Origin of the sequence: Burkholderia sp. E168m15 (assembly GCF_016586105.1) — a bacterium.
GTDB lineage: Bacteria > Pseudomonadota > Gammaproteobacteria > Burkholderiales > Burkholderiaceae > Burkholderia > Burkholderia orbicola.
The window spans coordinates 1-49,157 of sequence record NZ_BCPO01000170.1; the positions used below are offsets into that span (position 1 = coordinate 1).

The window sequence follows — 49,157 nt, forward strand, 5'->3', positions numbered from 1 at the left end:
CAGCACGCTGCAGCTCGCGGGCGCGGCGCTCGCGTGGCGCACGGCCGGCACCGGCACGCGGGCCGGCGCACCGAGGCCGATCGGATAAGATACGGCCGGCCACGCACCTTGGCCCATGACCGAACCGACGGAGTGTTTTCAGTGATTCAACCGACCGAAGTATTCAAGGACAACCTCGCGCAACTGCCGGCCATCGACGGCATCGCGCGCATCGATCTCGTCGGCGCGAACGGCGACGTGGCCGCGACCATCGAGAACCAGCCGGGCAAGCAGGGCTCGCTCGCGGTGTACCACTATCTGAAGCAGACGTTCGGCACGCTCGACGCGAAAGCGGCCGAGCACGGCCTCGCGGTGTTCGCCGAGCATACGGCCGACGCGCGCAATCGTCCGGGCGCGCACCCGAACGTCGATCGTCTGCTGGCGATCGTGGCCGGCGGCGACGCACTGCGCATCGACGTCGTCGCGAAGGACTGAGTCGGCGGCGACACGCACGCGTGCCGCCAGGCGGCGCGCGCGACCGTGGCGGACCGGCGAAAAAGCGCTTGCCCCGCCCGTCCCACTTTCCCCAGAGACAACCAGCGTGCTTCCTTCCGTTGCCTCACCGCTCAGCCGGCATCTGGCGTCGATCGTTTCGATCGCGGTACTTGCCGGCGCCACGTTCGGCGGCACGGCATCGGCCGAGCCGCTGCGCACGGCCTCCGATATCGCCGGAGCGTCGCTCGTGCCGCTCGGCACGCTGCCGCACTCGCCTGAAAGCGGTTCGCTCGATCCGTTCTGCACGCAATATCGCGCGAAGTCGACCACGGCGGCCGGCCGCGAAGTCGCGAAGCGCGACTGGATCGTGACATCCGAGGCACCGCTCGGGCACTACACGGTCGTGAGCTTCGCGAGCGGATTCAACGCCGGCACGAGCGCGATCTGTTTCGCGCGCAACGGCAACCTCGGCGTATTCGACGGCGCGACGCTCGTCGCGCTCGGCTACACGGCGCGCAAGGCAGGCTGGCAGCTCGGCTCGGTCGATCGTCTGGAAAACGGTGCACTGCTCGTCTGGGGCGGCGACGGCCCCGGAGCGCCCGTCGGCGAGCTGCACGAGGAAAACGGCGGCCTGCGGCTGACCCGCGTAGCCGCCGAAAGCACGCACTGCAGCGGCCGCGCGGTCGTGCCGAACGTATACGGCAAGCCGCTCGACGCGGCCCGCAAGATACTGATCGCGCATGGCTGGCAACCGCTGCGGCCGCGCGAGAAGCCGGACGCGATGGACGGGGCTGCAACGCTCGCGAAGCACGGCATTATCGAAGCCGAAGCGTGCTCGGGCACCGGCGTCGGGTATTGCGCGCTGCGCTACCGGAATGCGGCCGGCGTGCTCGGCGTGACGACGGTGGGCGGCGAGCCGGACCGGCCTTCCGAGAACACCGTGATCGACTATCAGGTTGCCTGTCGCAAGCAGTGAACGGCGTGCAGGCGGCGCATGCGCAATGCATGCGTCATGCGATCCGTGCCGCCAGGCCATCGTCCGTTCGCTCGATTGACCGGCCTCGCGCGCCCTCCTACACTGAGTTCCCTTTTACGCCGCACCAGCAAAAGGGACTGCCATGATCGACCTCTCCACGCTCGCGCTGTTCTCCGGCGCGTGTCTCGCGCTGACCATCACGCCCGGCCCCGACATGTTGCTGATCGCGTCCCGCAGCGTGAGCCAGGGCCGGCGCGCCGGCTTCGCGACGCTCGCGGGCATTCAGGCCGGCACCTACTGCCACGCGCTGGCGGCCGCGTTCGGTCTGTCGCAGCTCTTCGTCGCGGTGCCGCTCGCGTATGACGTCGTGCGCTTCGCCGGCGCCGCGTATCTGCTGTATCTCGCCTGGAAAACGTTCCGTTCGGACGCGACCGCGCTGTCGCCGGTCGCGTCGCAACGTCGCCGCTCGACCGCGACGATCTTCCGCCAGGGGCTGACGACCAACCTGCTGAACCCGAAGATGGCGCTGTTCGTGCTCGCGCTGTTCCCGCAGTTCGTGCGGCCCGAGCAGGGTTCGATCGCCGTGCAGATTCTCGTGCTGGCGACGGTGCTCAACCTGATCGGGCTCGTCGTAAACGGCGCGGTGATTCTGTCCGCGAGCCGGCTGAGCCAGCGGATCGGCGCGCGCCGCCGGCCGTCGAAGGTGCCGCAGTATCTGCTGGGGTCGGTGTTCGTGGGGCTGGCGGCGCGGCTCGCGATGGCGGGACGGCACTGAGGGCAGCCAGCAGCGCGAACGGAACCGTGCGAGCCCCGACGACACACGAGGCCGTCAGCCGTCGCGACCGGTGCCCGAATCACGCGTGTCCATCACCACGCGCAACGAACCGCTATCGAGGATGCTTGCCGGCGTCACCGTGCGGCGGTGCCACGGAATCCGGCCGAAATACCAGATCCTCCAGAAGCCGAGCGGATGATCGGGATTCCGGTGCAGCAGCGTGTCGAAGGTCTCGACGTCGCCGAGCACGATCCGCGTCGCATCGCACACAACCTCGCGCACGAAACGTGAGCAGAACTGCCGGCGCGACGCGAGATTGAAACCCGTGTCGTAGACCACACCGATCCGGCGCATCGCCGCGGCGACGAGTTCGCGACGCTGCGCGGCGTCGAGCGGCTGCCTGAGCCGCGCGATCACGCATGCGCCGCGATCGGAGCGCGCGAGAACCCGCGACATCGTCGTGACGCGCGACAGCGGAAACGTGCTTTCGGCGATCAGCGTCTCGCCGCCGCGCTCGCCGACGACGATGCCGACGTGATTCGTCCATGAACGCGTCGCGCTCGCCACTTCGAGAAACGGCCGCACGGTGACGCGGATGAAGACGATGTCGCCGATTTCCGGTTCGGCCGGCAACGGCTCGGCAAGCGAGTCGGGAGCGCCGGCGGAAAGGAGCCGCCGCCGGCGCGCGCCGGGCGAACGGATCAGAAGCGGCTGGCGGCCCGGGTCGACGACCATACGAACCTCGCGCGAGTGGACATGACGCGAGCATGGCAGGCGCAGCCGCACGCCGCATCCGCTTCATCTGCAAGGGCTGGAATCCGCGCCGCCGGGTGGCGGATTTCGATACTGGCGTGACACGCGAAGCGCCCGAACCCAGCACCCTTCAGCGCGTCGCACCCAGCGCCACGCGCAGCCGCTCCATCAACCGCGTGTAATGCCGCAGCACGTCGTCCTTCGACACGACATTCGCGGTCGAGAAACGCTCGGACCACACCGGCTTCCATTCATACGAACCGTGCACGCTGCGGTCGCCGTCGGGCGCCTGGATCAGCGAGCGGATCCGCGCGTCGCGGCCCGGCCCCGTATGCATCTCGAACAGCGCGTGGATGAACGTGTGATACGCGTCGTACACGTCGTCGTCGAACAGGTAGCGGTAGATGTGGAACGTGCGGTCGAGGTCGCGCTTCGCGCGGATCACGTCGTCCGGCGAGATGTCCTTCCAGTAGCCGATCCACGTGTAGAAGCACAGCAGCGCATTGAGCTGCGGCGCGACCGCGTCGTACAGCGCGAGCCGCTTCTCGATCAGCCGCTGGTTGGTCCACTGCACGAGCTCGAGCCGCTTCAGCCGGCGCGCGACGAGCCAGCCGAGACACGCGACCGACAACGGCGTCAGCACGCCGAGCACGAGCTTGACGATTTCCAGCGAATTCCACGGCGTATTGAATGGCTGCATGTAGGGCTTGACAGGAAAAAACGCATTCGCGTCGACGCGTAACCCGGCGCGCTACGCAGCGCCGCTCGGCCGAGCGCGTCGGCATTGACCGTTAGTTGCTTGCACATCGAACACCGCATGACCGTGCCGGCAATGCAGGCGATGCGACTCACTCCGTCAGTGTATCGGGCGATTGTCACCGTGCAATGCCGCTCATCGTCGACGCATCGTCACGCGCCCCGCGCGTCGCCCCGCTTCAGGTGGGTAGCGCCGACGTGAGCTTGACCTTCTGCATCGGAATGTCGGTCTTCACGCTGAGCACGCCGGGGATGCGCGTCAGGTATTCCATCTGGAAGCGCCGGTAATCGTCGATGTCGGCCGCGACGACGCGCAGCAGGAAATCGCAGTCGCCGGCCATCAGGTGGCATTCGACGACTTCCGGCATCTGCTGGACGGCCTCGGCGAAACGGTTCACCGATTCCGCGTCCTGCCCCTTCAGCCATACGCGGGTGAAGATCGTCAGCCCCTTGCCGACCTTCGCCGGGTTCAGCACGGCCACGTATTTCTCGATCACGCCGGCTTCCTCGAGGAGCCGCACGCGCCGCAGGCACGGCGACGGCGACAGCCCGACCTCGTGCGCGAGTTCCACGTTCTGCATGCGGCCGTCGCGCTGCAGCGCGCTCAGAATCCGGCGGTCGATAGCGTCAAGTTTCATGTGGCATCCGATTCCAAAAAATTCGCGTATCACGCGTTCAATGCCAAATTTTGGGAAAAATCTGGCGACAACGCAACCCGATTCGAGTCAAAAAAGCAGACAATCCCTCCCCCGAAGGAGGAGTGATGAGCAGTAGCGTTTCAACGTCGTCCGGGCTTCGCGACAAGCCCGCCTATGTCGCCGAGATGGGCCGCGGTTTGCGCGCGGCGCTGCCCGTCATGCTGGGTTTCGTGCCGTTCGCGCTGGTGCTGGGCGCGCAGGCCGCGCAGAAAGGGCTGAGCCTGTTCGAAGTGCCGATGATGACGGGCCTGAACTTCGGCGGCGGCTCCGAATTCGCGGCGATCCATCTGTGGACGTCGCCGCCGCACATCGCGCTGATCGTCGCGATGTCGTTTCTCGTGAATTCGCGCCACATCCTGATGGGCGCCGCGTTCGAGCCGTATATCCGCCGCCTGCCGCGCCGCCACGCGTTCGTCGCGCTGTTCTTCATGTGCGACGAGAGCTGGGCGATGTCGCTCGCCGACGCGCGCGAGCGCTCGGCCACGCACATCAGCGTGCCCTATTACGCGGGCATCTGCATCGGGCTCTACCTGACGTGGATCTCGATGACGACGCTCGGCGCGGCGGTCGGCCCGACGATCGGCAACGTCGAACAGTACGGCTTCGACATGGCGTTCACGGCCGTGTTTCTGGTGCTGCTGCGCGGGATGTGGAAAGGGGTGCGCGCGAGCCGTCCGTGGTTCGTGAGCCTCGTCGTCGCGGCGGCTACCCATCTCGCGCTGCCCGGTGCGTGGTACGTCGCGGCCGGCGCCTGCGCGGGGCTGATCTCCGCGCTGCTGTGGGAGCCGCGCGATGCCTGAGCTTCCGGATTTCGGCACCGTCGCGACGATCGTGCTGATGGCGTCGACCACCTACCTGTCGCGCATCCTCGGCTACGTGCTGCTGCGCAACCGCACACTGAGCCCGCGAATGGCGTCGGTGATGGAGAACGTGCCGGGCTGCGTGCTGATCTCGGTGATCGCGCCGGCCTTCGTGTCGACGCGCCCGGCCGACTTGCTCGCGCTCGCGGTCACGCTGCTTGCGGCGACGCGCCTGTCGATTCTGCCGACCGTCATCGTCGGCGTCGCGTCGGCCGGCCTGCTGCGCTACCTGCTCGGCTGAACGGTTCCGGCCCGCCACACCGGCACGCACATTCCACGACACGACGAACGGGCGCACGATGCGCCCGTTTTCGCGTCCGCGCCGACCGGCGCCACGGGCGCGACACGACGATCCTCACGCCGGAGTGCTAGCCTTGTGGCTTGCGCCATGCCGCACTTCCCCGCTCATTGCCTTTCACGAGGATCGTCCCGATGCAAGCAACCCGCCCGCTGTTCGACCGTGTCCTGCTCACCAACGACGACGGATTCGACGCCCCCGGCCTCGACATACTCGAACAGGTCGCCACGCAACTCGCGCGCGAAGTGTGGATCGTGGCGCCGGCCGAAGACCAGAGCGGCACGTCGCATTCGCTGAGCCTGCACGAACCGCTGCGCGTGCATCGCAAGGGCGAGCGCCGCTTCGCGGTGCGCGGCACGCCCGGCGACTGCGTCGCGATCGCGGTCAGCCACCTGATGAAGGGCGCGCGGCCCGACGTCGTGCTGTCCGGCGTGAATCGCGGCGCGAACCTCGGCACCGAAACGGTGTTTTCCGGTACGGTCGGCGCGGCGATGACGAGCATGCTCGTCGGCGTGCCGGCCATCGCGCTGAGCCAGGCCTTCACCGATCGCAACGCGGTGCCGTGGGGTACCGCACTCGCGCATGCGCCGGACGTGATCCGCCGGCTCGTCGCCGCCGGCTGGGACAGCGACGCATGCCTCAACGTGAATTTCCCGCCGCGGCCGGCCGACGACGTACGCGCCCTGAAGGTGACGAACCAGGGCGCCGGCACGCTGCAGGGCGTCGAGATCGTGTCGGGACGCGACCCGCGCGAGATCGACTATCACTGGCTGAAGCTCGCGCGCGCGCCGCGCGACGACGATGCGGGTTCGGAAACGGTCGCGCTGGGCGAAGGGTATATCGCGGTCACGCCGCTGAAGTTCGAGCGCACGCACGATCAGGCGCTCGCACGGCTGCGGTCGAACCTCGGCTGATCGATCGCGCGTTCGAACAAACCCTGCGGCGGCGCATACGATGCGCGCGCCGCCGGTTCACCGCGTCAGCCGTCGCCCGTCACCCCATCAAGTCAGATTCAACCCGCCGTCGAGCATCACGATCTCGCCCGTCACGTAATCGGAGGCGACGAGCATCGCGACCGTCTGCGCGATATCGTCCGGCGTCGCCGCGCGACGCATCGGCGCGCGCTCGCGCCAGAGCTGCTGCGCGTCCGTCCAGTCGGCGGTCAGCGGCGTATCGACGAGCCCCGGCGCGACCGCATTGACGCGAATCGCCGGCGCGAGCGTGCGGGCGAGCAGCCGTGTCGTGTGATTGAGCGCGGCCTTCGCGGCCGCATACGGGATCGATGCGCCCTTCGGGCGCATGCCTGCATGCGAGCTAACGTTCACGACGCACCCGGCCCGCCCGTGCGACGCCGCTTCGCGCAGCGCCGCCTCCGCTTCGGCCACCAGCCGGAACGGCGCGATCACGTTGATTTCATGCATTTCGCGCCACACGTCGGGTGTGGCCGCCGCGAGGTCGTCATGCGGAATCACGCGGCTGACGCCCGCGTTGTTGACGAGCACGTCGAGCCGCCCGTGCACGGCGAGCGCATCGCGGATCAGCCGCACGCGCTCGGCATCGTCGGCGAGATCGGCCTGCACATATGCACCGCCGAGTTCGCGTGCCATCGCCCGCCCGGTGTCGGCCGAGCTGCGCGAATGCAGGATCACCGCGTAGCCGTCGGCCGCGAGACGCCGTGCGACGGCCGCGCCGATTCCCGACGTCGAGCCGGTGACGAGCGCGACCGGCCGGTGCACGCGCGACGCGCGCGGCTCGCCGGCGGCTTCGGTCTCAGGTGTCGTTTCGGCAATCGGGGCAGACATCGGCGGCAGCGGCGCGTCCATGGCGTGGAACCCAGTTAGTGGCGTTCCCGCATCATAGGCGACGATGCAACTGGACACGAATGTGATGGCGACAACGACAAGATCACATCCACGAAGGACCTAAAAGGACGTTCTAGTAGAACCCGTTCTGCCTATTGCGACTCTTAAGCGACGTACGGCCGACATCACCGCAATCCTGCAGGACTCATAGCAACTGCGCTCGCCCCGCACCAAGAATTTCGGCGCCAGGCAACCGTGCAGCACGCTCGTCGAACGTGAGTAGAGGTGCCCGACCAGCTGCACTAGCCTGACCGACGTGCAGGCAGTCTGCGAAATCCCCGCCATGCTCGCGATACATGTGCAGCGCACGTTCAAGCGCACCCTCCGCTTCAAAACTCAGTTCCCGCGTCTCGAGCAGGGCCGTGAGCGCAGTCAGGATCTGCTGGCGGTCGAATTTATAGCGCGATCGCAGAACCCATTCGAGTTCGAGCATCACAGTTACCGGTATGTAGAATGCGTCCGCTTGTCCAGCCGAAGCGGCAAACAGCTCACGGACATGCGCGACTTGGTCAACGTCGTCATTGGTCAACCAACGCACCAGAATATTTGTATCAAGACTGGGCATCAAGCGTCGCCTATCCCCATGGCATCGATTGGCACACTTGTGATCGACGGTAGGGCACCTTGCAAATCAAGCAGGCTGCGGGTTTTGGCGCGCAAAATGACCGTACCGTCATCCAGTGGTGTGAAGACAATCCGCACGCCTGCGGCGAGGCCAAGCGCATGCCGGATGCCGGCCGGCAATGTAAGTTGCCCCTTGCTTGTAAGTGTGGCTTCGAACACGATATCTCCTTACTTTTCAATTAATTGTAAGGCAATTTGCCCATCTTCGCAATAGCGGTAGTGGTGAGCGAGAGGCAAACCGGTCAAAGGGTGAAGCCGCTACTGACCGCTCCACTCGAAACCCAAGTGACGGCGAGTCAGTCAACTTGATACGTCCCCAAACAGCGAAGCCGCATTAGTCGAGCGCAAGCGGCGCGACGGTGTGTCGACACTTGGCGTGCGGCCGGTTGCCGTCACCGTTCCCCGTACAGGTAGCGACCGCGTTGCTCTGCGGCCCGTCTTCTCGCCGGGCTCGGCGTACTGCCGGAATCCGGCAAATGTGCGCCGAAATCAAGGCGACCTTGTTACGGCGTCCCTGCCGACTAGTTGATCAACGCCAGCGCCGGCGCGAGCGCACTGTTCGGATCCTGGCCGTTCCACTGGCCGACCCACGCATCGTTCGGCGTCGAGCCCATCACGAAATCGAGCCTGCCGCCCGCCTTCATCTCGTCATAGGTGATGTATGGCCGATGCAGCGGCGTGCCGTTCAGGCTGACCGACTGCACGTAGCGATTGACCGACGACGGTGCGGCGCCCGACGCCGTATGCGCGGTGATCGTGAAGCGTCGCGCACCGCCGAACTTCAACGCGCCGCCGGCGCTGCTGCCTGATGCCATCGGGATGTCGATCGACACCTCCTCGAACAGCGGCGTGCCGAAATAGAACACGCCGCCCACGGGATTCAGCGAATAGATGCCGAGCGCGGACAGCACGTACCACGCGGACAACTGGCCGCAGTCGTCGTTGCCGGGAATCGCCGCATCGCGCACGCGTCGCGGATCGTTCAGCGCGGCCTTCAGGCTGTCGCCGCTCAGCAATGCACGATCGCCGGCCGTGAGCGTCAGCGAGTACATGTCGTCCATCACCGTGCGCACGCGGTCCTGCGTCTTCGACGGCATGCCGGTGACGTCGTACAGGTACGGCAGGTGGTTCGCCGGTTCGTTGCCCGCGAAGAACTGGCCGCTGCGGCCGGTCAGGTCCGGGAAGCCCTGGTTGTACTGGAAGGTCAGCGGGTTGGCCGGATCGAACGTGCGGTCGAGCTGCGCGATGAACTGGCTTTTGCCGCCGAGCAGCGTGATCAATCCCGGGAAGTCGTGGAAGATGTTCCACGTGTCGACCCACGAATTCGATTCGGAGAAGTCGGTCTTTTCGGCGGCCGTCGGATCGAAGCCCGCGACCCAGTTGCCCTGCGCATCCTTCGGCTGCGAGAATTTCCAGCCGTTGTTCGGCGCCGGGTTGAACACGTTCCGGTAGTTCTGGCTGCGCGTCAGATAAGGCTGGTAGTCGGCCGTGCTCTTGCCGGCCGCCTTGCCGACCGCGGCCGTCGCCCAGTCGTCGAACGCATAATCCTGCGTGGTCGACACCGACGCGTTGTCGCCCGCATAGACGTAGCCGCGCTGGCGATACTGGTCGAAGCCGTGCGCGCTCGCGCGCTGCGTGGTCGTCAACGCGGTCCAGATGTCGTCGATGCCCGCGCTCGTCAGGTGCTTCAGGTACGCATCCGCGATCATCGGAATCGACGGGTGGCCAGCCATCGTGAAGGTTTCCGTTTGCGCGAGCGGCCACACCGGCAGTTCGCCCTTGCCGTTCTGCGCGAACTGCGTCAGCAGCGACTTGACCCAGCCGTCGACGCGCTCGGGCTGCACCAGCGTCATGAGCGGCGCCTCGGCGCGGAACGTGTCCCACAGCGAGAACGTCGACGAATAGTCGAAGCCCGGGTTCGCATGCTTGCTGGTGGTCGGCGGCGACGTCGTGCCGTCGTTCGACGAATCCATGCCGACGTAGCTGCCGTCCGCGTTGTTGTAGACCGTCGGCGCGAGCATCGTGCGGTACAGCGACGTGTAGAACATCGTCCGCTGGTCGGCGCTGCCGCCCTTGATCCGGACCCGATCGAGCGCGGCGCTCCACGCGCGCTCCGCCGCGCCGCGCACCTGGTCGAACGACTTCGCGCCGACTTCCGACGCGAGATTGGCCTGCGCATCCGTGATGCTCGACGGCGAGATGCCGACCTTCACCGCGACCGCGCCGCCGTCGCCGCCGTCGGCGAACGTCAGGTACGCCTTGAAGCCGTCCGCGCTGAACGCGACGTGCTGCGTATCGAACGGCTTCGAGAACCGCGCGACGAAATACGTCGGCTTGTTGTTCGCCCAGTTGTTGGTGAACTGCCAGCCGGCGATCGTCCGCGCGTCGACGACCTGGATCTTGCCGCTCGCGGTCGAGCCACCGATCGGGTTGTCGATGCTCACGATCATGCTGCGTTTCTGCGTCGCCGCGCTCGGGAAGTACGTGTAGCGATGCACGCCCGCGTGCGTGGTCGCCGTCATTTCCGCGAGAATCTTCGCGCCCTGCACGTTCCACGGCGTGTTGCCGCTGCCGACCGGCGCCAGCTTCACGCGGTAGTAGCCGGGGCTCGCGGTTTCGTCGTCGTGGCTGAACGACGCGTCGTAGGTGATCGATGCATCGGCGGCAACCTTGGCCAGCGTCGCGGTATCGACCGGCGCGAGCGTCGGCAGGAACCGCACTTCACCGCCCGAGCCGATGCCGGTTCCCGACAGATGCGTATGCGTGAAACCGGTAATGAACGGATCGTCGTACTGGTAGCCCGACGTGCGATCCCAGTTCCACGGCAGCGTATGCGCGCCGCCGGTCGTGTCCGGCCCGAGCTGCACCATGCTGAACGGCACGGTCGCGCCCGGATACACGTGGCCGTGGCCGCGCACGCCGCTGCTCCAGTCCGCGTTGATGTCGAGGTTGGCCGTGCCGATCATCGGATCGACGCTGCGCAGCACCGATCGCTTGTGCGCGCCGCCGTTTTCCCCCTGATCGTTCTGATCGCCCTGGTCGTTCTGGTTGCCTTGATCTTTCTGGTTGCCCGGTGCGTTCGACATCTGCGCGAGCACGCTCGCATCTGTCGCCCCCTGATCGCCCCCGCACCCCGACAACACGGCAAGGCACCCGATACCCACCACGTGACGTAGCTTCATCCGTTCGTCCCTCCCTCTCTCCGCGTCGATCCTGTCGGCAAGAACCGCTCTTCGATCCTCCCGCCCTACTGCGCGCCCGCCGCCCGCGGGAACGACGGCATCGCAGATGCATCGGCGCCCCACGTCGCGGCGCTCGCATCCGCCGTCATCGCGTACGTAAGCTTCCCGCCCTTCGCGATGTGCTCGAGCGGCAGCCACGCGGCGGGCCACGACGTGCCGTTCAGCTTCAGCGACTTCACGTAGAACGACGCGCCGTCGCCCGAACCCGCGCCCGGCGCGGCGATGTGCAGCAGGCGGTAGCTGCCGTCCTGCTGCCCGACGCGCACCGTGATCGCCTCGAACTGCGGGCTCGACAGCGCAACGCCGCTCACGCCCGGCACGACCGGGTAGAGACCGAGCGCGGCCCACACGTACCAGCCGGACAGTGCGCCGAGATCGTCGTTGCCGGGCAGCCCCGCCGCGCCGGGGCCAAACGCGTTGGCGAGCGAAGCGTGCAGCACGCGCTGCGTATGCGACGGCGCGCCGGCCCACGCGTAGACCCACGGCACGGCCATCGTCACTTCGTTGCCGACGTAGAAATACGGCTGCTCGGTGCCGATGTTCAGGTGAGTGAAGAACGTGTCGAGCCGCTTGACGACCGGCGTGGCGCCGCCCGCCTGCGCGATCACGCCGGCGAGATCGTGCGGCACGTACCACGTGTATTGCTCGGCATTGCCTTCCATAAAGCCCGACCCGTCGGTGATCCACGCGCCGGCCGACGTCTTGGGCCGGATCGCGCCGCGATCGAACAGGTGTTGCCAGTTGCCGCTCGACTTCAGCAGCGCGCCGGCCGTCGCCGTGTCGCCAAGCGCCGTCGCGAAGCGCGACACCGCGAAATCGCGCAGGGCGTATTCGAGCGTGTTCGACGCGGTCTGGTTGTCGCCGCTGCCCGATGCGGGCACGTAGCCGAGCCGGTCGTAGTCCGCGCGGCTGCCCATCACCGGCGTGCCCGCGCACGCGGCGCCCGGCGCGGTGCTGGCCTTCATGATCGACAGCGCGGCCTGCGTATCGAAGTGCGTCGCGCCGAACGCATACGCGTTCGCCGTGATGATCGAGCCCGCATCGCCGGGCATCACGGCCGTCTCCGTATTGAAGTACGCCCAGCGCGGGAACGCGCCGCAGGCCTTCGCATCAAGCACGAGCGACTGCACGATGTCGCTGGTGCGCACCGGATCGAGCAGCGCCTGCAACTGGATAAACGAACGGTCGATGTCCCATCCGGAGAAATTCGCGTACATCGTGCGGCCGTTTTCGACCTGACGCGTCGGCGCGGTCGATGCGCCGTTCGACGCGTAGAAATCCGGATACTGGCCGTTCACGTCGTTGAACACGTTCGGATGCAGCGACGCGTGATACAGCGCGGTATAGAACTTGGTCTTGTCGGCATCGCTGCCGCCCGCGACCTGGATCGCGTTCAGGCGGGCGTTCCATGCGGCGCTCGCCGCGCGGCGCACCTTGTCGAAACGCCAGTTCCGTTCGCCTTGCGCATCCGTTTCCGGATTCTCCGCACGCAGGTTCGCCTTCGCGTTCGCTTCGCTGACGAACGAGATGCCGAGCTTCATCATCACGTCCGGATGCTTGCTGTCGACGTTGAACGTCAGCGTGACGGGGCGGTTGTTCGACAGCGCAGGCTTGGCCGCGAACGGCTGGCTGAATTCCGCGTAGTAGTAGACGGGCACCGCATGTCCGGCCCAGCAAAATCCGCCGCCCGCGATCGTGCCCGACAGCGCGCGGTCGCCGACCTGGCTGACCGTGTCGCTCGTCGTGCCTTGGGCGCGGTTGTTCAGCACGGTCGGATCGATCGCGATCGTCGCCTGCTGGCCCTGCGCGAGCGCCGGGTACGTGAAGCGCGCGAAGCCGGTGCGCAACGTCGCCGTCAGCTCGGCCTTGATGCCGTTGCCGAGCGTGACGCCGTAATAGCCGGCCTGCGCGGTTTCGTTCGTGTGATCGAACGTGGCCGGCGTGCCGGCGTCGCCGGGCGCGAGCTGCGGCATCACGTTCAGGTAGCCGCCGTTCGCCCAGCAGCCGGTACCACTCAGATGCAGGATGCTGAATGCGTTGATCGACGCGTCGCCGTACCAGTAGCCGCCGGAGAAACCGGAGCCGTCGCCCTTGCGCCCGTCGTATTGCGCGGTGGGCGTCATCGGGCTCCACTGCATCATCCCGAACGGCACCGTCGGCCCGGGGAACGTGCCGCCGCCGAGACCCGAGCCGACCGGGTCGGCCGGCTGGTCGGTCGCGTAGTCGGTGCCGATCAGCGGGTTGACGTATTGGACGACGCGGACGTCGGCGTTTTTCCTTGCCGCTTCGCTGCCGTTGCCGCTTTCGTTATCGTTGCCGCCGTTGCCGTTCTCATTGCCCTGCGACTGCGCGGACGTCGACATGTTCGCTGCCACGGCCGACGGCGAATCGCCATCTCCGCCGCAGGAAGCCACGGCCACGCACAGCGCCAGCAGCGCCGTTCCCAACCCCCAGTTCCTCGACATCGCCTGTCTCCGTTTCGTTCTTGAATCAAGCCGTTTGTTCGAACTACTGAGCTTTCTATCAGGACTCTTTTCGTGACTTTTCGCGCACCCGCGCAATCGGTCGAAAATGCCGGGCGCGTATTTATTTCCGCATTCTGGTATCCGAAAAAGATGCACCGACCTATCGAAATACCGGTACTCAGAAACGGACAATGGGCACCAGCGTGCCCAAATAAACGCGTTTTCTCTACCCCGTGTTTTTACGAATTTTTATTTTGTTTATCTAAACAAAAAGCGATTGATTCGATTTTTATACGGAATCCGTCGTCGCCCCCACTCGCGAGGAGCAAATTCATCGTTCGGATCGCTGCCAACGATGCATGAGCCAGAACACGAAGCCCGCCAGTGCCCCGAGGCCCACGAACGCCATGAACCCGAGAACGACCGCCACACCGGCCTTGAAAACATCGTCATCCCAGATCGCGGTGCAAATCAAATAAGTGGCAATCCAGGTCAACAACCCCGTGATGCTGCCACACAGGCACGATGAAATCATCGAAACGCGCCAGTATTTCGTGACCAGCAGATATTGTGGAATGGCAAACGCTGCCGTGCCCAGGTAGGCGATTGGGATGGAGTATTTGAGCGACCCGGGATCATCGGCCCAATACGACCACACCAGACCGGGCACAAGGGCCGAAAGGGCAAAAGCAAGAAAAGGTATCTGACGCATCGATATAGGCAGCAGCCGACGGCAACCATTCCATTGAAATCAAGAGCATTCGGCGCACGAATCGCGCATCTCGCGCGGCCACGTTTACGACCTTCGTGGCTTCGCGATGCATACGCCGGCGACGGGTATCGTCTCACTCGTCCGAGATCGGGACATTCACCGAGTATTCGATGTGCACGCACTATCTGTCCGCGGTAATTCCCGCGCGCACTTTGTACGAACAGCTTGCTCGGAAAATGACGTGCAACCGGCCGTCACGGCTGTTTCGGCAGCTCGACATACTCCTCGAGCTCGCCCGCGATATAAAGCCGCTTGCCGATGCGCGGGTATTCGCACACGTCGTGCTCGAGCCGCTGGCCGCCGACGAGCAGTTCCAGCGGCGCATCGCCAGTGTTCTGCACCGTATGCGCGTCGCCGCCGCGCGGAAAGCCGATGAAATCGCCGGGGCCGATTTCACTGGCGTGCTCGCCGATCGTCACCGCGCCGGTGCCGGACAGCACGTACACGAATTCCTCTTCGTACAGGTGGCGGTGATATTCGGCCGATTCGTGGCCGGGCATCAGCGTGAGCAGGTGCACGCCGAATTGCGTCAGCCCGGTCAGGTCGCTGAGCGGTCGCTTGAGACGAACGGCATTGGGATTGAGCGAATGCACCGCGCGCGTCGGTTCCATCTTCGCGATATCGGCGGCCTTCAGCAGTTCCCGGGGAAAGGGAGTCGACATGGGGATCTCGCAAGCGTGAATGCTTCGGTTGAACGCACGGCGCCGGCGCGGCGCGCGCAGCAGCCATTGTCCGACATTTTCACGCTGGCAAGGGCGCGCCGAACCGCACCCGGCGACGCAGTCAACGCGCGCAATCGGCCAGCAGGTTCGCCAGCACCGCCGCGCCTTGCGCGAGGTGTACCGGATCGGCATCTTCCGCTTCGTTGTGGCTGAGCCCGGCCTTGCACGGCACGAACACCATCGCGGACGGCGCGACGTATGACAGGTTCACCGCGTCGTGCCCCGCGCCGCTGCACATCTCCAGGTATGGATAGCCGGCGGCGGCCGTCGCCTGCCGCACGCGCACGACGCAGTCCGCATCGAACACCACCGGCGCGTATTCGGCGATCGTCTGCACCTGCACGCACGTGCCACGCAGCGCGGTGCGCTCCATGCAGATTGCCTCGATATCGGCGACGAGTTGCTGCAACGCCGGCCGCGACGGGTGGCGCACGTCGACGCTGAAGCGCACCTTGCCCGGTATCGTGCTCGGTGAATTCGGCTCGCACGCGACATGGCCGACGGTCACGCGCGCGTCGGCATCGAACGCATGGCCGTGCTCGACGATCGCGGCGATCATCGCGGCCGCCACGCCCATCGCGTCGCGGCGCACGCTCATCGGCGTCGTGCCCGCATGCGACTCGAAGCCGGTAACCGTGACGTCGAGCTCGTAGATGCCCTGCACCCCCGTCACGACGCCGATCGGCAAGCCGGCCTGCTCCAGCACCGGCCCCTGCTCGATATGCGCTTCGAAATACGCTTTCGGCATCTGTCGCTCGCGCGCGGGGCCGGCGAAACCGGTGCGCTCGAGTTCGTCGCGCAGCAGCACGCCCGTCTGCATGCACGGGCGCGCCAGTGCATAGTCGAGATCGAGCGCGCCCGCATAGACGGCCGAGCCCATCATGCCCGGCGTGAAGCGCGAGCCCTCCTCATTGGTCCACGCGACGACGTCGATCGGGTGCCGCGTCGCGATGCCGTGCTCGTTCAGCGTGCGGATCGCCTCGAGGCCCGCGAGCACGCCATAGACGCCGTCGAAGCGGCCGCCGAGCGGCTGGGTGTCGAGATGGCTGCCGCACATCACGGCCGGCAAGCCGGGCTGCGTGCCGGGCCGGCGCGCGAACACGTTGCCGATCGGATCGATGCGGATCTCGCAGCCCGCGGCCTCGCACCAGGCGATGAAGCGGCGCCGGCCTTGCGCATCGTCGTCACTCAGCGCGAGCCGGCAACTGCCGCCGTGCGCGGTCGCGCCGATCGTCGCCATCTCCATGAGCGAATCCCACAGTCTCTGCTGGTTCACGCGCATCATCGTCGCCGCTCCTGAAAAGCACCGAGCATATACACTCGACCCAATAAGAAAAATCCAAGATTTCGTTGTTGATGATAATTTTTACTTGTCACTCGGCGTTCCGCCCGGCCCCCGTGCCTTCTTTCTCACTGGATCGATCGCCCATGAAGCTCAAGCAACTCGATGCGTTTCTCGCGGTCGCCGAGCATCGCACCATTCGCGGTGCGGCGCGTGCGCTCGGCGTCACGCAGCCGGCCGTCAGCGGCATCGTGCGCGAGCTCGAACACGAGCTGGGCGTGCCGCTCGTCGTGCGCAGCGTCAAGGGGATCGCGCTGACCGATTACGGCAGCGCATTCGCGATTCGCGCGCGGCTGATCGTCGAGGAGATCCAGCGCACGCGCGACGAGATCGAGCAGTTGCGGCTGGGCACGACCGGCTCGGTATCGATCGCGGTCAGCCCGACCGTCGCGTTGACGATCCTGCCGCGCGCGTTCGCGGCCTTCACGCGCGACCTGCCCGGCGCGACGCTGAACGTCGACGATGCACTGACCGCGACGGACCTCGCGCGGCTGCGCGACGGCTCGCTCGACTTCATCGTCACGCACCAACTGTCGAACGCGCTGCCGGACCCGGACGAATTCGCGAGCATTCCATTGTTCCGCACGGCGTTCGCGGTCGTCGCGCGAAGCCGGCATCGGCTCGCGCGGGCCCGCTCGTTGCGCGAGCTCGTCGATGCGCACTGGTGCGTGCCGCGCTACGGCGAAGGCGGCGACGACCTGATCCGCTCGATCTTCATGCCATTCGGCCTCGACGTGCCGAAACGCGTGGTGCACTGCCCGTCGTTTGCCGCGACGCTCGGGCTCGTGTCGCAGACGGATGCGCTCGGCGTGTTCGCGCGGCCGCTCGCCGAGGTCGAACGCCAGTCGCGCGGGATCGTCGCGTTGAATCTCGCCGAGCCGATGCCGGCGCTGACAGTCGCGATCGTGATGCGGCGGCATGCGTTGCTGACGCCGGCCGCGCTCCACTTCATCGAGTGCCTGAAAGGTGCGTCTGCAACCGTGTCGGCCGCGGACGACGCGTGACGCTCAACCCACGTGCACGCCGCGCAGCTTCGTCAGCAACGCAACGAGACGATCGATGTGCACGTCCTCGGTGCGCCACGACGACACGCTGATCCGGAACGCCGGCCGCCCCTGCCACACGGTCGCGCCGAACCACACGTCGCCCGACGCCTGCGCGGCTTCGAGGATCGCCGCCGTTTCCTCGTCGGTGCCGGCGCGCACGAGCACCTGGTTCAGCACGACGCGGTTCAGCACGTCGTAGCCGGCCGCCCGCAGGCCGTCGGCGACCCGCGCCGCCTGCGCGCAATGCCGCTCGATCATCGTCGCGACGCCGGCGCGGCCGAGCGAGCGCAATGCGGCCCACACGGGAATGCCGCGCGCGCGGCGTGAGAATTCGAGGTTCAGGTTCTTCTGCGCATCGTGCGCGCCGCTCAGATAGACGGCGTCGCTGTTCATCGCGGTGGCGAGCGCGGCCGCGTCGCGACAGATCACCATCGCGCCGTCGTACGGCGTGTTGAGCCATTTGTGACCGTCGGTCGTCCAGCTGTCCGCGCCGTCGATGCCGTCCGTCAGCGCGCGCTTCGACGACGCGCGCGCCCACAGGCCGAATGCGCCGTCGACGTGCACCCACGCGCCGGCCGCCTTCGCGGGCGGAATCAACGCCGCGAACGGATCGAATTCGCCGGTGTTCACTTCGCCCGCCTGCACGCAGAAAATGGTCATGTCGTCGAGCGGCGGCAACTGCGCCGGGTCGATCCGGCCGTGCGTATCGACCGGCGCGACGACGATGCGCTTCATCCCGAAGCCGAGCACGCGCAGCGCCTTCTTCACCGTGATGTGCGCGAGCGCGGAGATCACGACTTTCACTTCCGGCGCGCCGATCAACCCGTCCTCGTCGATATCCCAGCCCTTGCGCGCGAGCAGCGCGCGCCGCGCGGCCACCAGTGCGACGAGCGTGCAGGCCGTCGCGCTCGTGCCGAAGCCGACCGCACTGCCTTCGGGCAACCCGAGCGCATCGACGACCCAGCGCGCGGCCTGGCGCTCGAGCGTCGCGGCCACCGGCGAATTCGCATACGACGACGCGCACTGGTCCCACGCGAGCATCAGCCGCTCGGCAGCCGCCGCAGCCGGCAGCGTCGCGCCGATCACGAAGCCGAAGTAGTTCGGGCCGTTCGATGCGACCGTCGCGGGCGCGCCGTGCTCGTCGAGCAGGCGCAGCACGTCGTCGGCTGGGCGGCCTGCATCGGGCAGCGGCTCGTCGAACGCAGCGAGGCCGGCGAGTGCGGCCGCGTCGGGAAACGCGCGCCGCTCGTTCGTTGCAGCCAGATACGCGTGCGCGCGCCGGTCGGCGTCGGCCAGCAAGGAAAGTTCGTCCATGTCGGTTGCCTCGGTCAGGGTCAGAGTTGCGAGAGATCGCGGCCGAGCCGCTGCAGCGCGCCGTCGATCCGCTTGTAGTACGTGAACTTGCCGACGCGGGTCGCCCGCACGAGCCCGGCATCCGCAAGGATGCGCATGTGGCGCGTGGTCGTGGCCGGCGCGATGCCGAGCTTCTCGGTGATGTACGTGCAGCACACGCCGAGCTCGTCGACGTCGCCATGCGGCTGCGGCGGGAAATGCTTGCGCGGTTGCCTGAGCCAGCGCATCACGGCCAGACGGCTTTCGTTGGCCAGCGCGCTGAGGCGGGTGACGTCGTCCATGGGGGTGCGGATTCGTTTAACGTTTTGAATATTAGCTAAATGACGAAACGTGGGCAAATGGTTTGAAGAACGATTTTCGGGCGTGATGTCGTTCGTCGGTATGCACCTTCGGTATTCGCTGCGATCACGGCTGAATCGCCGTCGCAACGTCTCGCAGGCCGCGCGCGGGCAACGTGCTGCTACGCCAGCGCCTGCGCCAGCCGGTCGATCAACGCCCGCACGCGCCGCGGCTGCGCGACGCTGCCCGGATAGACGATCTGCAGATCGACTTCACCCGGCGAGAAGTCGCGAAGGATCTCGACGAGTGCGCCCGACGCCAGATCCCGCTCGACGTCGACCAGCGACTTCAGCGCGATGCCGTGCCCCGCGATGCACCACGCGCGCACGAGCGCGCCGTCGTTGGCGACGCGCCGGCCGCGCACCACCACGCGCTTCAGGACGCCGTCGATGCTGAACGGCCATTCGGCGTACAGCTCCTGGCCGAAGCGCATCACGATGCAGTCGTGCGCGGCGAGTTCGTCCGGGTGCATTGGCGCGCCATGTGCGGCGAGATACGCGGGCGACGCGCATACCACGCGCCGCGCACGGCCGAGCGAACGGCTGCGCAACGAACTGTCCGCCAGCGTGCCGCGGCGGATCGCGAAATCGAGCCCCTGCCCGACGAGGTCGACATACCCGTCGCCGAGATGCAGGTCGACCGTCACGCCCGGATGGTCGGCCAGGAATGCGTCGACGACGGGCACGACGCGCTCGCGCCCGAGATCGGCCGGCGCACTGAGCCGTACCGGCCCCGACAGCGTCTGCACGCCCAGCCGCACCCGGCTTTCGAGCTCGTCGGCCTCGGCCAGCAGGCGTCGCGCGCCGTCCACCAGCGTGCGGCCCTCGTCGGTCAGGCTGATCGCGCGCGTCGTGCGCGTAAGCAGCGCCGCGCCGTAGTGACGCTCGAGCGCCGTCAGCCGCTCCGACACCGTGGCCGGCGACAGACCGACCTCGCGACCCGCCGCGGCCAGCCCGCCCTTCTCCACGATGCGCAGGAACAGCGCGAGGTTGTCGAGCAGCATTGTTCGCCCCTTCCGAAGGATATTTTCGCCGTCTCCTGGATTATCCGGGAATGGCGCAAACGGTACATTGATCGCCTGACGATCGATCCGCGGCCACGCCGCGCCCATACGACGAAAGGAAACGCACATGGAATACCGTACGCTCGGCCGCTCCGGCCTTCAGGTCCCCGCCCTGAGCTTCGGCGCCGGCACCTTCGGCGGCACCGGCCCGCTGTTCAGTGCATGGGGCAATACCGGCGTCGACGAAGCGCGCCGCCTGATCGACATCTGTCTCGAAGCCGGCGTTAACCTGTTCGACACGGCCGACGTGTATTCCGACGGCGCGTCCGAGCGCGTGCTCGGCGCCGCGCTCAAGGGGCGCCGCGACCAGGTGCTGATCTCGACCAAGACGGGCCTGCCCACCGGCGACGGCCCGAATGAGGCGGGCACGTCGCGCGCACGGCTGGTGCGCGCCGTCGACGACGCGCTGCGCCGCCTCGACACCGACTACATCGACCTGCTGCAACTGCATGCGTTCGACGCCGGCACGCCGGTCGAGGAAGTGATGTCGACGCTCGACGATCTCGTGCGCGCGGGCAAGCTGCGCTACATCGGCGTGTCGAATTTCGCCGGCTGGCAGATCATGAAGTCGCTCGCGGCGGCCGACCGGCATGGCTGGTCGCGCTACGTGGCGAACCAGGTGTACTACTCGCTCGTCGGCCGCGACTACGAATGGGACCTGATGCCGCTCGGCGCGGACCAGGGCCTCGGCGCGCTGGTGTGGAGCCCGCTCGGCTGGGGCCGGCTCACCGGCAAGATCCGGCGCAATGCGCCGCTGCCCGAAGGCAGCCGGCTGCATGAAACGGCCAGCTACGGGCCGCCGGTCGACGACGCGCGCCTGTACGACGTGGTCGATGCGCTCGATGCGATCGCGGAGGAAACCGGCAAGACGGTGCCGCAGATCGCATTGAACTGGCTGCTGCAGCGGCCGACCGTGTCGTCGGTGATCGTCGGCGCGCGCAACGAGGAACAGTTGCGGCAGAACCTCGGCGCGGTCGGCTGGACGCTGACCGATGCGCAGGTCGCGAAGCTGGACGCGGCGAGTGCGGTCGAAGCGCCGTATCCGTACTTTCCGTATCGCCGGCAGGCGGTGTTCGCGCGGCTCAATCCGCCGATGCGCGGGTAAGCCGTCGAGACCCGGGCATCAGGCCGGCACGCGTGCCGCGCCGAGCCGCACGACCTTGTCGGTCGGCCCGATGACCGAGCGCCGGTGCGTGATCGCGATCACCGTGACGTCGCGGGCCAGCAGCCGCACGTGCGCCATGATGTCGCGCTCGGTGGCTTCGTCGAGCGCGGAACTCGCCTCGTCGAGAAACAGCACGGTCGGATTGCCGTACAGCGCGCGGGCGATCGCGATGCGCTGGCGCTCGCCGCCGGACAGTTTCAGTCCGCGCTCGCCGACCGTCGTGCGGAACCCGTCCGGCAAGCCGTCGATGAACGGCAGGATCGCGGCCTTCGCGGCCGCGTCGCGCAGGCGCTGCGCATCGCGCGGGCGGCCGAGCAGGATGTTGTCCTCCAGGCTGTCGTTCAGCAGCACGATGTCCTGCGGCACGACGGCCACCGCGCCGTACCAGTCGGCGCGATCGATCGTCGCAAAATCAACGCCGTCGACCAGAATGCGACCATCGGTCGGCTCGATCGATTTCAGCGCCAGCTTGAAGACGGTCGACTTCCCCGCGCCGGTTTCGCCGACGACGAACGTGATGCCGCCGCGCTCGGCCACGAAATCGACGTCGCGCACGCCGCGCCCGTTGCCGTATGCATAGCCGACGCGCTCGAACACGATGCGCCCGTCGCGCGGCGCGAACGCCGACGCGTGCGACACCTGCCGCTCCTCGGGCGCCGTCCAGAGCGCGGTGAACGGCACGAGTGCGGCGCGGGAGCGCACACTCTCGTCGATCGAGCGCGCGAGCATGTCGAACGGCAGGTTCAGTTGCAGCAGCAGCGTGTTGAACAGCACGATGTCGCCGATCGACAGCGCGCCGGCCGCATGACGCGGCAACAGCAGCCAGAACGTGACCGAGAACTGGATCGCGAGGCCGAGCCCCAGCAGCGCGAGAAAGCCGACATGCTGCATCACGTACGCGCGCCAGTTATCGCGCTCGGCGCGCGCCTTCTCCGCGAAACGCTCGCTCATCCAGCGGTGGCTGCCGAAATGCCGGAGCGTCTCCATCGCGTTGATCGCGCCGCCGACGAACCGCGCATTGTCCTGCCCGGCCTCGATCGCGCGATCCAGGTACACCCGCGAGCGCCGCGCGGAAACGATCGCGATCGTCACCGCGATCGCGCCATACGCAGCGGTGATGGCCGCCACTTCGAGGTTGATCATTGCGCCCAGCGTGACGAGGGTGAAGACGATCTGGAGCGTGCCGGGGATCAAATCCATCAGCGCAAGCTGCACGAGCACCGCCAGCGCGCGGCTGCCGCGCGTATTCGCGCTCTGGATTTCGGTGGGATTGTGTTCGACGAAGAACGCCGTGGTTTTCTTCAGGACGCGCTCGAAAAAGCGCGTGCTGGTGATGAATCCCAGATTCCCGGACGTCATGAAGGCGAGGTACTGCACGACGCGTTGCAGCGCGCTGGACAGGCCCAGCAGCACTGCGTAGACCACGAAGCCCGCCATGAGCGCGTGCAGCGCGCCGCGATGCGACAGCGCGTCGATCAGGCGCGAGAACAGATACGGAGCGGCAACGGCGGTGGCACTCGACAGCACGACGACGGCCGCAACCGTCAATAACATCCAGCGATCGGCCTTCCAGTAGGCGCGCAGCACCTCGGTGATTGGATTCGGTGCGTGGTGTTCGTTCATGGCGCAATGGACCGGGGCGCGGCCCGGATGGCGACAGGCGGCCAAAAAGTCTAGCAGACTGAAAGAAAGCCCACCGCATCGTTCGGGCTGCACGACGGTAGCCGCATGCAGTTGCGCTGTGACATCAGAAAACGCGAGCACCGCGGCCCCCCATCGTGCCCCTGCCCTCTTGTCGTTGCGCCCCGCGACCGGTCTGGCCGGCAACGCTCTTCCCTCCTCGAAAGGCTCACGAACATGAACGTTGCCGATACCGGCCCGACCGTACGCGTGGTTGGGAGTAGACGACTACGATGAATGGCTGCCGCAGTGGGATCACAACCGCTTCTATAGCCGCTTCGACGCCACACGCGCTACCGCCGCACATCACGTAGCTCACGTGGTCGCGCTTCTTCGACGGCTACGAACCGGTGTACGCGCTGGTCGTGCAGCGTCACTGCAGGCCCGTCGGGTTCGCGCGTTCCCTGTATACGGCCGCAGCACGACGCACATCGGGCCGTCCTGCTATCTGCAGGATCTGTCCACGCTCGACAGCGAACACGGCAAAGGTGTCGGCCGCGCACTGATCGAAGCCGTGTACGACGCCGCGCGCCGGCATCGTGCCGAACGCGTGCACTGGCTGGCAGCCGCACGTGACGGATCACATAGCGCATCGACGACCCGCCACGTACACCCCGACCGTCGGGCGGACATGGCTTCACGACCCCGGGTAGCCCGCGGGATACAAATTCGTCCTTTCACCGGATTTTTGTATCCTCGGGGACACCATTTCGATGTGTCGGTTTTCGTTGCCATTAATGGGTCGTAACATTTCTCCTGACCGGCCATTCCCCTGCTCTGCAGCGTCAAACGTCGGCTATACATTCCCCGCACGTCCAACGAATCAAACGTCCTCGGCCTCCCCCGACGCCTGCCCCGTCCCCGATCGTTCCGTCGGCGTACCGTTGATCGCAGCCACGAGCGCCAGCACCCCGCGCCTTTCTCGCGGCTTCAGTTCTCGAAAGCCCGCGAGGAGCAGTTCTTCGTCGCCGGTTAGCGCCAAAGTTCCGGGGTCCGACGGGCGACCGGTCAGCAGATACTGAACGTCGACGCCAATCTCAGCAAGTCGGGTCAGATAGCTGGCATCCGGAATCCTCGAGCCCTGTTCATAGTTGGACTGAGCCTGTTTCCGAACACCTCCTGCCTCGCCGAATTCGGCCTGGTTCATTTGCAGGCGTCGTCGCTCCTGCTTCAAGCGAAGCGAAAAGGAATTCATTTGTGGATTTTCTGTTGACATGAACTCATTTGTTGACTATCGTTTGCATGTACTCAGTTGTGTCTCGGGATGGACAAGAGCACTGAGAAGCTCCGGCTCCTGCCTGCAGACGATCTCGATGCATCGGAGGACTCATGCCATTCACGTACGAAATCTGCGGCGCACTCCCGGTCGTCGGTAGCTTCCGACGCAATCACGCACAGCAGTTCGCGCAGAGCTTGGCCGCTTCCGCGACCGTCTACTGCGTCACCGATGCCGTCACGCATTCGGTCATGATCCGCCTTCGCGGTGCACTTACCGATCAAGAGGTCGCCTCCATTGAAGGTAAATTGAAAGAATTCTCCCGGAAGTGGGCCCGAACCGCCGCCGTATTCAGTCGCATACGGTTCGGGGAACAATCTCTCATGCCCCTCACGCCGGGCCGACAGGTCGAACAGTTGCAGGATCCGGCGAAAGAATACGTACGGCATCACGCGTCTACGCCGCCACATTCTGATACTCAAAACACTCAGGTACTGGGAGCTCCGCTCGGATGATCCGCCTAGCCTACCTAAAAGCTGAGATTCTCGACCCAATCGGGACATTGATTTCACCCCAACCTCTGGAGGTTCGCAATGGAAGAGCCCGCACCGTACAGCCTCTCAGGTGCACTGTCCGTCCAGGACGACTTGGACGATGAGCAACTCGATCGGGTATCCCGGCACCTGAGCGGTATCGCCAGCGTGTACGTGAAACACGACACCGTCGCGCATACCGTTTCGTTGTGCATCTCGGGTACGTTGATGCGTGACGATGCGCGTTACATCGAACAACGCATCGAACGCTTCGCCGAAGAGCATGCTCGTGCGGCCTCTATTCTACTTAGCGAGTGGAACGGCGTGACGAGCGAGCTTGTTGTCGGAATGAACTGGGACGCCCAGTGCCTCATCAAGCTGGCAGCGATCCAGGAACAACTTGGAAAGCTCCCGGAACGATATTTCGATTTTCTCTTGCGACTGGAACCCGCAGGTGCACCAGCGCGTGGCAAGCAGTTCTTGTCTGTTTCGATCGAGACCAGCGACGATCAGCAGGTTGTATAACGCAAGTTCAGCGTTGCGGACACGCTGCGAGTATAAGATGTCGAGGTGCGAAAGCACGGTGCCGACTCGCGCTCGTTCAGCATAGGTGCGCGCGATGAGTCGGTCACACATTCGAATTGAAAATCGCGCGAAGCATCCGCGTCGCCTATCAGTCGCACGCGCTCAACGCAATGGCCGAGCCTTGATCCACAGAAACAGCGGCACGCGCGCCCACTGCTTCAACTGATCCGTATCGGCATGATCGGGCGGCGGTTCGCGCAACGACACGATCGCGAACCCGGACGCTTCCAGCGCCTCCATGTACGCCTGCAGCGGCAGCGACCATCCTGCAAAATGCATCGACAGCCCGTCACGCGTTTCCATGCCGTCGAAATGCTCACGCCCGAAATAGCTGCCCGTCAGCACGAACGGCGCATCGGGCTGTGGCCCGGCAAAGGCGCCGCGATCGCGGAACGGATGCACGATCGAGATGAATAGCGTCCCATCCGGCTTCAGCACGCGGCGCGCCTCGTTCAGCGCGCGCGGCATGTCGTCGAGATCCATCAGCACGTTGTACGCCATCACGAGATCGAAGCTGGCCGCGTCGAACGGCAGCGCCGCCGCGTCGGCGAGTTGATAGCGATGCGCGGAATCCGCGTGGCGCGCCGCGTCGAGCATCGCGGGCACCGCGTCGCTCGCGGTCACGTCGTAACCGAGCGCCTTCAACTCACGGCTCACGCGGCCTTCGCCGCAGCCGACCTCCAGCGCGACGCCCGTGCCGCGACCGATGTAGGCCGCGAGCCCCGCGCGATATTTCCAGAACGCATCGTGGCCCGGCTTGCCGGCCCAGCCAATCCATTGGTCAGCGACCCGCGTCCAGTGTTCGGTAATGGCTTTCGTGCCGGTCATGCGTGCTCCCGATCGGTCTGCGTCGTTGGCCCAGGATGCGCATGGTAAGCCGAAGCGAATCGACGCGCGCTTGCATGCAAGCGGCATCCGATTTCCCTCGTGAGCAAGCTGGTTGTTTCGCTCAATCCCACGGATTCAGGATCGCGACACCGGTTTCAACGAAATCGGCAACGTTGCGCGTCACGACCGTCATGCCGTGCACGATCGCCGTGGCGGCAATGAGCGCGTCCCGCTCGGATCGCTGGTCCGGCACATGGAGCCGTGCGCATCGTTGCGCGACAGCAGTATCGACCGGTAACACGCGACCAGCGAACTCGGGCAGGACTTGCCCGTCAAGCCATGCCCTGAGCAGCGCGCCCTGCTCCGCATCTCCGCGCTCGATCTGCAAGACACCTGTCTCCAGCTCCATGATCGTGATCGCCGAGACAAACAGCACCGACGCATCGACGGTCGAACACCAGGCTGCCACGTTCCTGTCCGCCTTGCCCGCCCGCACTTTCCGGAGTTCCGAAACCACATTGGTATCGAGAACGAACATCATCAGAAATCGACCTCCTTGATCTTGACGTTCGCGCGCGGCGGGTCGAATTCGACGTCCTCGACACCTGGCATGGCGAGCGAGTCGGCAATGTTGCGCTGCTGCCGGGTGAGACGCTGGTATTCCTCGAAACTCAGCAACACGTGGGCAGGCCTGCCGCGGTCGGTGATAAACACGGGGCCGTCCTTTGTCGCCTTCTTTGCCTTGGTCACGTCCTGGTTGAGCTCACGACTCGAGAGTGTGGTGATGGTCACGATGAACTCCTGGAAACCATATATGTAGGTATGTTACTACAATATATGACTGCGTGTTATTCCTCACGCTGCGCGGCGGGTTCCTCGCGATACCTGTAGCAACGTCCTACAGTTACGAGAAACGCCCCGCACCGCCGCGCATCGCCCCCGCTCGACGATGCGCATCCGATTCCGAGGAAAGTCCATGCCGAGCATCCTGGCCCCCGCCAATCTCCCCGCGAGCCCCGTCGCGGCGGAAACGCGCATGGTGCACGATGTGGCGACGCTCAAGCTGTCCGACTACCGTTCGGCTGATGGTGCGTCGTGGGTCATCTCGACCATCACGCCGGCAGCGGACAGCGGAGCGAACGTCACCGGCACGACGTATTTCGACACCGCGAAAGGCCAGACCGTCCCGGTACCCGACGCGCGCCGCCGCTATGCGAATCGCGGCATGTGGCAGGTCGTCGCGAGTTCGAGCCCGGCAGTGCCCGCGACGGGCCGCTACGACTGGCTCACGCTCGCGTGGCTGCCGATCAACCGGCGGCCGCTGCCGCAAACGCCCGAGCATCTGTATTCGCCGTTCATTCGCGGCGGCACGATCGTCTATCGGTGGAATCCGTCCGCGGAAGGCGGCGAGCAGTTCGGCAACGTGCGGATGATCTTTCCGGAGTGGACGCAGCAGGTGGCCGATGCGTTGCGGTCCACGCCCGCCGCGGTGCAGGACCGCGCGTGGTCGGCCCCGCAACCGGCGCTCGACCGCCTGAAAGCCGACACGAACCCGATGACCGCCGTGCTCGACTTCGGCGATGCGCTGCGCGACGAACCGGTGGAACGGATCGTTGCAGGGCTGCCCGCGCTGCTGCGGGTGAAGGACCGGCATGAACTGTCGGCGATCGTGTTCCTGTGCCTGTCCGCGCCGCGCGCGGAAGACCGGCCGCGCTTCGTCGAAACGATCAACGCGTCGATCGCGGGCACCGACGACCGCGCCCGCCTGCTGGCGATCGCGTATGGCGCGTTCGCGGCGGGGCGGACGCAACCGGTTCCGTTCCGCGACGGCGCGCAGAGGGCGCTCATCGACGATGTATTCGGCGCACTGAAACAGCGCACGATGGCGCTCGGTGTGCCGGTCACGCAAGGCTCGCCGTGGTACGAGTTCTTTACGGCGTATCGGCTGGGTGAAGCGGTGTCGGGCAACGGCCAGTAATCGCCAGCCAGGAGACGCCGCCGCGCAAGCTATAGCGAATCTCCACCGCCGTTCATCACGCACTGCCCATTATTTCGACCATTCCTCGGTGCAATCGCGCCGCGTCGACCAAACACCGCATCGATTTTCGATCTATTCGACGATTTGAATGGAATCGCTCCGTGCTAGATTCCCGCTCGGCCACAGAGCCCATTCCAATAACCTCAATCAAAGACCAAATCATGAAATCTCTTATCCGCCATGCCGCTCTGGCATTCGTGACGATCGGCTTCCTATCGGGCTGCGCCAGCAGCGTGACGCGCGACGCCAGCGATACGGCCGGGGCCGCCGTGACCGCATCGACGACCCCATTCGGCAAGAAGCCCGTGATCGTGACGGTCACGCTCGACAATGCCGCGCAGGAAGCGTTGAAAGACAACCTGAAGTTCGACGCAAAGAAACTGCAGGAGAAAATCGAACATGCACTGGACGCACGCAAGCTGCTGGCCAAAGCGGATGCAACCGATGCGATGCACCTGAACGTCGAAGTCACCGGCATTCGCGTGCGCTCGAGTTTCTCGGCCGTCATGTTCGGCTTCATGGCCGGCAGCGATTACGTCGACGGCACCGTCACGTTCACCGATGCCGACAATCACCCGGTCGACCACTTCAAGGTGTCGGCGTCGTATGCGCTCGGCGGTATCGCCGGCATCGACAGCATGCGTATGGACTGGCTGTACGAGAAATTCACCGAGAAGACGCTCGCGACGCTCGATCCGACGACCGCCGCCACGCAAGGCGACGCGGCACCGGCAGCGTCGAGGAAGCTGTAAAGCCCGCCGCCCGACGGATCGCGGATGCGCGGCCCGTCGGGCCATGGCGGCAGACCCGGTGCTGCCATCAACGCACGGCCTCGCCGGTCGCGAACCGACCATCATGCGTCCTGCAATGCGCGAGTGAATGCCCTGTGCTCGCATCTGGCAGCGGTCCTATTCCGTTAAATCAGCCGATATGCATCGGAGTGCGGCCGCGCCCACCGACCGCCACAAGGCATTCACGCGCGCACGCATGACAACAAAAAAGCGGCCGCTCGCGAGCGGAGCGGCCGGCAAGGAGAGATCCCTAGGCGGGATACCGGTGGACACCACACCAAACCGGTCTGCGTATTGTTGATGAACGGTATGCCGTTGACCATCAGACTGGTCTGATTCGCTGCAAGCTTGCGTGAACATCACGCCCTCGTGAGCTGCCCGGGGCACCCATCGCGACCCGCAATACGCCGTTACGTTCTTCGACGGAACCCCCATACGCGACAACCGGTCGAAACGCCGCACGACCGTCGAAGGCTTGAGCACTGCGACGGCCCACCAGCTCTCCTGTCCCGCTCGATCACGTCCATTCTTCCTATTTCATGCTGAGTATCGGTCCCTTCTCGATCCGCGTCGCCGCGGTAGCCGTCGCCGCGCTGCTGGCGTGGCTCGTCGCGCGCGTCATCCAGCGCCGTCCGCCCGACGGGCATCACAAGAGCGCGTCGAGCCTGATCCTCGACGTGCTGCTGCTCGGGTTGATCGCCGCGCGCGTCGGTTATGTCGCTCAATGGTGGCCGGACTATGCGGCGTCGCCGCGCGCGATCGTCGCGCTCGGCGATGGCGGCTTCGACGCGCGCATCGGTATCGCGGCCGCGCTGGTGTTCGCCGGCTGGCGCTTGCGTCGCCTGCCGGCGCTGCGTCGGCCGGTACTGGCCGGCATCGTCGCCGGCCTCGGTGCGTGGGGCATCGCGCAAGGCACGCTGGCGACGCTGCAGCGCGGCGCGCCGCCGCTTGCCGCGATGCCGCTCCAGGCACTCGATTCAACGCCCGTGTTGCCGGCGGGCTTCGTCGGCAAGCCGGTGGTCGTGAACCTGTGGGCGACGTGGTGCGCGCCGTGCCGGCGCGAGATGCCGATCCTCGAACAGGCGCAGCGCGACCATCCGGGCATCACGGTGCTGATGCTCAACCAGGGAGAAAACGCGCACGCCGTGCGTGCGTTCCTCGAGCAGCAGAGCCTGCGTTTCGATCACGTGCTGCTCGATCCGTCGCTGCACGCGATGCATGCGTATGGCTCGCGTGGACTGCCGACCACGCTGTTCTTCAACGCGAAAGGTGAACTCGTCGAATCGCACATGGGCGAGCTGACCGCCGCGCGCCTGAAGGACGCCATCACGCAGCGCTTCGGGCAGTAATGCCCGGCGGCGGACCAGAGGCGACGCCGCTTCATCACTTCCGAGCTTCGAGCGCGACCCACCGGTACACGAAGACCGATCCGATAGGCCTCGTCGAAAGCGTCAGCGCGATCGTGTCCAACTCGCGCAACGGCCTGCACATCGGCTGGGAGACGGATGCCTTCGCCGTATCTGTATGTGGCACTCCGCCTGATGCCACCGCCGATGTGGAATCCGCCCACGCCGAAGGGCTCGACATGAAACCGCGTGACTTCGACGCCAGGCCAGAGCATGCGCGAAAGCAGATGCAGCGCTGCATGCGTGAACACTGACGGCGCCAGTCTACGTAGCGAACCGGTCAGGCCGACGGACGCCATCACGTTACCCAGTGCCCATCACCCGCGCTACCACAATCGCACGACGCCCGTGAACCAACGGCGTGTGCACACGAATCGCCGTTCGCGGCGGCATACGTCATGCGTGCAGAATCGCGCACCCGACACCCAAACACGGCTGACGGAAAGGCGATCAGTCTCGGTCAAATAGCGGATCCGGTTCGGGTGGCCTGCCATTAACACTGCGCTGTTTACCCGTGAAGCGGGCAATATACCTGGGCTCATTCGAGCGGTCACGATGTGAGCATGTGGTGGCCGGGTCGAGTCGGGTAGCGCCGGGCTCCAATTGCCTCGCCGGCATGTGCTGCACAAAATCCACAATAGCCATTGCCATGGTTCGGTCTTCAGGGACACCGGAATGGGCCAATGCTTGTGCGACCCCACGCCAGACTGCCAATGTTTCGATATGCGCATCCCATAACGCCTTTTCTGCCCGCACATCGAGCACCGATCGGTAAAAACGCGGGGCAACTCCACGAGACTGCATTCGTAACACGGCCTGCGTCGGAAAGCGTTGTGTCTCACCGCGAGCCAGCCTCGGCGTTGCGTTCGCATCGACCCCGTGTTCGCGCAACTGGCGCGCAAACACCTCGCGCCATGTACGCAGATCCCGCTTGCGCGGATTCAGACACCGCCCGTCAGGACCACGCACCCGAACACACAAATGGACGTGCGGATGCGGTTGGTCATCGTGCTGTGCGAACACGTACAATCGTCCGTCGCCGAATATCTCGCGCGCGAACGCCCTTGACGCCTCTCGGACGGCCGCGCGGTCCGTGCCCGCGGGCATTGATAGCATCAAATTAAAGGTTTCCCGACGCCGGCTCTCTTCCGGCATCCCCCAACCACCCCACCGCCATTCGTCAAAAAGGTCCTGCAAGGCAGCCTCCCCGACCAATACGCGCGCGTCCTGGTCTTCCAGCTCGACATGACCATCGCGTGAAATATATTGCAAGTGTCGACGCACCGCACCCATGCCCTGTGCGCCTGACGCTTTGTTGGTAATCTTGACCATGACCTCGGGCGCGCGTCGAAGCGTCAAAGCCAGCCGTTCGCGTAGACGCCGCGCATCGCGCGGCAACGCCACGCCTGGCAGATGCGGGGCGCGCACATGCCGCAGCGGCTCGTGAAACAGTCGATCGCCCCAGTTGACGAGCAGCGCATCGACGTACTGTCTGGGAAACGGCATATCAACGGCTCCATCGGTCCAGGTTGGTTTGCAGCAACTGTGCGACAAAACGCAGATGTGTAAGGATCATGGCGCGCGCGTGCTCCCACTCGGGCACGTGGTGGCCCTCGCCCGTGTTGCGCGCGAGCTCACCCAGCCGCGTACGAATCGCAGCAAGCTGCCGATTCGATTCCGCAAGCAGCATCATCTCCCGATTTCCCAGTTGCGGTTCTCCGGTCAGATGGGCGCGAATTAACGCAGCAATCCATCGATTGGCGGTGAACCCCTGCACATGTGCCAGCCCTTTGATACATTCCAACTCGGCCGGCATCAGACCCACGCCGATCCGTACAAACGGCTCGCTCGGCGTCGAAAGTATTGCGGCCGTGTCCGGCGGGTCATGGGCAATGTCCAGTGCTTCGGCCACGAGCCGCCTGATGCCCTCACCGGCGCTCACCCCGTTCTGCGCACATCGTGCCTGCCACAAAGGCTTTAGCGCACCCAGTTCGACCGCAATGCGCGCTCGGTTTCGCGATCCCATGTTCGTCTACCGTTCGCCAGGTGACGGCATGGCGGGCGCGTGATTGATTTCTCGCGACGGGGCAGACGATTGCTGGGGTTCGTCCTTTTCCGCTCGCGCGGAAGGAGCCGTCGGATCGAACACGCGAGGTCGGGGAAGCTCGACGCCCTCAGCGTGAAGCGCGTCGAGCATGCGCACAGCGCGACGCTTAACACGATTAACCGAACGATCACTGAAACCCTGCTCGCGCATAGCCGCCACAATCACGGCGAGCTGAATCTCATCGTCCAGCGATCTCGAGTGGCGCACCGGTGCGCCCATGGGACGGTCTGGACTTTCGTCGCGGGCCCCCTCAGGCGTTGCAGTCGTCGCTGCTTGCGGCTGCAACCCAGGACGCTCGGAGTCGCGATCGCGTGTGTGTTCCGTGGGCGCGTTCAACTCAGAAAGACGCGCCAGGTCGGCAGGCTCCGGTGTGTACCCGCTTACCTCAATACCGATTGAAACGGCCTGCAGCCATACTTCGCGGCAAAAGGCGTCGTGCCCCGACACGCGAATGCGCGTCCACGCCTTCGCCTGCACCATATCCATCATGGAAGCAACAATGTCTGTACGAGTTTGCATCGTGACGAGATATCGCCCCCGATCCTCGAACGCCAGCGGGTACGGGGCCTCCTTCAGGAAATATTGACTGCCGGCGCGCAGGTAGCTTCGCCTAACTCGCTCTGGCGCGTCGGCGATTTCCGTGAACTTCGGCACCGAATTTATCGCGCCGGGATCGGACACACCATCCGTGCCTGCATCGTCACGCCCCGCCTCGAAGCGGCTGCCGCCAGCCTGCTCTCGTAGCAGGGCGCGCGCCGCATCAAACTCGCTGCGCCGACGCGCAAGCATTGCGAGGTAGCCGAATTGTTTTGCCGGAAAGTGGTCCGACGGACGGCGTCGCGCTATGTCGACGTCCGCAGTCCATTCAGGCTCGATGGCGTTCACGGCGAAGTCCGCACTGGGTGCGAAAAGCGCCGGCGACTGGGTATCATCCATCATGTACCTCACCGGTTATGCGTCGCGCAATGCTCAGCTGCGCGGCGTCACCGTCCATATTGCGCATGACCGAATCGCTACCGCTGCGGGTCATCGATCTCACCACGCCCGTCCACGCGTGACCTGGCTTGCGCGAGCGCGGCCGCACGTGCGGCTTTCACGCGCGCCCATGACGCTGCACGCAGCGCATCGAGCTTCACGTCCATGTCGTCGAGCCCCATTTCCCGCGCAGATTTTTTCAGCGAGGCAACCGCCCGCTCAAGCTGATCGCGGGCCCGGTCCCACGGGTAGAGCTTCGCGCGCTCACCTTCGTAGACGATCTGTACGTCTGCGCCGTTTAGGCGATGGTGCTCGTCCATCCACCGTAACCGGTCCGACGCGAATGTCATCTTTCCCTTCGCATGAAACACCACGCTGCGTGGTGCCACCTCTTGAACAAGGAAATGCTCGGTATTGAGCACCTCCCCGCGATAGGGACCTCCATTCTCTCGTGGTGTGGACATCCTCAGTACAGACCCAAACCGCCGCTCGGCCGCCATCTTGACCTCCGTGGGCACGGCGTCGAGCCCGTATATGAGTTCGCCCATCGCATGACGTGGCCCCTGGTTCGAATGCTGCCCGTCGTCCGTGGTTTCGGTGACTGGGCTCGCCGCCGGTTCGTGGGTGAAAGCCAGTTTCCCTTCCTCCGGAGTACCAGATGGCTGCGTCGACGCGCAATCACCGCCCGAGCGGTCGGCCTCGGCGTGCCGGCGCACGTCGTCCGCCCCCGTGCCGTTGTCCGTCTTCCTCGATCCCATGTCTGCGTCTCCCGTCAAGTAAAACGACATACCCTCGGTTTGCGTCCGGCTCGCCTTCGAGTCAGCCGATGCAGGCGTCGGCGTCTCCAGTACCGCACGCCGCAACAGCTCGCCGACCGCCTCCGTTCCGTCGAGCACCGCCATATCGTTAAAGTCGGTCGGCAATTGATCCGCAATATGCGCCCCTGATGCGAACCTAGGAGCGACCAGTCGTGCATGGGCACCGCGCGCCGCATGCTCCGCATGCGTAAATCCAGCACCGAAATCGGCCAGAATCACAAGCACATCCTTCGGGTGCTGCGCGCGCCATACCGTAGCCACTTTGGATAAATTTCCGCTCGACAAAGCCGCAAGCGTGTACCACCCTGTCGCCTGCCATGCCGACACGGCAGTCGCCACGCCCTCTGCAATCAGCACCGGCAAGCACGCGTCGCGTCGACACTGTTCGGGCGTAACCGACCACCAGCCTCCCGCCTTCGCACCGCCTGCCAGCGATGATTTACGCCCTTCGCAATCGATCAGCTCGAGTGTCGAAATCTGATGACCGATACGAACAGGCACGATCAACACACGTCCCACGAGAGCGGCGTCATTGGATTTCGGGGCGTATCCGAGCAGCACATGCAACTCTTCTGCTTCAAGCTCGCGCAGGGTAGGCAACGGCGCAATCTGCTTGCGCACCAGATAAGGATGGTCAGGTGCCACCGGCCGTGCCCAACGCCAGATACTCAGCGCATCCCGAGCGACCGCGGCGCGGCGCGCCCGGCGCTTGCGCTCGAGTGAGGCGTCGGCGCCCACAATGGGGGCATGCGCCGACGCGGACCGCGCCGCGCGATCGCCAAACGCGCGCGAGCCGGCCAGATCGAACCCATGCTCGCGGGCCAGCCAAAACAGCGACGCAAGCGTAATCGCCCCACTTTCGCTCGCCGAGCGCCATGTCGCACGCGCCGATCGTGCATCGTAATTCGGCGCGGTCTGGCTCCATGCATCCCACAGCTCAAAACCTGCCTCGCCAAGCCCATGCTTCACGGCGAACGCCATGTCGACCCATGTCGTATAGTCGTCAGCCGGAATCGTCGCCAAAGCAGTGCGCACTCGATCCGCCTCACTGATATATGCAACGCTCATTGAACACCACCACTTGCCCGGGCGACGGGGCTCGGGTCGCGCTTGCGCGCGCCCGTCTCAGTATCAGTCATGCCATCTTCGCCGCGCGCCAACCGACGTCCGGCGCGCGCTACGTCCTCGGCCGGCACGCCCAGCAGCGTGAAATGCCGATCCACATACGCGGCTGCCTCCTCGCAACTGACATTGTCCAGCGCCTGCGGCAGCTCGCGCGGATCCCAGGCGTGTACAAGTTCCAGATAGTCCGCTCGCACATGCGTCAGCTCGCCCGTCTGTTCATCGACGTCGTCATCGCTCAGTTCGCGCAGCCGCTGCTCGATTTGTGCACCAAATCTCACGAGATCGAGTGCAGGCACCGCTGGCGCGTCCATTACCCGTGAAGTAAATGCACGATCGCGCCAATAGCAGATCCGGTCTGCCAAAATCGGCTTGGTATTTTCGAGAAGAATGATTTCCTTGTCGCGCGCGAGCTCCTTGATCTCCTGCGGCAACATCAGCGCACGACGTTGATCGGAAAAGCTCTCGCTCGCACCGCCGCGCGCACCGAACATGCCATTCGATCGGCTCGTGGTGCGCGATCGCTCCGTGCGCGTGCCGAGCATCTCGGAGTAGGCATTGGCGTCCTTCTGTTCGCGCGGGGCGAAAAGAATCTGCATCGCATGATTCGTGACAATGGTCCTCGCGTCAGCTCGGCCATACACAGACTCGAGCTGCGAGTCGGACTGCACGATCGAGAGTAGGCGCAGGTTGTAGCCCGCCATATAGGCCACCGCACGCGCGATAATCTGGATTTTTCCGATTGCCGTCATCTCGTCGAGCAGCAGCAGGCATTGATACTTCAATGCCGGATTGTCCTCTGCCAACTCCTTCGTGTTCAGATTCACGAGCTGCGAGAACATCAGATTCATCAGTATCGCCGCCTCACTTAAGTGATCGGGCGTCACGCCAAGATATACGGACATCTTGCGGCGTCTGACGTCTCGCAGATCAAAGTCGTTCGCGCTCGTCGCCGCGTCAACAATCGGGTTGGCCCAGATCGTCAGTGGCGCATTAAAAGTGGCCAGAATGCTCGCCAGGACCTTGTCGTCATTCGCGAGGAATCGATTCAGTGCATCAATACAGGCGCGGCTCAAGTACTGTCGATGCTGTATAAGCATCCGGTTCAAGTAGGTTTTGACCGGCTGACCATTTCCCGACGATTGCCGCAATACCTCGCCCATTGTGATCGGGTAGTCGGGCACCCCGCTCGCGCCAGCACGACGCGCCTCACGCAAATCGCACAGCAGCAGGACCAGTCCCAACAGAAGGTTGCGTGCCTGGTCTTTCCAGAATTCGTCATGCCCGCCGGCCGGATACAACACATAACCGATCGCCAGAATGTCGCCGACGCGAAACATGTCGTCTGCAATGACCGACAACGGGTTGTAGCGGTGCGTGCAGCCATCTTCTGCAAACGGATTGAACAGGTACACGGCTTGTCCGTGCGCGCGCCGAAAGCCTGCCGTGAGACGAAAATTTTCCTGTTTGATATCAAGCACGACCACGGAGTCGGAATAGCTCAGCAGATTCGGGATCACAATCCCCACGCCCTTTCCTGAACGAGCGGGCGCGGCAAGTAGCACGAATTGCTGACCGGCAAAGCGCAGATAGCGGCCACGCCAACGGCCCACCACAAGCGTCGGTTGAGACTTCGCGGGTGCAATCTGTCTCATAACAGCCCCGCCCGACGAATCTCCGCATCGTTCGCAAAGCGCGCGTCGCCATACAAGGGTCTGCGGCCTGCTTGTTCCAGCCACGTATACACGGCAAGCGCAGGGCCGCCGAAGGCGACAAGCAACCCCATGAGGCCCGCACCGGCCACACGTCTCCCCATATTCGGAAAACGGCCGTCGTACCATGCCACTAATGCATCAAGCCACGTTGACCAGCTTGCGCGAATGGGATTGCGGTGCATGCTTGCATATAGCATGCACGAGGCTAACCATTCGGCTGCGGCCAATCCGACGTATATCCCGATCGTGATGGCAAGCGTAAGAATCGTCACACGCCACACTGGAGCAAGCGTCCCGGACATGTCATGCATCGCAGCACCTCTCGGTTGGGTCAAACTCGATGGCAGCCTTCTCGCGCGGGTCGAACCAGACTTCGGTCATCGCCCAGCGTTTGCCGACCTGCACACCGTGTGAGTCCAATACGGGCTGCGCCTCCATGTGAGCGATCACGTCGATGGTCAAGCGCAGCACACGCTTGAGCGAAGCAATGTCCCAGGCGGCTGCCTCGGGATGCTCCTTCGCCATGAGCGCAAAACGCTCGATGGCAATGCCCGCACTGGACGCATGAAAACTCGTCATCGAGCCGGCGTGCCCGGTGGTCAAAAGCTTCAGGAAGTCGTACGCTTCCGCCCCGCGGAGCTCGGCAAGCAACACCCGGTCGGGACGCATGCGCATGGCGCAGGCAATCAAATCTGCAGGCGTTATGTGTGCGCGCCCCTGAGCGCCTTTGCTATAGAGGAGATGGACGCAGTTTTCGAGATGCCGAATGAACAGCTCGCGTACGTCTTCGATCGTCACGATGCGCTCGGTTGCGCTCAGGTATCGGCACAAGCTGCGCATAAAGCTCGTCTTGCCGGAGCCCGTGCTGCCGACAATGACAATATTGCGGCGTGCTCGCACGGCGCTTTCAAAGAAGGCGGAAAAATCACGCGCTTCGAGCCGCTCGACGAGCATCCGATCGGCTCCGCGCAACGCTAGGCCTGTCTTGCCGAGACCGTCAACGTGTCGCCAAACCGTGTCCTCAAACATGCCATCGGCACGATGGCACTCAAGCGTCTTTTCATCCGCGCTCGGGCGCCTGATCGTGATCGATACCGTCCGCGGCGGAACCACGGGCGGCACCACGAGTTGGAGGCGCGCGTTATCCGGTAATAGCGCGGAAAGCAGCGGATGCTCGGTCGAGACGCCCTGATTCGTCAATGTGGCAATCGCCACGGCGAACGCCATGAGTCGTTCGAAATCAAGCTCCGGTAAATCGTGTGCCTGCCACCCCCGATGGGTCTCTGTCAGAATACGCTGCGGTCGGTTGATTACGAGCTCCGTTACCGCTTCGTCGGCGAGCAACGGTGCGAACGAACGCATCAGCTCCGTCACCGACGCATCATCGGGCAATACCGATATTGTCTCGGCTACGCGATCGGTTTGTGGCTGAAGTGTTGCCTTGCATGCCTTCATCGCACCCCCTCCGGCTCCAGTGCATAAACCGAGCTGAAGTCCAGATCGCGAGCAAGGACAATCGTAAACTCGGTACCCTGATGTTGCTTGAGCGTCGGGGCAATATTGATGGTCTGATCGAGTACGCGTGTGGCCATGTCGCTGCCTTGCGCCTGTGTGTTCTGGTAGACAATCGTGCCGTTGCCATTGCCCCCGCGCGTGGCCAGATAACCGATCGCATCGTGGCTCAGTCCGAGCATCATCGCCGCGCCCACGCGCGCGCCCCAGTGATTCTCGATCGATCCATCCATACCCATGCGGCCCAGCGCGTCGGCTACCGGTGAATCGATCTGTACGGCTACCCCGTGCGGCGTAGCAATTCGTGCTGACAGAATAAATACACGTCGTTGCCCAGGCGCAAGATTCGCGCGATATTCGCAATTAATTTGCGAGCCGCGCTCGATCAGCACCACGCGCCCGTCGTCGGAATAGACATTACGTGCGACCGTGCAAGTCGATATACCCGCCTGGGTGGAATCGAACGCGGTGTCGCCCGCGCAATCGATCTTCGTGCCCTGAGCGAGTAGCAAACTGCGGTTGCCAATAAACGCTGCCATCACCTTTGGCATGCGCGTCGGCGTGAGCACCTGAGACAGTGGCTGTGAGAAGGGTTTCGCCCGCTCCTCGGCCATATCGGCAGTCGCATTCGACGGCTGCTGGTCCGCATGTACGGGAAAAATACTGGGGGAAGCTGACTCACTCTCGCTCGCGTCTGCCATTTGCCCATTGCTGGCCCCCACGGCAAGCAACGGCGCGTCGTAGTAGCTGCGTAACGGAGCAGCACGATCACTGGACGGCGCAGGCTGTACCGCGGCCGGTGCTGGCGCCGGTATAGGCATAGCAGCAGCCGATGCAGGCTCGGCAAGTGCCGGCACCTCGTCGAACACCTTTTCGTGTGCGCCTCGCGCATGGAGCGCACTGCGGCGCGCACGCGCAGCCTCGTCTCGGTGAGCGAGCACACCATGAACTGTCCAGACCGCGCCTATTAGCGCAAGGACAATGATCGCGAGCGGTACTAGCCAGTTGATGAACGATCGTCGCCCGAACCCATCCAGGCTGGGCATGCCGCGATCGAGCATGACAGACGATTCGGATCCCGTATCTGTATCCATATCTGCCGAGCTGTTGCGACGGATCCTGTCGTCCGTCGCTGCGCCGTTGGGCGAAGTGTCCTCAGTCATGTTCGCGACTCCGCAGCGTGCGGCGCACGCCGTCGACCGTCACACCGTGCCGCGGCGCGACGCCATCAATGTCGAATGCGTCGTTCCACAAACCAACCGCCTCATCGCCCAGACGCAACACGAGTCGGCGAGCAAGCTCATGGACGACCACCACATCACGGTCTATGTGCTTGTCCACCACGCGTTCGGTGTCATCGTCCTCGATTCGGAAGATCGCGGGTATACGACGATTGTTGGGGATTCGAATGTACGTAAAGCGACCGTCGTCCCATACTGCGGACGGTGCGATATCCTCTGCATGTGGCATGACCTGCATCGAGTACGCGGCGTTACGCACGACGGACGGCTGAGACAGCCGTTTCTGCAAACACGCCAAGCGCGCGGCAATAGACGCATCCGACGCAGCGGTGTCCGGATACACGAAACTTACCCGGTACATCTCGTGCGCGTTGCCAAAGCGTGCTTTCAGGGGCAGAACGAGAAGATCAAAGCTGTAGCTGCGCCGATCGGTCCGGACAATCAGATTCGTGTCATGAGCGGCGAGTTTCGGCTTCAGATAAACGTCATGGTCTCCCCGATTGGCTACCACATACCAACCGTCGCGGTCCCCTGGCGCAACCACAAGAATGTGCTCGGTCGGATCCAGCTCGACGTGGGTGGCAAAGCCGCGCTGCGCGATAATGCGCACGACTTCGTCCGGCACATAACGCACTTTGCGCACCCTGGCATCGTGCGTCCAGTCCGGCATGACGTGTGCGTCGACTGCTTGCGCCGCAAAGCACGCCAACAGGATCGCCATGGTCGCGAGCGTCTTCATCGGCCAGCTCCTGCACCGGGCTGTGGAGCAGGTGGCGTATCCTCCGCATCTCGGCTGTACGCCGTCACCTTGAAGCCGAATGGATTTTCGATGGCCGAACGTTCCCGCACCAGCACCGTGGGGCGGTAGGTAAAGGCGAGCGTAATCACAAAGCGCTTTGCTGGCTCACCGGTATCGATGCCGTTCTTGCGCACCGTTCGCTCGAGATGCACGACAGCATGTCCCGGCTCGTCGGGCACGAGCGTCGTCGACACTATTCGGGTGCGGTATTGAACTGACGCGCCCAGTTGCTGATCCAACGCGTTCGGACCGCTATAGATTTGACGATATGCGCGCGCGACCGATTCGTCGCTCATATCCAGGACACGGTCATAATCCATTTGCAACAGTCCCCAGTCGTAGCGCTCGCGAGTGCGTACATAGACTTCGACCCAGTGCTTATCTTCGATCTCACGCAGCGGCACGTGTTTTGCGTCGAGCACCTCGATGAATTGCGCCTCGCCGGTGAGCTTGTTCACCTCGATAGGCAACGGCACCACGCGATAAAACGGCATCATCACGGCAAGCGCCGCTACCGAACCGATCGCAACAATAACGGCGGCAAACGCCACTTGCCATGCGCGACGTTCGGAGCATGCCTGCAATGCGGTGAGCGACGCCTCAAAATCAAGCGCACGCCGATAATCGCTTTGATCGTTCACGGACAAGCTCCATCCAGCCGCAGGTTCGCCCCCGGAGGCACCGGCAGTTGCTGATTGACCGGTACGCGGTGAGCTCCATCGGGTAGCACGAGCCTGGACGGCACACCGTTGCATCCGGACATCGACATGCTCAGCCCGATAAGCACGCATATCATCCGGCGTCGCGTCATTGCAGTTCTCCTTATCGACCAAACGTGATCGGCACCATCTGATCCTGAAGTCGCCGCGTGTTGCCCGCTCGCTTAAGAAGCAGTTCAGTCTGCTGCTCGGCAATCAAGCGATCCTCGGTTTCCGCGAGCATCTTGAACATCTGCAACTTCGTCATTTCGTTGCCGACTGCCACACTCTCCGACTGGATTCGTGCTTGCAGCTCCGCGATACCCTTCGGATCCCGTGTCGTATCGATATGCCGCATCAGACGTTCAATCCGGTCGAGTTCGGCAAGCTCGGTCTGATATGCCTGCAGGCCAAGTGCCTTATCCTGAAATGGCTTGTTTAATGCACGCTGACAAATTCGCTGATCGATGCCATGCTGATCTTCACAGTCGTAGAGCTTGCTTTGCGCACGCAGCGCCTGGGCCGGACCAGTCAACCCGGCATACCCTCCCTCGCGAATCGCTGCATACACGCGTTGCCAATTGCCCGGCAACGCATTAACCACCCCCGGTCTATCCAGCAACGCACCAAAGCCGCGCGCGCCGCTCATTGAGCGGTACAACGCCATCTCCTGCTGCACTTGTTGTTTGAGCTGCCCGACCATCGCGATCGCCTGGGCGACGTTCTTTTCGTCATAGACCGAATAGATTTCCGCTTTCGCCGGCTCAATAAACGACGCCGAGCCCGCGACAATGGCGCACATCAGTACATGCGTGAATAGGTATCGCTTCATGGCTTCGCTTCCTGTTCAGTCGTGCGCACGGTCAAGCTGCTCGCGTGCAGCCCGTTGATAGGCTGGAGGATGCGGCGAGGCGGTGCTCACCAATGCGCCAGGCCTAGATATTCGACCGCCGGAAGACGCGTTTCGGTTTGCACTGCGCAGTGCGAAGGCCATCGCACCGGCCGCCTGTCTGGATGCGTAGCCGGCGACAAACGCTCCAAAGCCTGAGACAGTCGCACCGCCCGCAAGCCCCGAAGCCACGGCCGGCAATTGCCACCCAATCGTCGCCAGTAGCATAGATGTAACAAACATGCCGAAAGCCGCCGCCCACGGGGCGCTTGCTTGAAGTGCTTGACGGGCGGCAGCGGCCAACGCATCGGCAGAAGCGTCCGGATCAGCAGTCGTTACTTGAAACGGTGCGAGGTTGGCCGAGAACGCCGCGAGCGCGAGACCAAGAAAAGCCGCAACCAACACTTGCAACAGCGCATAGTTCACGAGCTTGGCAGTCCATGCTTCGAAAAATCTAACAGTAGGACTAAATGCTCCACACACAATGAATATGGGACCCAGCGCAAGTACGAGGTCGAGCAGCATGCGTGCCATCATCACTTCGACGCCGAGCACCATCAGAAAGATTGCGCCCCCGAAGGCGGCAACCAGACCACAAGCGAGGTCGCCGATACCTGCGACGATGCCGCTCATGCTCAGACCTTCATGGGTCGCTTTGTCGAAATAGGCGTCGACCACGAGGTTAAGCTGCCGATCATAGCAATCGAGCGTCCGGTAAATGCCCACAGCATGCTCGCTTGCCTCGCTCGCTTGTTCAACTGACCCGCATCCAACATTTCCTGCGCCGGTACGAACGGCTGCTGTCTGAATTGCCTGGGCGACGCCGGTTGTCGTCTCGCTCACGGCACTGACGACCTGGGACTGGTACAGCCCCGCACTTAGCGCAAACGCGAGCGTGATGACGACTTTCATACCTCGCCACGCAAATGCCGGCACCGGCTCGTGTGCCTCTCCGCGAATCACTGCCATGCCATACGCGAGAACCCAGATCACCACTCCCGTGGTAGCCGCGGGTACTAACGCGGACGACAACGCAGACGATGCATCGCTTACGTACGTGTGCATACCATTTTCGAGCGTACCGCCCACCGCGCTGAAGAGGCCATTCATAGAACACCACCTTGCGCGTGTGTAGCGGTGCTCGACAATGCGGTTTGAAACGCACTCGTCTGGCGCCGGCGAGCAGTCAGGGCATCATGAAAGCGCGGCAACCACACATCGGGGTCGTCCCCGACCTTGGCCCGGATCGTATTGAGCAACGCAACATTGTCTGACGTGCCCGACAGGACATCGAGCACGTCGCCCATTCCCGAGAGATCGAGTCGCCCGATTGCCGAACGATGACCCTGCTTGACCAAGAACAGCCGGCTGTGCTCACCCATGCGTCTCACAATGTTGAATTCTGCTTCGGTCAGCTTGAAACCGTGGACATAATCATCGTGGTCTGCGCTCGGGTTGGGGAGGAAGAAAAATGTAGCCGTCTGCTCTACAAGCGCACGAGAGATTGGACTGCTAAGCACATCCGCAGGGGACTGGGTATCGAAAATACCTAGGCCGTTTTGCTTGCGAATGGTCTTTTGCTTGTCGTTGGCAAACTCGCTGAACACCGGGTCGCGCAGGCGCTTCCAGAACTCGGTCATCACATAGATGAAACGCCGCCCATCGATCAGGCGTTCGGTCAGATGCAGCAGCACCATCGTCAGTGGCGCACATACCTCCGGATCGTCGAGCAGTTCTGTGTCGTCAAAACCGAACAATCGGTGCGCATCTAGATCAATCCGGTCAACCGGGTTATCGAGCACCCACCCGAGGCGCCCGCCGGCGCACCATTTGGCAAGCCGCGCATGAAGACTGTTATCTCCAACGTTTGGCAACAGTTGCCTGACCATGGACAACCGACGCAGCGATCGATCCATGCGTGCAACCTCCCGGATCGCGCGAGAGATATCGAGCTCATCCTTCGCGGACAGCGGTACTCCGTTGTCGACCAGCTTGCACACGAGACGCATCCAAAAACTGTGTGTCGCCTCGTCCGCCTCCAACTGGAACGGGTTCATGCCGGTGGGCTCACCACGGTGAAATACCGTGTATTGACCACCCATGGCGCGAATCCCGATTTCCGCTCCTCGGTCCTTGTCGAAGAGCACGCCCATCACACCGTACTTCATTGCCATCGCGAGCAGAAACAGTTCAAGCACAGTCTTGCCTGCACCGGCTCGGCCGATGATCTGCGTGTTGGCAAGCGCCTTCTCGTCGTTTGAGTCGACTTTCTCGGGCGTCGCGTGAAAATTCAGATAGAGCGGTTGCCCGCTGGGCGTTTTGACAATCGTGATAGCTTCGCCCCACGGATTACCCTCTCGCTTTCCAGTCGCGAAATTATGCAAACTGGCCATCGCGCAAAAGTTGCGTGATGTGAGCTTCGCCTCTCGCGGTCGGTATCGCCAGTTGCCGGGGCACTGCGCGAACCACGCAGCATCGGCGACCAGATCAATGAGCGCACTCTGGAAGCCGGCGTCTGCAAGCTTCGTTCGTGCTTGGGCGACATGCCGCACTACCTCATCCAAGGTATCTCCCAGCACAGCCAACGTGTAGTGGTACTCGCCCAAAACAAAATCGCCATTGACGAGATCGTTCGCGGCCTGATCCATTGCCTCGATTTGCGAGACAGCAACGTCATCTCCCGCAATCAGTTGGTTGCGCTGGCGCTCGAGCGCCTCCTTGGCACTGGGACGGTCAAGCACGGTAAAGCTTTGCGTTTCGATGTACTCGAAGTCGCCGTAGAGCAATCCATTGAGCATGCCTGGCTCGGTTTGCTCCGGATAGTCCTTCAGGTCGAGCAACGCCGCATAGCGGGTGCGCGTAGGTGTGCGGATCTCGAGCTTCTCACGGTGGAAGAACAGGCGCGAGGTTGGTAACGTGTCGCAAATTCGACCGTATCCAACCGGTACCGCCTCCCACGTTCCGTTGACTAGGTAACCAAGCATCTCGAGCGCGGCGGAATAGCGACAGAGTCGCTTGGTCAATGGATCGCGGCGTTCATACACACCGAGCGCGCATGGCGACCACGGTTTGAGACCAGTCTCGATCTGCGCGGCGATATCGGCCAGCGCACGCAATGCGTCTTGCTGATCGCGCTGAATGTCGTCAACTGTACGGCGTGCTGCACGGCTGAACAGCCGCCCCAATCGCGTCCGGTGAGGACGATATACGGCGCTCACGTAGAGCTCGTTGGTCATCATCGTGTAACCGGCAAAGCTCGCGTAGTAGCGCTCAGCTAAGTCCTGACAGAATCGGTTGAGATAGGTCGTCTCGAACCTGTCCGCGGTACGCCGCCGCAGCCGATGCGTCCATAGCGCGACGTGGCCACCCGGCAGATTGCGCACCAGCTGATTGAAGGTGACATGGCGCGCGAGAATATCGGCAGGATCGGCCGTCTCGAATGCAATCCCGGGAATTTTCCAGATTTGTATATAGTCACCCTCGCGTGTGCGAATCACGCGGTCCGTGACATGCGACGAAAATGGGATGAAATCTGCGAGCACCACTTCGCGCGGTACGAGGGTTGCGTGTGCCGACGGTGTGCTCATGTCACCCTCGCGCCTTCAATCGGATCGGCGCATAGGCATGCGCGCCCCAGAAGCGCCGGTTGCGCTGGCACAGTCTCATTTTCACGCGTAGCATGCGCTGAGCGAGACGTTGGTCGTCCTGACGCGTAATCATGCGCATCGTCGCGAACACGGGAACGATCAACAGTACGATTGCGACACCCAAAGGCGCACTCGCCATCAATACCCAGATTGCCGGGATCAGCATGCCGCCAGCGACCATCAACAGCGGTACAAGTGGAACGCCCCATAGCATCGCTGGCCGCGTGCAGCCTTTGAATACGGGGTCGGAGAGTGTGTTCACAATCAGCTCCGTGTTCACGTTAGGCCGTCGGAATCAACATGCCAGCAATGACCGTTGCGCAGCCAACGAAAAGGCCACCGACGAAAACATGCGCGATATCGCCAAACCGGGCGTGCTGAAACATCATTTTGAAGCCGGCCCAGATGATGGAAATCGAACACACCACCCCGCCCACACCGAGCAACGTGTTCTGAATAGTGATCAGCAAGGTATTGACCTGACTGAGTTGTGCAGATGCCGGAGGGGTTGCCATGACGAGCACGCCGAGCACTGCAATGCGGCGCCAATTCGACGAGATCCACGCAACACACGTTTTTCTCAGTCTCACGTCGCTTATGCTAATTAGGAATACAGATTTCATAATGCACTCCATCCAGCCGAATTCCACCTTCCTTGCTCAGAAAATAACGGCACTGCCTTCGACTCCACCGTTATTTTGGCTTCGCGCTGTATCGTCGTTCGGGTTCGAGGATGGAGGAGACACAGGAGTCGAGCGCCCGCGGCTCTCAGCCCTAGACCCAGTCACACGGTCGCGTATCACCGGAATCGGCGTTGCAGATGACGTCAGCGCAGGAACGAAAGTGTCGCCCGACGCCGCTGCTTCCGTAATCCGTCGCACATATCCGACGCGAAAACCGGTTACGAAATTCCCGCTCGCATAGCACGACAGCGCAGCGCGCAACGCCTCTTGTGGATGGGCATGAATAGGGCGAGCCCGCCGAAAACATGCCCGAAGAATAGCCGCACCAACGCTCAGGTTCCGACAGACGTCGCAGACGGTCCTCGCGGTCAATCCGTAACGAGACCAGTTGTCGCGATTGATTTGCGCGAGGCCGGCGCTGTAGTTCCACCCCGCCGCTTGCAATGCCTTGACCGTGGCGATCGCTTCGTCCTCGCGCCGAGGCTGTCTCACCAAACGGCCATGGACAACACCGATAGCGTAGGGATTGAATCCCGATTCGATTCGTACAATGGCAGCCAACGTCTGCGGGGCGACGGCAGGCGCACACTGCTGAGCCATCGCCACGAAGTCTTGCGTGGTCATCGCCCATCTCCGCTCGTGCGGCGCGCGCTGATATTATCGCGTCGACATATCATCAATACGGGCGTACCGGCCGTCCGAATGACAGTCGCACTCTCGGCTCGGCCGCGCACCGGTATCTGGTCCATATTGTCGTTCACGCGCATGATCTGCCCCCTCGCTGTCGGACCCGCGCAAACGATGGCGGGAACACGAGGGTATTCAAGCAGCCGGTAAGCACTGACCCAAACCCGTCTTGTAGACGGGTTTTCCCGTCGGGTTGGCTCTGTATCGCCGATTGAGATCAGTTCGACTCAAACGTTTGCCTGTCCGTTGAACCGTGTCAGTGGCCGACCCCGGTTTGCCGCGCCGCTCGATGCCTGCTCACGTCGCTCCGAAACAGCTGAAGGTCGATTCAGTTTGCGTGAAGTACCGCATCCGAACCGGCTCGTCGCATTGTCCACAAACACCAACAATGCGCGGGCCTGTGCCCGGTCCCGGCACTATCAGGGTGGAGCGACCCCACGTATCTGAGGACACGAGGACTCTCTTAAAATAAGGGATAGTCTTGTGCCTATCAGTAAGCCTAGTCATTACGTGGAAAGCATCGAAATTCTGACCGAGCCGGAGCGCCGTCGTCGGCGCACGGCGCAAGAAAAAATCGCCATCGTGCAGGAAACATTGGAGCCGGGAGCGTCGGTGTCGGCCGTTGCACGTCGGCACGGCGTCAACGCCAACCAAGTGTTCGGCTGGCGCAAGCAATACCAGGAAGGCAGTCTGGCGGCGGTGAAGGCAGGCGAAACCGTTGTGCCGGCATCTGAGCTGGCCGCCGCCATCAAGGAAATCAAGGAACTGCAACGGCTACTTGGGAAGAAGACGCTGGAGGTCGAAATCCTGAAAGAAGCCGTGGAATGGGGCCGTTCAAAAAACCTGATTGCGCGCTCGCCCTTGCTGCCGGGGGGCGACCGATGAAGACGGTCTGCGAAGTTCTCGGCGTGGCGCGCTCTGCCGTGGCGGTGAAGCGAGCTCGCTCGTCCGACTGGCGCGATGGTCGCCGTGCCCGCGTGACCAACGATGCCGGGCTGGTCGAGGAGATTCAGGCCCATGTGGCGCACCTTCCCACCTACGGCTACCGCCGTGTCTGGGCGCTGCTGCGCCGCAGTCGGGAGCAGAGCGGTGCGCCGTGCATCAACGTCAAGCGCGTGTATCGGGTCATGCGGGAGCATCAGTTGCTGCTGCGCCGCCCTGGCGTGCGGCGAGATAAGCGGCGACATGACGGTCGCGTTGCGGTGGACCGCAGCAACACCCGCTGGTGCTCCGATGGCTTCGAGTTTCGGTGCGACGATGGTACGCCGCTGCGCGTGACGTTTGCGCTGGACTGCTGCGACCGCGAGGCGATTAGCTGGGCAGCAACGACCGGCGGGCATAGCGGTGATGTGGTGCGCGACGTGATGCTGGCCGCCGTCGAACAGCGCTTCGGCACCACGCAGGCCGCGCAGCCCATTGAATGGCTGACGGACAACGGCTCGGCCTACATCGACCACCGCACGCGCAGCTTCGCTCGCGAACTGGGTCTTGAGCCGCTGACCACACCGGTCCGTTCACCGCAGAGCAATGGCATGGCGGAATCGTTCGTGAAGACCATGAAGGACAATTACGTCGCCTATATGGACAAGTCTGACGCACCAA

The 49,157-nt window shown here is 63.9% G+C and carries 49 protein-coding genes and 2 pseudogenes; 16 read left to right on the top strand and 35 right to left on the bottom strand.

Annotated features, from left to right (window positions below):
• Positions 1-141 precede the first annotated feature (141 nt).
• The 3 genes from JMF86_RS25775 to JMF86_RS25785 all read left to right on the top strand — a co-directional run bounded on the left by JMF86_RS25775 (position 142) and on the right by JMF86_RS25785 (position 2,225).
• The gene (locus JMF86_RS25775) at positions 142-474 is read left to right on the top strand and encodes a DUF2322 family protein (RefSeq protein ID WP_041489425.1); all 333 of its coding nucleotides are present in this window, start codon (positions 142-144) and stop codon (positions 472-474) included.
• Positions 475-580: 106 nt separating this feature from the next.
• Positions 581-1,450, top strand: coding sequence for a PASTA domain-containing protein (locus JMF86_RS25780; protein WP_011548434.1), 870 nt, complete (start codon positions 581-583; stop codon positions 1,448-1,450).
• Positions 1,451-1,592: 142 nt separating this feature from the next.
• Entirely contained in the window at positions 1,593-2,225 is a 633-nt protein-coding gene (locus JMF86_RS25785; RefSeq protein ID WP_011548435.1) for a LysE family translocator, read from the top strand.
• Between the two features lie 54 nt (positions 2,226-2,279).
• On the opposite strand, the gene JMF86_RS25790 is transcribed toward JMF86_RS25785, so the two are convergent.
• From JMF86_RS25790 to JMF86_RS25800, 3 genes are all read right to left on the bottom strand, one after another.
• Positions 2,280-2,960, bottom strand: coding sequence for a YebB family permuted papain-like enzyme (locus tag JMF86_RS25790; RefSeq protein ID WP_011548436.1), 681 nt, complete (start codon positions 2,958-2,960; stop codon positions 2,280-2,282).
• A 148-nt stretch (positions 2,961-3,108) separates the two neighbouring features.
• Positions 3,109-3,678, bottom strand: a complete 570-nt coding sequence (locus tag JMF86_RS25795) for a hypothetical protein (protein ID WP_011548437.1) — start codon at positions 3,676-3,678, stop codon at positions 3,109-3,111.
• 235 nt (positions 3,679-3,913) lie between these two features.
• Positions 3,914-4,372, bottom strand: a complete 459-nt coding sequence (locus tag JMF86_RS25800) for an Lrp/AsnC family transcriptional regulator (RefSeq protein ID WP_006486309.1) — start codon at positions 4,370-4,372, stop codon at positions 3,914-3,916.
• A gap of 125 nt (positions 4,373-4,497) precedes the next feature.
• Between JMF86_RS25800 and JMF86_RS25805 the strand changes: the two genes are divergently transcribed.
• The 3 genes from JMF86_RS25805 (at position 4,498) to surE (ending at position 6,504) form a co-directional block, all read left to right on the top strand.
• Positions 4,498-5,232 carry an AzlC family ABC transporter permease gene (locus tag JMF86_RS25805; protein ID WP_011548438.1) on the top strand — a complete coding sequence of 245 codons (735 nt, stop codon included), beginning with the start codon at positions 4,498-4,500 and terminating at the stop codon, positions 5,230-5,232.
• Entirely contained in the window at positions 5,225-5,533 is a 309-nt protein-coding gene (locus JMF86_RS25810; protein WP_011548439.1) for an AzlD family protein, read from the top strand. The genes JMF86_RS25805 and JMF86_RS25810 overlap by 8 nt, the downstream gene beginning before the upstream one ends.
• A gap of 191 nt (positions 5,534-5,724) precedes the next feature.
• Entirely contained in the window at positions 5,725-6,504 is a 780-nt protein-coding gene (gene surE, locus JMF86_RS25815) for a 5'/3'-nucleotidase SurE (RefSeq protein WP_011548440.1), read from the top strand.
• 87 nt (positions 6,505-6,591) lie between these two features.
• Here the strand turns inward: surE and JMF86_RS25820 are convergent, their stop codons facing one another.
• From JMF86_RS25820 to JMF86_RS25855, 8 genes are all read right to left on the bottom strand, one after another.
• Positions 6,592-7,413, bottom strand: coding sequence for an SDR family NAD(P)-dependent oxidoreductase (locus JMF86_RS25820; RefSeq protein ID WP_011548441.1), 822 nt, complete (start codon positions 7,411-7,413; stop codon positions 6,592-6,594).
• A 184-nt stretch (positions 7,414-7,597) separates the two neighbouring features.
• Entirely contained in the window at positions 7,598-8,017 is a 420-nt protein-coding gene (locus JMF86_RS25825; RefSeq protein WP_011694472.1) for a PIN domain-containing protein, read from the bottom strand.
• Entirely contained in the window at positions 8,017-8,235 is a 219-nt protein-coding gene (locus tag JMF86_RS25830; protein ID WP_011548443.1) for an AbrB/MazE/SpoVT family DNA-binding domain-containing protein, read from the bottom strand. Before JMF86_RS25830 ends, JMF86_RS25825 begins: the two co-directional genes overlap by 1 nt.
• A 362-nt stretch (positions 8,236-8,597) precedes the next feature.
• Complete coding sequence (locus tag JMF86_RS25835) at positions 8,598-11,258, bottom strand: GH92 family glycosyl hydrolase (protein ID WP_011548444.1); 2,661 nt, start codon at positions 11,256-11,258, stop codon at positions 8,598-8,600.
• Positions 11,259-11,323: 65 nt separating this feature from the next.
• A complete protein-coding gene (locus tag JMF86_RS25840) occupies positions 11,324-13,783 on the bottom strand; it encodes a GH92 family glycosyl hydrolase (protein ID WP_011548445.1) in 2,460 nt (819 codons plus the stop codon).
• 331 nt (positions 13,784-14,114) lie between these two features.
• Positions 14,115-14,495 carry a hypothetical protein gene (locus tag JMF86_RS25845; RefSeq protein ID WP_011548446.1) on the bottom strand — a complete coding sequence of 127 codons (381 nt, stop codon included), beginning with the start codon at positions 14,493-14,495 and terminating at the stop codon, positions 14,115-14,117.
• A gap of 254 nt (positions 14,496-14,749) precedes the next feature.
• Complete coding sequence (locus JMF86_RS25850) at positions 14,750-15,217, bottom strand: cupin domain-containing protein (protein WP_006488377.1); 468 nt, start codon at positions 15,215-15,217, stop codon at positions 14,750-14,752.
• Positions 15,218-15,338: 121 nt separating this feature from the next.
• The gene (locus JMF86_RS25855; RefSeq protein ID WP_011548447.1) at positions 15,339-16,562 is read right to left on the bottom strand and encodes a Zn-dependent hydrolase; all 1,224 of its coding nucleotides are present in this window, start codon (positions 16,560-16,562) and stop codon (positions 15,339-15,341) included.
• Positions 16,563-16,705: 143 nt separating this feature from the next.
• On the opposite strand from JMF86_RS25855, the gene JMF86_RS25860 reads away from it, so the two are divergent.
• Positions 16,706-17,623 carry a LysR family transcriptional regulator gene (locus JMF86_RS25860; protein ID WP_012338845.1) on the top strand — a complete coding sequence of 306 codons (918 nt, stop codon included), beginning with the start codon at positions 16,706-16,708 and terminating at the stop codon, positions 17,621-17,623.
• Between the two features lie 3 nt (positions 17,624-17,626).
• Here JMF86_RS25860 and JMF86_RS25865 read toward each other — a convergent pair whose 3' ends face one another.
• The 3 genes from JMF86_RS25865 to JMF86_RS25875 all read right to left on the bottom strand — a co-directional run bounded on the left by JMF86_RS25865 (position 17,627) and on the right by JMF86_RS25875 (position 20,360).
• A complete protein-coding gene (locus tag JMF86_RS25865) occupies positions 17,627-18,979 on the bottom strand; it encodes a pyridoxal-dependent decarboxylase (RefSeq protein WP_011548449.1) in 1,353 nt (450 codons plus the stop codon).
• A 20-nt stretch (positions 18,980-18,999) separates the two neighbouring features.
• On the bottom strand, positions 19,000-19,299 hold the full coding sequence (locus JMF86_RS25870) for a helix-turn-helix transcriptional regulator (RefSeq protein ID WP_011548450.1): 300 nt from the start codon (positions 19,297-19,299) through the stop codon (positions 19,000-19,002).
• Positions 19,300-19,478: 179 nt separating this feature from the next.
• Positions 19,479-20,360 carry a LysR family transcriptional regulator gene (locus JMF86_RS25875; protein ID WP_011548451.1) on the bottom strand — a complete coding sequence of 294 codons (882 nt, stop codon included), beginning with the start codon at positions 20,358-20,360 and terminating at the stop codon, positions 19,479-19,481.
• A gap of 127 nt (positions 20,361-20,487) precedes the next feature.
• On the opposite strand from JMF86_RS25875, the gene JMF86_RS25880 reads away from it, so the two are divergent.
• Positions 20,488-21,525, top strand: a complete 1,038-nt coding sequence (locus tag JMF86_RS25880; protein ID WP_011548452.1) for an aldo/keto reductase — start codon at positions 20,488-20,490, stop codon at positions 21,523-21,525.
• An 18-nt stretch (positions 21,526-21,543) separates the two neighbouring features.
• Here the strand turns inward: JMF86_RS25880 and JMF86_RS25885 are convergent, their stop codons facing one another.
• Positions 21,544-23,208, bottom strand: coding sequence for an ABC transporter ATP-binding protein (locus JMF86_RS25885; RefSeq protein ID WP_011548453.1), 1,665 nt, complete (start codon positions 23,206-23,208; stop codon positions 21,544-21,546).
• Positions 23,209-23,442: 234 nt separating this feature from the next.
• On the opposite strand from JMF86_RS25885, the pseudogene JMF86_RS25890 reads away from it, so the two are divergent.
• A pseudogene (locus JMF86_RS25890) lies at positions 23,443-23,824 on the top strand (GNAT family N-acetyltransferase); the annotation flags it as partial.
• Positions 23,825-24,088: 264 nt separating this feature from the next.
• Here the strand turns inward: JMF86_RS25890 and JMF86_RS25895 are convergent.
• The gene (locus JMF86_RS25895) at positions 24,089-24,460 is read right to left on the bottom strand and encodes a helix-turn-helix domain-containing protein (protein ID WP_011548455.1); all 372 of its coding nucleotides are present in this window, start codon (positions 24,458-24,460) and stop codon (positions 24,089-24,091) included.
• 134 nt (positions 24,461-24,594) lie between these two features.
• Here JMF86_RS25895 and JMF86_RS25900 point away from each other — a divergent pair, with 134 nt between their 5' ends.
• Positions 24,595-24,996, top strand: a complete 402-nt coding sequence (locus JMF86_RS25900; RefSeq protein WP_011548456.1) for a hypothetical protein — start codon at positions 24,595-24,597, stop codon at positions 24,994-24,996.
• A 78-nt stretch (positions 24,997-25,074) separates the two neighbouring features.
• Positions 25,075-25,539: a hypothetical protein gene (locus JMF86_RS25905; protein ID WP_011548457.1), complete on the top strand. Its 465-nt coding sequence runs from the start codon at positions 25,075-25,077 to the stop codon at positions 25,537-25,539.
• A gap of 162 nt (positions 25,540-25,701) precedes the next feature.
• Here the strand turns inward: JMF86_RS25905 and JMF86_RS25910 are convergent, their stop codons facing one another.
• From JMF86_RS25910 to JMF86_RS25920, 3 genes are all read right to left on the bottom strand, one after another.
• Entirely contained in the window at positions 25,702-26,427 is a 726-nt protein-coding gene (locus tag JMF86_RS25910; RefSeq protein ID WP_041489426.1) for a class I SAM-dependent methyltransferase, read from the bottom strand.
• 121 nt (positions 26,428-26,548) lie between these two features.
• Complete coding sequence (locus JMF86_RS25915; protein ID WP_011548459.1) at positions 26,549-26,968, bottom strand: type II toxin-antitoxin system VapC family toxin; 420 nt, start codon at positions 26,966-26,968, stop codon at positions 26,549-26,551.
• Positions 26,968-27,219, bottom strand: a complete 252-nt coding sequence (locus JMF86_RS25920) for a type II toxin-antitoxin system Phd/YefM family antitoxin (protein WP_011548460.1) — start codon at positions 27,217-27,219, stop codon at positions 26,968-26,970. The genes JMF86_RS25915 and JMF86_RS25920 overlap by 1 nt, the downstream gene beginning before the upstream one ends.
• A gap of 184 nt (positions 27,220-27,403) precedes the next feature.
• Here JMF86_RS25920 and JMF86_RS25925 point away from each other — a divergent pair, with 184 nt between their 5' ends.
• The 4 genes from JMF86_RS25925 to JMF86_RS35120 all read left to right on the top strand — a co-directional run bounded on the left by JMF86_RS25925 (position 27,404) and on the right by JMF86_RS35120 (position 30,916).
• Positions 27,404-28,405, top strand: coding sequence for a hypothetical protein (locus JMF86_RS25925; protein ID WP_011548461.1), 1,002 nt, complete (start codon positions 27,404-27,406; stop codon positions 28,403-28,405).
• A gap of 221 nt (positions 28,406-28,626) precedes the next feature.
• On the top strand, positions 28,627-29,217 hold the full coding sequence (locus tag JMF86_RS25930; RefSeq protein ID WP_011548462.1) for a DUF4410 domain-containing protein: 591 nt from the start codon (positions 28,627-28,629) through the stop codon (positions 29,215-29,217).
• A gap of 578 nt (positions 29,218-29,795) precedes the next feature.
• Positions 29,796-30,605 carry a TlpA disulfide reductase family protein gene (locus JMF86_RS25935; protein WP_011548463.1) on the top strand — a complete coding sequence of 270 codons (810 nt, stop codon included), beginning with the start codon at positions 29,796-29,798 and terminating at the stop codon, positions 30,603-30,605.
• A 113-nt stretch (positions 30,606-30,718) separates the two neighbouring features.
• Positions 30,719-30,916, top strand: a complete 198-nt coding sequence (locus JMF86_RS35120; protein WP_226292390.1) for a hypothetical protein — start codon at positions 30,719-30,721, stop codon at positions 30,914-30,916.
• Between the two features lie 196 nt (positions 30,917-31,112).
• On the opposite strand, the gene JMF86_RS25945 is transcribed toward JMF86_RS35120, so the two are convergent.
• The 16 genes from JMF86_RS25945 to JMF86_RS26020 form a co-directional block, all read right to left on the bottom strand.
• Positions 31,113-32,168 (bottom strand): relaxase/mobilization nuclease domain-containing protein, encoded by a 1,056-nt coding sequence (locus JMF86_RS25945; protein WP_011548465.1) that lies wholly within the window; start codon positions 32,166-32,168, stop codon positions 31,113-31,115.
• Between the two features lies 1 nt (position 32,169).
• A complete protein-coding gene (locus JMF86_RS25950) occupies positions 32,170-32,574 on the bottom strand; it encodes a hypothetical protein (protein WP_227745913.1) in 405 nt (134 codons plus the stop codon).
• A 120-nt stretch (positions 32,575-32,694) separates the two neighbouring features.
• Entirely contained in the window at positions 32,695-33,708 is a 1,014-nt protein-coding gene (locus tag JMF86_RS25955; RefSeq protein ID WP_172593273.1) for an LPD7 domain-containing protein, read from the bottom strand.
• A gap of 74 nt (positions 33,709-33,782) precedes the next feature.
• Positions 33,783-35,630 (bottom strand): PriCT-2 domain-containing protein, encoded by a 1,848-nt coding sequence (locus JMF86_RS25960; protein WP_011694470.1) that lies wholly within the window; start codon positions 35,628-35,630, stop codon positions 33,783-33,785.
• Entirely contained in the window at positions 35,627-37,339 is a 1,713-nt protein-coding gene (locus JMF86_RS25965; protein WP_011694469.1) for a type IV secretory system conjugative DNA transfer family protein, read from the bottom strand. The genes JMF86_RS25960 and JMF86_RS25965 overlap by 4 nt, the downstream gene beginning before the upstream one ends.
• Positions 37,336-37,710 (bottom strand): hypothetical protein, encoded by a 375-nt coding sequence (locus tag JMF86_RS25970; RefSeq protein ID WP_226292393.1) that lies wholly within the window; start codon positions 37,708-37,710, stop codon positions 37,336-37,338. Before JMF86_RS25970 ends, JMF86_RS25965 begins: the two co-directional genes overlap by 4 nt.
• Positions 37,703-38,854: a P-type DNA transfer ATPase VirB11 gene (gene virB11, locus JMF86_RS25975; protein ID WP_041489428.1), complete on the bottom strand. Its 1,152-nt coding sequence runs from the start codon at positions 38,852-38,854 to the stop codon at positions 37,703-37,705. Before virB11 ends, JMF86_RS25970 begins: the two co-directional genes overlap by 8 nt.
• Positions 38,851-40,074: a type IV secretion system protein VirB10 gene (gene virB10, locus JMF86_RS25980; RefSeq protein WP_011548472.1), complete on the bottom strand. Its 1,224-nt coding sequence runs from the start codon at positions 40,072-40,074 to the stop codon at positions 38,851-38,853. Before virB10 ends, virB11 begins: the two co-directional genes overlap by 4 nt.
• Complete coding sequence (locus JMF86_RS25985; RefSeq protein WP_011548473.1) at positions 40,067-40,891, bottom strand: TrbG/VirB9 family P-type conjugative transfer protein; 825 nt, start codon at positions 40,889-40,891, stop codon at positions 40,067-40,069. The genes virB10 and JMF86_RS25985 overlap by 8 nt, the downstream gene beginning before the upstream one ends.
• Positions 40,888-41,592, bottom strand: coding sequence for a virB8 family protein (locus JMF86_RS25990; RefSeq protein ID WP_011548474.1), 705 nt, complete (start codon positions 41,590-41,592; stop codon positions 40,888-40,890). Before JMF86_RS25990 ends, JMF86_RS25985 begins: the two co-directional genes overlap by 4 nt.
• A gap of 181 nt (positions 41,593-41,773) precedes the next feature.
• Positions 41,774-42,481: a P-type DNA transfer protein VirB5 gene (gene virB5 / locus JMF86_RS25995; RefSeq protein WP_011694468.1), complete on the bottom strand. Its 708-nt coding sequence runs from the start codon at positions 42,479-42,481 to the stop codon at positions 41,774-41,776.
• A gap of 15 nt (positions 42,482-42,496) precedes the next feature.
• The gene (locus JMF86_RS26000; RefSeq protein ID WP_011548475.1) at positions 42,497-43,648 is read right to left on the bottom strand and encodes a type IV secretion system protein; all 1,152 of its coding nucleotides are present in this window, start codon (positions 43,646-43,648) and stop codon (positions 42,497-42,499) included.
• Positions 43,645-46,125: a VirB4 family type IV secretion/conjugal transfer ATPase gene (locus JMF86_RS26005; RefSeq protein WP_011548476.1), complete on the bottom strand. Its 2,481-nt coding sequence runs from the start codon at positions 46,123-46,125 to the stop codon at positions 43,645-43,647. The genes JMF86_RS26000 and JMF86_RS26005 overlap by 4 nt, the downstream gene beginning before the upstream one ends.
• A 1-nt stretch (position 46,126) precedes the next feature.
• The gene (locus JMF86_RS26010; RefSeq protein WP_011694467.1) at positions 46,127-46,447 is read right to left on the bottom strand and encodes a type IV secretion system protein VirB3; all 321 of its coding nucleotides are present in this window, start codon (positions 46,445-46,447) and stop codon (positions 46,127-46,129) included.
• Positions 46,448-46,466: 19 nt separating this feature from the next.
• Positions 46,467-46,820: a TrbC/VirB2 family protein gene (locus JMF86_RS26015; RefSeq protein WP_041489429.1), complete on the bottom strand. Its 354-nt coding sequence runs from the start codon at positions 46,818-46,820 to the stop codon at positions 46,467-46,469.
• Between the two features lie 24 nt (positions 46,821-46,844).
• Positions 46,845-47,492 (bottom strand): lytic transglycosylase domain-containing protein, encoded by a 648-nt coding sequence (locus tag JMF86_RS26020; RefSeq protein ID WP_011548479.1) that lies wholly within the window; start codon positions 47,490-47,492, stop codon positions 46,845-46,847.
• Between the two features lie 582 nt (positions 47,493-48,074).
• Here JMF86_RS26020 and JMF86_RS26025 point away from each other — a divergent pair.
• Positions 48,075-49,157 (top strand): annotated as a pseudogene (locus JMF86_RS26025) (IS3 family transposase); the annotation flags it as partial.

Coding starts and splice junctions, on each gene's coding strand:
- JMF86_RS25785 (WP_011548435.1), top strand. CDS start 1,593: ATGATCGACCTCTCCACGCTCGCGCTGTTCTCCGGCGCGTGTCTCGCG.
- JMF86_RS25790 (WP_011548436.1), bottom strand. CDS start 2,960: ATGGTCGTCGACCCGGGCCGCCAGCCGCTTCTGATCCGTTCGCCCGGC.
- JMF86_RS25795 (WP_011548437.1), bottom strand. CDS start 3,678: ATGCAGCCATTCAATACGCCGTGGAATTCGCTGGAAATCGTCAAGCTC.
- JMF86_RS25800 (WP_006486309.1), bottom strand. CDS start 4,372: ATGAAACTTGACGCTATCGACCGCCGGATTCTGAGCGCGCTGCAGCGC.
- JMF86_RS25805 (WP_011548438.1), top strand. CDS start 4,498: ATGAGCAGTAGCGTTTCAACGTCGTCCGGGCTTCGCGACAAGCCCGCC.
- JMF86_RS25810 (WP_011548439.1), top strand. CDS start 5,225: ATGCCTGAGCTTCCGGATTTCGGCACCGTCGCGACGATCGTGCTGATG.
- surE (WP_011548440.1), top strand. CDS start 5,725: ATGCAAGCAACCCGCCCGCTGTTCGACCGTGTCCTGCTCACCAACGAC.
- JMF86_RS25820 (WP_011548441.1), bottom strand. CDS start 7,413: ATGGACGCGCCGCTGCCGCCGATGTCTGCCCCGATTGCCGAAACGACA.
- JMF86_RS25825 (WP_011694472.1), bottom strand. CDS start 8,017: ATGCCCAGTCTTGATACAAATATTCTGGTGCGTTGGTTGACCAATGAC.
- JMF86_RS25835 (WP_011548444.1), bottom strand. CDS start 11,258: ATGAAGCTACGTCACGTGGTGGGTATCGGGTGCCTTGCCGTGTTGTCG.
- JMF86_RS25840 (WP_011548445.1), bottom strand. CDS start 13,783: ATGTCGAGGAACTGGGGGTTGGGAACGGCGCTGCTGGCGCTGTGCGTG.
- JMF86_RS25845 (WP_011548446.1), bottom strand. CDS start 14,495: ATGCGTCAGATACCTTTTCTTGCTTTTGCCCTTTCGGCCCTTGTGCCC.
- JMF86_RS25850 (WP_006488377.1), bottom strand. CDS start 15,217: ATGTCGACTCCCTTTCCCCGGGAACTGCTGAAGGCCGCCGATATCGCG.
- JMF86_RS25855 (WP_011548447.1), bottom strand. CDS start 16,562: ATGATGCGCGTGAACCAGCAGAGACTGTGGGATTCGCTCATGGAGATG.
- JMF86_RS25860 (WP_012338845.1), top strand. CDS start 16,706: ATGAAGCTCAAGCAACTCGATGCGTTTCTCGCGGTCGCCGAGCATCGC.
- JMF86_RS25865 (WP_011548449.1), bottom strand. CDS start 18,979: ATGGACGAACTTTCCTTGCTGGCCGACGCCGACCGGCGCGCGCACGCG.
- JMF86_RS25870 (WP_011548450.1), bottom strand. CDS start 19,299: ATGGACGACGTCACCCGCCTCAGCGCGCTGGCCAACGAAAGCCGTCTG.
- JMF86_RS25875 (WP_011548451.1), bottom strand. CDS start 20,360: ATGCTGCTCGACAACCTCGCGCTGTTCCTGCGCATCGTGGAGAAGGGC.
- JMF86_RS25880 (WP_011548452.1), top strand. CDS start 20,488: ATGGAATACCGTACGCTCGGCCGCTCCGGCCTTCAGGTCCCCGCCCTG.
- JMF86_RS25885 (WP_011548453.1), bottom strand. CDS start 23,208: ATGAACGAACACCACGCACCGAATCCAATCACCGAGGTGCTGCGCGCC.
- JMF86_RS25895 (WP_011548455.1), bottom strand. CDS start 24,460: ATGAATTCCTTTTCGCTTCGCTTGAAGCAGGAGCGACGACGCCTGCAA.
- JMF86_RS25900 (WP_011548456.1), top strand. CDS start 24,595: ATGCCATTCACGTACGAAATCTGCGGCGCACTCCCGGTCGTCGGTAGC.
- JMF86_RS25905 (WP_011548457.1), top strand. CDS start 25,075: ATGGAAGAGCCCGCACCGTACAGCCTCTCAGGTGCACTGTCCGTCCAG.
- JMF86_RS25910 (WP_041489426.1), bottom strand. CDS start 26,427: ATGACCGGCACGAAAGCCATTACCGAACACTGGACGCGGGTCGCTGAC.
- JMF86_RS25915 (WP_011548459.1), bottom strand. CDS start 26,968: ATGATGTTCGTTCTCGATACCAATGTGGTTTCGGAACTCCGGAAAGTG.
- JMF86_RS25925 (WP_011548461.1), top strand. CDS start 27,404: ATGCCGAGCATCCTGGCCCCCGCCAATCTCCCCGCGAGCCCCGTCGCG.
- JMF86_RS25930 (WP_011548462.1), top strand. CDS start 28,627: ATGAAATCTCTTATCCGCCATGCCGCTCTGGCATTCGTGACGATCGGC.
- JMF86_RS25935 (WP_011548463.1), top strand. CDS start 29,796: ATGCTGAGTATCGGTCCCTTCTCGATCCGCGTCGCCGCGGTAGCCGTC.
- JMF86_RS25945 (WP_011548465.1), bottom strand. CDS start 32,168: ATGCCGTTTCCCAGACAGTACGTCGATGCGCTGCTCGTCAACTGGGGC.
- JMF86_RS25955 (WP_172593273.1), bottom strand. CDS start 33,708: ATGATGGATGATACCCAGTCGCCGGCGCTTTTCGCACCCAGTGCGGAC.
- JMF86_RS25960 (WP_011694470.1), bottom strand. CDS start 35,630: ATGAGCGTTGCATATATCAGTGAGGCGGATCGAGTGCGCACTGCTTTG.
- JMF86_RS25965 (WP_011694469.1), bottom strand. CDS start 37,339: ATGAGACAGATTGCACCCGCGAAGTCTCAACCGACGCTTGTGGTGGGC.
- JMF86_RS25970 (WP_226292393.1), bottom strand. CDS start 37,710: ATGCATGACATGTCCGGGACGCTTGCTCCAGTGTGGCGTGTGACGATT.
- virB11 (WP_041489428.1), bottom strand. CDS start 38,854: ATGAAGGCATGCAAGGCAACACTTCAGCCACAAACCGATCGCGTAGCC.
- virB10 (WP_011548472.1), bottom strand. CDS start 40,074: ATGACTGAGGACACTTCGCCCAACGGCGCAGCGACGGACGACAGGATC.
- JMF86_RS25985 (WP_011548473.1), bottom strand. CDS start 40,891: ATGAAGACGCTCGCGACCATGGCGATCCTGTTGGCGTGCTTTGCGGCG.
- virB5 (WP_011694468.1), bottom strand. CDS start 42,481: ATGAAGCGATACCTATTCACGCATGTACTGATGTGCGCCATTGTCGCG.
- JMF86_RS26000 (WP_011548475.1), bottom strand. CDS start 43,648: ATGAATGGCCTCTTCAGCGCGGTGGGCGGTACGCTCGAAAATGGTATG.
- JMF86_RS26005 (WP_011548476.1), bottom strand. CDS start 46,125: ATGAGCACACCGTCGGCACACGCAACCCTCGTACCGCGCGAAGTGGTG.
- JMF86_RS26015 (WP_041489429.1), bottom strand. CDS start 46,820: ATGGAGTGCATTATGAAATCTGTATTCCTAATTAGCATAAGCGACGTG.
- JMF86_RS26020 (WP_011548479.1), bottom strand. CDS start 47,492: ATGACCACGCAAGACTTCGTGGCGATGGCTCAGCAGTGTGCGCCTGCC.